The sequence below is a fragment of the Sporosarcina sp. genome, from assembly GCF_029257255.1.
Lineage (GTDB): Bacteria > Bacillota > Bacilli > Bacillales_A > Planococcaceae > Sporosarcina.
On record NZ_JARICI010000015.1, the window covers coordinates 1 to 57,671 of the forward strand.

A 57,671-nucleotide genomic window follows, 5' to 3' on the forward strand; every position below is an offset into this window, starting at 1 on the left:
TGAAATAGTTAAAGCGAATTCAGAAAAAATCTGTCCGATTAATCCGCTGATGAAAATAACCGGTACAAATACAGCAAGAGTCGTCAGCGTGGAAGCGGTAATTGCTCCCCCTACTTCCTTCGAGCCGTCATTCGCGGCAACTTTCGGCTCTTTGCCCATTGCTAAATGCCGTTCAATATTTTCGATTACGACAATGGCGTTATCGACAAGCATTCCGATTCCGAGCGCCAGTGCGCCGAGCGTCATGATGTTCAGCGAGAAATCCGCAAAATACATCAAGACGAATGTTACGATAACCGAATAAGGAATTGCTACGCCGATAATAATTGGGCTCTTGATCCCGCGCAGGAATAAGAAAAGCACAAGCATCGCAAACACACCACCGAGAATCAGTGACTGTCCGATATTTCCAATTGCCAGCTTCACATAGTCTCCTTGGTCAAACAGTATATTGGAATCTATGCCGTTGTATGCATCTTTTTCCAATAACTCATCTAGAGACTTTTTAAATTCTTTCGAAACAGTTGCAGTGTTAGCGCCTGACTCCTGCAGTACCGACATCAAGACAGCCTGCTCATCATTGGCACGTGTTTCTGTCTGCGCTTTCGGTTCAAGCAGCGCTACATCTGCCACATCTGAAACTTTGATTTTTGTTCCTGTTAATGGATTCGCTCCAAGCTGAATGTCGCGTATATCCGAAATACTTTGTAGAGAGCTGATAATTCTAGTTGTTAATGTACGGCCTTCATTTGTATCAATTGGATCGCCAGGCATCGAGACATTGCTCGCCTGGATCATTTGCACAACATCTGATTGACCAAGACCATGTTCCTTTAATTTATCAGGATCTAAAATCACCTGGACGTCTTCAATAATTTTTCCTGATACGTTGACACTGGCGACTCCGTCGATGCGCCGTAATTCTTTTTCTAAGTCCTCCGCTATGCTTCTAATATCCGCTTTGGCATCATCTGTACGCAGTGATAATTGAATAACCGGGAATTGAGAAGGGTCGAATTTCATAAAGCGCGGTTTATTTGCACCGTCAGGAACCTGTACCTGATCAATTCGCTGCAAGATATCCATCTGCACGTCATCAATTGTAGAGGACCAGTCAAATTGCAGGAATAGTAAATTGGCACCTTCCTGAGACGAAGACTGCATAGATTTCAAACCGGGCGCCGTAGATAAGCTTTCTTCCAGCGGTTTCGTAATCTTCTCGCTTACTTCTGTCGGAGAGGCACCAGGATAATTGGTGACAACTACTGCGACGGGCGGATTTAAATCCGGTATGAGTGTCATCGGAATCTTGAAGAACGAGACAGCTCCTAATATGATGACCAAGAACATCGTGACCAGTGTAAATACAGGGCGTTTTACCGAAAAGCTGCTTATCTTCATACATCTATTCCTCTCTGTCACTATAGAAAAATTTATACCATTCTACCATACCATTTGTCTCAGTTACTTTCATCATGGGGATATCAAAAATTCAAATCAAATTAACACAATGGAAAAATCTTTTTTCTTTTAGTAAAAATAGCAAACGACCCGGCTGGATAACAATGAATCCAACCGGGTCTGTACGCAATATAATTATAGCTGATTGTACAGCTTAATATCTGGGAATTTATCTTGGAACCAACGCATAGCAAAATCGTTTTCGAAGAGGAATACTTTTTTATCGAAGCGGTCTTTAACCAGTAATGCCCGCTGACCAGCCATCGATTCTTTGACTTCTTCTTCATTCTCAATCCAGCGAGCTACTTTCGAACCCATTGTCTCCATTTGTACTTCCACATGATATTCCGCTCTCATACGGTGTTCAAACACTTCAAATTGAAGCTGACCTACAGCTCCTAAAATCACTTCTTCTGTATGGAGTGTCTTATAATACTGAATTGCACCTTCCTGAACGAGCTGCAGAATCCCTTTATGGAATTGCTTGGATTTCATAACGTTTTTCGCAGATACCCTAACAAATAATTCGGGCGTAAACTGCGGCAGCGCTTCGAATTGGAAGTTCGCTTTACCACCGATTACTGTATCGCCGATCTGATAATTTCCTGTATCGTACAGACCGATGATATCACCCGCCACTGCTTCATTGACAGTTTCACGATCATCCGCTAAAAACTGTGTCGTTTGAGACAACTTGAAGTTTTTGGACAGTCTCGGCACGGTAACTGACATACCTCTGTCAAAGTGTCCGGAGACAATACGTACAAACGCAATACGATCACGATGAGCTGGATTCATATTCGCCTGGATCTTAAAGATAAATCCGGTGAATACTTCTGATTCCGGCGCTACTTCTTCTCCTTCGCGCGTTTTTCTCGGCTGAGGAGCTGGAGCGAACTGCAGGAAAGTTTCCAGGAATGTCTGAACGCCGAAATTTGTCAGTGCACTTCCGAAAAATACAGGTGTCAATTCGCCTACTGCTATGCGCTCTTCATCAAAATCATTGCCTGCTTCATTTAGCAGCATAACGTCTTCGAGAGCCTGTTTATAATAAGAGGTTTCAGTCATCGAGTGCTGAACGGCAAGCTCCCCGTCTTCCGTTATTGGCAGAAATCTTTCCTCTGCTTCCGGACGCGCCAGCTCGACACGCTGATTAAAACGGTCATAAATACCGAGGAATTCTTTCCCCATACCGATCGGCCAATTCATAGCATAGGACTGGATTCCGAGCACTTCTTCCAATTCTTCCATCAATTCAAGCGGTTCCTTACCTTGACGGTCCATTTTATTAATGAATGTAAAAATCGGAATTCCGCGCATACGGCAGACTTTAAACAATTTAATCGTCTGCGGTTCGATACCTTTTGCAGAATCCACCATCATGACGGCTGCATCCACCGCCATCAGTGTACGGTACGTATCTTCACTGAAGTCTTCGTGGCCCGGCGTATCTAAAATATTAACGCGCTTTCCGTCATAATCAAATTGCAGGACAGAAGACGTAACCGAAATTCCACGTTGTTTCTCGATTTCCATCCAGTCAGAAGTCGCATATTTGCCGGACTTCTTTCCTTTTACTGTTCCTGCATCGCGAATGGCACCGCCAAAATATAGAAGTTTTTCTGTAATAGTTGTTTTACCGGCATCCGGGTGCGAAATGATCGCAAAGGTGCGCCGTGAATTTATTTCATCTTGAATCTTATTTTCCATCGTGGGAACTCTCCTTTTGTTTACGTTTTCTATCATAGAGAGTATACAGCGGCAAATCAATGTTTTTTCATTGTTTTGCAGAAAAAATCCATACACTCTTCTCTTATGAATTAACGGAAGTTCCGCCGAATTTTTTACGCGCTTCATCCAGAGCGATCTCTGCATCGGAATGAGGATATTTCGTGTGGCCTATAATCTGATAGTTCTCATGGCCTTTTCCCGCGAAAATAATGATATCCCCTTCATTTGCCATCTCAATTGTATGACGTACTGCTTCTTCCCTGTCACCGATGCATGCATATTGGTCATGTGGCATACTCGCACTTAATTCGGAAACGATCGATTCATACGGTTCGTCTCGCGGATCATCTGTTGTAAAGACTACATAATCAGCCGCAGCAGCTTTTTCTCCCATTACAGGACGCTTCAGACGGTCCCGGTTTCCGCCTGTGCCAATCAAAAACAGCAGCCGTTTGCCATCTTTTTTCAACGGTTCAACAGTGGCAATCGCTTTTTCAATGGCATCAGGTGAATGAGCATAATCAATAAAGATCGTCAGCGGTAAAGATGTTTCGACTTTCTCTAAACGTCCCTTGACCGTCGAGATATTCGCAAGCAACGGCAAAATCTCTTCAACTGTCATTCCTTTTGCATAAAGAGCTGCCACAGCTGCCAACGCGTTATAAACATTAAACTCGCCAATTAACGGCATCGTCACAGGATATGTACCATCCGGTGCAAGTAACACGAACTTTGTACGGTCAGGGAACATTTCAATAGAAGTCGCCTGAAATGCGGCCTTGACTCGAATTCCATACGTCAATACAGGATAAGACGTTACTTCCGTCATTTTGCTGCTCCACGGATCATCTGCATTGACAATAGCATACTTCTGCTGATCAAGCTGCTGACCGAGATGCGCGAATAGCAGTGCTTTTGCGGCACTGTAATTCTCCATAGTTTTATGATAATCCAAATGATCATGGGTTAAGTTTGTAAAAATCGCAATATCGAATTCCGTTCCCGCTAGTCTTCCTTCAATTAAACCATGAGAAGACACTTCCATCGTCATTGACTGACAGCCTTCATTTGCAGCCTGAGAAATCATTTGCTGTGTCGTTAAAACGTCAGTTGTCGTATTTTCCGTTTCATACAAAATATCATTTAACTTAAAACCAATTGTGCCGGACACCGCGGTTTTCTCTCCAGTCTGCCGCAGCATATCATGAATGATGTTGCCGACACTGGTCTTACCGTTCGTGCCAGTCACCCCGATCATTTTCATTCGTTTCGAAGGATAACCGTAAAACTTGGACGCAAGAAGCTGAATTGCTTTTAAAGAATCTTCTACATAGACAACCGCTGTCCGCTCCTCATCTACAGTAATCGGTTCAGAAGCGATAATCAGGCGCGCCCCGCTCAATAACGCATTATTGACGAATTGGTGACCGTTCACAGTATATCCTTTTAAGCAGACAAACGCCCCCCCGTCTTGTACCGCGCGAGAGTCAACCGCCAAGTCAGTCACGGTTTCCGGGACGGTCCCTATAATCGTTTTGACAGGCAGGACAGATAAAAGTTCATTCGTATTCATATAGTTTCCTCCAATAGAACATTAGATAAAATTGATAATTATAAAAAATAAATGTATTTTAGCTTCAAATGAAGTAAAATATATATAACAAATTTCTATCATCTTTGCTGATTACATTCAAAAAGTTCCCCTTAGATGAATTATTTGAATTTTATTAAGGGAGGTATATTACATTGCTTGGACAGCATTTCAACGAACCCCGTTACTATAACTATTTTGACCTTTTTTTCAAACAATCACAAGATGCTATTTCTGTTTTTGATTTGGAAAACAGAGTGATTACAGGAAATCCAGCTTTTGAGAAGCTGTACGGTTGGTCATTAGAGGAATGCGTAGGTGAAAAAATCCAGTTTTATCCTGACTCTGAAATAGAGAAAGTTGAGCAACGATGCGAATTATTAAAGCAAGGCATGTCGTTGGCGAATGAACGAGTTACAGAACAGCGTAAGGACGGAAGTATTTTTCAGGCAGAAATTAGCATGACACCTATTTTTAATGACCAGGATGAAGTGATGGCATTTTCCTACGTCACACGAGATATCACATCTCGCCTTCAGCTCGAGCAGAATAAATTAGAAATCGAACGACTTCAGACAATGAGTATGATTGCAGCTGTAGTGGCACATGAAGTTCGCAATCCAATGACAGCGATTACCGGTTTCATTCAAATGATGAATCAAGACTCAACAAACCCCTACACTTCTTTCACTCAAGTTATGGAAATGGAAATCAAGCGGGTCAACCAAATAGTTTCTGATTTTTTAATCCTGTCAAAACCGACCCTTCACAATCCTTCGTACTTTTCAATAACTGATACGCTCAAAACCGCTATCGAAGAATTTCAAGAAGACTTTGAACTACGAAATATCGTACTCTCTTCGACGTTCCCTGAACAAGAATTAACGTTTTATGGCAATCAATCCTCATTGAAGCAAGTTCTCTATAATGTCTTAACCAATAGCTATGATGCCATTGAGCAGAATGGAAGTATTTGTCTTTCCCTAAATTTACGTGAGGATACTTTTTCAATACGTATCCAAGACGACGGCGAAGGAATGGATAATGATACGCTAGAAAAACTTTACATGCCGTTTTTTTCCACAAAAGCAGAAGGTACTGGACTCGGCATGATCATTTCTAAAAAAATTATTGTTGACCATAAAGGCACTCTGGAAGTTGACAGTCTCCAGAGTGTAGGAACCACAGTCACTATTACGCTGCCGTTAACGGATAACCCGCTTCACTAAAGGCAGTTTCCCTTTATACGGCGGATAGCCGATCGGCAAAGTAACGGAAGTACTTTTCTTCATCATAGATTTCGAATGAGTAAACGTATCGAAACTTGCTTTACCGTGGTATTGATTCATACCCGACGGCCCGACACCTCCAAACGGCAAATGAATATTGCCAACATGCGATATCGTATCGTTAATACACCCTCCGCCAAACGGCAGTGCCTCGATGAAATGATCGGCGGCATTGTCGTTTTCTGTGAAGAAATAGGCAGCGAGCGGCTTCGGTTGCATGCCGATCTGGTGAATTGCTACACCGAGATCATCGTAAGCCAGAAGTGGAAGAATTGGTCCAAAGATTTCTTCCTGCATACTCGCCCTATTCCAATCGGGTATACCTAAGATTGTTGGCTCGATATATAAATCTTCTGCATCTGTGCGCCCGCCTTCTATAATATAGGACTGATCTTCTTCCAAGATGTTCGCCAGGCGCTGAAAATGGCGTTCATTGACGATCCGTCCATAGTCTACGCTCTTTTGTGCGTTTTTACCGTAAAATCGTTTGATCGCTTTCTTCATTTCCTCCAGTAGCTGATTGTAGATAGAAGCATCAGCCAGAACATAGTCCGGTGCAACACATGTCTGTCCGTTATTCAAGAATTTTCCCCAGACAATTTTTTCTGCCGCTTTCTTTATATCAGCGGTATGATCGACGACTGCCGGGCTCTTCCCACCTAATTCAAGCGTCAGAGGTGTCAGACGCTCCGCACAAGCCTTCATAACGATTTTGCCGACATTCGCACTGCCGGTAAAAAACACATAGTCAAACGGCGCTTGCAGCAATAGCTGTGTTTCTTCTTTTCTGCCCTGCACAAGATGAATATAGTCAGAAGGGAAGATGTCTGCAATCATTTTTTCAACTGCATCCGCCGTGTGCGGTGTATCTTCAGACGGTTTCAACACTGTACAGTTGCCTGCTGCAATCGAGCCAACCAGCGGATCAATCAGCAGTTGAAATGGATAATTGAACGGCGCGATCACCAGTACACTCCCGTAAGGCTCCTTGACAACAAAACTCGTCGCTGGCTGCAAATGAATCGGCGTTTTCGCTTTTTCAGGCGCCATCCATTCTTCCAATTGATTCATAGTATGGGTAATACTCGATAAAACAAACCCGATTTCTGTTACATATGCCTCAAATGAAGGCTTACGCAAGTCTTTATGCAACGCCTCCATCAGCTTCTTTTCATTACGCTGAATCGCATTGTATAAATTTTGCAGCATCATTTTTCGAAAAGATATACTGCGTGTCACACCGGAAACATAATACGTCTTCTGTTTGCTCATGATGATATCCAAGTCGTTTTTCGTCATGCTCACATCATTCACGCTCCTCATTTTCGTACTTCCTTCCATTCTACCATGTTGCCCAAAAGAAAAAACTCCGAACGATTTAAATCGTCCGGAGTACTTACTTATATTCTGCTTCTCATGAGGCGTAAAGAGTTCAGTACAACGATCACCGTCGCGCCCATATCAGCCATTACCGCCATCCACAATGTCAGCCACCCCGGAATAATCAGCAATAAAGCAATTACTTTTAAGCCTAGCGCAATCGAGATATTCTGCAAAATGACTTGCTTCGTACGCTTGCTGAGCCCGATCGTGTACGGCAATTTTTCCAGATCATCCGCCATCAATGCAATATCTGCCGTCTCGAGCGCTGTATCCGTTCCCGCGCCACCCATGGCGATGCCGATATTCGCACTAGCCAAAGCAGGTGCATCATTGACTCCATCACCCACCATAGCTACTTTGCCGTATTGTCCCAGCGATTTTATCATGGCTACTTTTTCTTCCGGCATCAGTTCCGCTTGCACTTCAGAAAGTCCTAACTGTTTACCGATTGCTGACGCAGTAGACTGATTATCCCCTGTCAGCATGACGGTTTTTTCAATGCCAATATGATGCAGTTTCTCAATGATTGACAGACTGCTTTTACGGACCTGATCAGCCACTGCAATCATGCCGTCAAGACCTTGTTCTGACCAGATCAACATGACCGTCTTGCCTTGCTGCTGCAACTCAAGTATCCGCTGTTCATATGCCGAATCCAATTCATTCATTTCTCTGTAAAGATTCGGACTGCCGACATACACTAACCTGCCGTCAAGAACTGCTTTCGCGCCTTTGCCCGTAATCGACTGAAAGTTTTCTGCTTTCGTCAAGCGGTTTGGCAATTTTTCAGCTGCTCGCATGATGGATGTTGCGAGCGGATGCTGTGAAAACTTTTCAATAGCAGCTGCCTGCAACAGCAGTTCTTCTTCCGTCAATGAAGAAACAGAAATTGTATCCGTCACTTCTGGACGTCCTTCAGTCAAAGTACCCGTTTTATCGAATGCCACTACTTTGATCTGTCCCGTTTCCTCTAGATGAATACCACCTTTAATTAGCACACCATTACGCGCTGCATTTCCTATCGCTGTAACAATTGCAATGGGTGTCGAGATGACCAGCGCACACGGACAGCCGACTACGAGCACGACAAGGCCTTTATAGAACCATTCGCTCCATAAACCGCCCATCATTAGCGGCGGAATGATCATGATTAATAATGAGATCACAAGAATTGCAGGGGTATAGTATTTCGCAAATCGATCGACAAACAGCTGCGTAGGTGCTTTTTCTGCCTGCGCCTCTTCGACCAAATGAATGATTTTTGCTATCGTCGTATCTTCCGCGAGCTTCGTCACACGCACTTGCAGCGAGCCTTCTTCATTCAGCGTACCTGCGAATACTTCGTCACCAATCACTTTGTGCACCGGTACTGATTCACCGGTGATTGCAGCCTGGTTAACAGAAGAATCCCCCTGAATCACTTCACCGTCCATCGCAATCTTCTGGCCCGGTTTGATGAGAATCACATCATTGATTTGAAGAGTTTCTACTTCGACTTCAAATTCATTGCCGTTTCGCAACACCATAGCTGTTGAAGGAGCAATTTCAATGAGTGAGCTAATGGAATTTCTCGCTTTATCGATTGAATAGCTTTCAAGCGCCTCACTGACAGAAAACAGGAATACCACGACTGCACCTTCTGCCCAGTCTCCAATTAAAGCTGCACCAATGACCGCAATCGTCATCAATGTAGACATATCAAACTCTAATTTGGTGAGATTCAACAATCCTTCTTTTAAGAGACTGTAGCCGCCGATTAAAATGGCCAGAGCGAAAAGCCCAATTGATAGCCACGTATTCCCGCCATTAACTGAAGAAACTGCGTACCCTGCCAATAACAAAACAAGCGCCGCGATCGTCGTCTGATTTTCTCGTTTTTGCCAAAACGGTACATGCTGTTTGATGATTCGCTGCTTTTCAGGGAATACTTTAATACCGTCAAACGCGCCGGCTTCTTCTAACTGCAAAATTGAAGCATCACCGGCGACAGTCAGCTTGGATGCCCCAAAGTTCAGTTGCACATCTTCTACCGAATCGATCTGCCGAATATTCTTTTCAAACTTCGCCGCACAACTCGTGCATGATAAATTTTGCAGACGATAGACATTTTTCTCGGTAGCCATTCAACCAATCCTTTCATCAATGTAAAGTTATGATTAACATTCAATCATCCGTTTGATTGATTACTTTCAGTATATTCAATTCTATTACTTTTGTCAATCAAGTCATTCAAATGATAACTTGAATGTAAATGTAAAAAAACAGTTCTATTAAGCAAAAATTGCTAATAGAACTGTTCCATAAAACGCCAGTCAGTCTTATGCTATTATTTCGACCGCGAAATAAACATCTGTGGTACTTCCGCTTCAAATCGCACCAATTCACCTGTTCGCGGATGCAGAAAGGATAAAGCTGTCGCATGAAGCCCTAAACGACGCAAAGGATTGCTCGTTGCACCGTATTTTTTATCTCCGACAACCGGATGACCCAATTCTTCCATATGAACACGGATTTGATTTTTTCGTCCGGTTTCAAGAAGAACCTCCAGTAATGAACATTCTTTGTTGGCTTGAATCCTTCTATAATGTGTAATTGCATGTTGCCCGCCATTATCAAATTGACTTGAATATACCCTGAATGCGCTGTTTTCAGTCAGCCAGGAGTTGATTGTGCCCGAAGCAGTTCTTACTTTCCCCTGTACAAGTGCAGTGTACATACGTTCCTTGACAGACTCACTCCATGTAGACTGCAAGGCTTGCTGCGTTTTTTCATTCTTGGCGAACATCATTACACCTGATGTGTCTTTGTCCAATCTGTGCACGACAAAGATTCTGTTTTCAGGATGACTTCTGCGGACGTAGTCTGTAACTTGCCGATAAGCAGTCATTTCATGTTCTTTTTTATTAGAAGACACAGAAAGCAATCCAGCATCTTTATTGATGACTATAATATCTTCATCTTCATGCAAAATGGATACGCCTACTAATTTAGACACGTTAAGAGCTGCTTTGTTACTTTGTATTTCAACCTTCTGTCCCGGCTGCAATGAATGATTATGTTGCGTTATCATTACGCCGTCTACCATAACCTGACCACGCGTCAAAACAGATTTAACAGAATTTCGACTGCTTTTTGACATAACTTGCAATAAAAACGGCAGCAATTCGACCTGTTCTTGAACAGTATATTCCGTTACGTTAGATACTTGTTGCTTTCTTTTCATAAAACTAACCTCCAACATGAAAATAGTTTACATCTTTATTTTAAATTGGGTAATAATATAATTTTCCATTAAAATATAAAAAAGAGACCCCTAGGCATCCGGCCTAATAGGATCTCTTATTGTTAAAAACCGTGTTCCGACGGTAATTAACTTAGGTTTGGCACCTATGATTCCTACTGGGCTCGAACCAGCGACCTCCACCCTGTCAAGGTGGCGCTCTCCCAGCTGAGCTAAGGAATCGAATTAAACTGCTATGTGCATATTGTGACAAACAAGTCAGCTTGGATAAGCACAAATACTATAATAGCATCATCTTCATTTATTGTAAATAGAGAAATTAAAAATCGGCAATTTTCCTGAAGTTAACAGAAGAATCACCGATTTTTATGAATAACTTTTACCTTTGCCAGTTGAAACACTCCTTTATCCTTACTGCATATGTGTAACTGATTCTTCTGCTTGTGCCTGCTCGAAGTATAAAAACTCTTCATGATCCAACTCGCTGATTCGTTCTTTGTTGATCCCGTGTGCCAAGTGACCTTCAAATAAGTTTTCAAACCATATGTCTTGATTCTGCATAGTTGATTCTCTCCTTTTTAGTTAGCTGAATTTTTATTGACGATATGTAATTCAGTATTTGTTATTGATTTGCTTATATATAGTATATACAGAATCAGCTATGGCAAAACTGCGTAATTAGTCCAAAATCATTTTATCTAATTATAGACCTTCGGCTTGTTGACTTTTATACATCCTTATGTTTTCCTTTCACTACTTTTTACTCTATTGCCTATATAACAATACTAGCAAGCTACTTTCCATATTAACGTCACTAGTTCGATACTCACAAATTAGTTAATCCACTTATTTACTTATTCAAAGGGTCTTAGCCATTATCTGTTCTTGACTTCACATATACTTTTATAACACGCCTGCTGTAAATGATAGATTAATGTGAAACCACGTGCTTTAAATGTACTAAGTAGGATTGGAGCGGAAGACGGTCGACTCCGGGAGGATCAGCCCGACAGGTAAGACAACTTGGGGGAGCAAAGCGACCGAGTTGGCTTATCGCGGGCCCTCCGGAAAGCGTACCGTCTGAAGCGCAAACCCCAAGCTGCTTGCTTAGTATCCTGTCAAGTTCATGTTTTGGCTAAGAGCCATTCAAATACTTAGTATTAAAATTTGATAAAAAAGACTTGTCTGCTCAACTTTACAGTTAAACAGACAAGTCTTTATAAAGTTAATCCGTTACCAATTTGGGCGGATTTTGTTTTTTATGACTAATAAACTGCCACGCCATCAAAATAGCGAATAGAACTAAACCAACAACATCCGTTAAGGTTTCTGGATAGATCAATAGCATACCAGTACCAACTGTCACGATTCGCATGATCCAGTTCAATTTAAGATACCAAAAACCAATCATTCCGGCTCCAATCGCTACCATACCAACAATAGCTGTAAATGTCACCCATACAATTTCCGGAACAGTAGAATCTAGCATTAGCATCGCTGGATTGAATACGAACATATAAGGAATAATGAAAGCTGCAATTGCTAGTTTAGCGGATGTAACACCTGTCTTAATCGGATCTCCACCCGAAATTCCTGACGCTGCAAAAGCGGCAAGTGCCACTGGAGGCGTGATATCAGCAATGATACCAAAGTAAAATACAAATAAGTGTGCAGAGACAGCTACCACTATCGGAACAGTCGCGCCTGGAGGCATATCAAGCATCAGCAAGGTAATTATAGCTGGTGCTGCAATTGTTGATGTAATAACGTAGTTTGCTGTTGTTGGCGAACCCATTCCCAGAATGATCGCTGCTAACATCGTAAAGAATAATGTCAGGAATACATTACCGCCTGCAGCAGAAATCAGACCGGTTGCCAAACTTAATCCCAATCCTGTTTTCACGACTACCCCTACAATAATACCCGCACAGGCAGTTGCGGCAGCAACGGCTAATGCTGTACGTGCACCGTCCACTAGCGCTTGAATCATATCGCGAATACCAATCCGTGTTTCTTTACTGATTGAACTGACAACAATCGTCAGAACGATACCTAATAACGCCGCTTTCATCGTAGGTATACCTACCAATAAGAACACGATAATCCCCAGAATCGGAAGGAGCAAATAAATTTTCTTCAGTGTTTCTTTTTTGTTTGGAATCTGAGAAGCATCCATCCCAGCTAGTCCAACACGCTTCGCTTCAAAGTGCGTCATAATCCAAATTCCGGTGAAATACAATAGCGCAGGAATAGCTGCTGCTTTCGCAATCTCCCAGTACGTCACTCCGCCAATGAACTCAACCATCAGGAATGCAGCTGCACCCATGATTGGCGGCATAATCTGACCGCCTGTCGAAGCCGCTGCTTCAACACCACCGGCAAATTCTTTGCGATAACCAAGCTTTTTCATCATGGGAATCGTATAAGAACCCGATCCCACAACGTTTGCTACAGAACTTCCTGAAATCGTACCTTGCAAAGCACTTGAGAAGATCGCAACTTTTGCTGGTCCACCTGTCAAACGGCCGGCTACGACAACTGCTAAGTCATTAAAGTAGTTCCCTACTCCTGTTTTCACCAAGAAGGCTCCAAACAGCAGGAAAACGAATATGAAAGTAGCAGATACACTGATCGGCGTACCGAGAATCCCATCTGTCGTAAAGAACATTAATTGAACTAAGTTTTCTACACTCTGACCCCTGTGGGCTAAGAATCCTGGGAAGTACGGACCGAAGAAAGCATAAATCAAGAATACGACTGAAATGATCGTGATCGGTAAACCAACAGCACGTCTTGCTGCTTCCAAAGTTAAAAGCACAGCCAGTATACCGATAATTAAATCAATGTCAGAAACGCGTCCGACACGGTACACTAAATCGCCCATAAATAACGGCCAGTATAAACCGACTGCAATGGCCAGTAATGACAAAATAATATCATAAAATGGAACTTTATTTCGTTTAACTCCAATTTTCTTACGTGCAGGGAACAATAAAAAGATCAGCGACAAAGCAAACCCTAAGTGAATGGAACGCTGTATCTGCGCAGTAAATGGTTTACCAATTGCTGTGTATAACTGAAAAATAGAAAATGCCAGTAAGCCAAAAAACACAATTTTGCTTATAAGACCTGTTAAATCTCGTGTATTGGATTCAGGATCATATTTTTGAAGAATTTCCAACTGTTCCCGTTCTGAAAGCGTACTCATTTGTTCATCCGACAATTTCGGAATTTCCTCTTCCCTATCCTTGTTTTTTGCCATCAATTCTAACCCCTCTCAACAATTCAAAATTCGATACTTTTGTTACATGAAAATCATAAGAATGCCCTCTTTGAAGATAATCCTTTAAGTGATAATCCTTTTGTTCATAACGCAGAGATAAGTCAGTATTTACTCTGCCCACATACAGAACAAACGAATTAATCACACGGTTTTCGAATGTAAGCGTATAAACACCATCCTCAACCACTAAAGTTTCGCCCTTCTCCGCATACCCGGGCAATCCGATGGCTACATCTTCATACTGCATAAATTCGAAACGGAGCTTTTCATTATCCGTTATTTTATATTGCTCCTTCACATTAGATAAATGGATGGAGTGAATATAATTCACCTGAAAATAACGATCAGTATGTAATGGAAGATAATACGAAATTGGTTTTTCGCTCCGTACTTCTTCAAGTACGACCACTTTTTTATAGGGATAAAATGTGACGATTAGAACCGCACTTACAAGCAAAGCGATCAGCAGAAGGATAATTTTCCTGAATTTCATCCGCTTATTCCTTCCTATTTTTACAATGAAGAATGGGACGGACAAAGCAATTTGCTTTACCGTCCCTGGCCTTCATTTCAGAAATCTCATTTTTTGATTAGTTTACTTCGTCAAAGTACTTCTGTGCGCCCGGGTGTACTGGAATTCCAATACCATCCAAACCGTTTTCCGCTTTGATCAAAGCGCCTTTAGCGTGCTGGATTTTTGAAGCGTTTTCATAAATTGCTTTTGTAATCTGATAGCCAAGTTCTTCAGAAATATCATTTTGCATAACAAGCATTGCACCTACAGAAACTGCAGGAGTATCCTCAGTTGAACCGTAAGTTCCGGATGGGATTACTTCTTTTGCATAGTATGGATATTTTGCGATTAACTCGTCTGCTTTGGCATCTTCAACCGGTACGATGAATACTTCCGCAACAGCGTTCAAACCTTCAACCGCACCTGTTGGCGTACCAGCAGTGATGAATGCAGCGTCGATCTGGCCGGCCTGAAGACTTTCCTGTGACTCACCGAAGTCCAGGTTTTGAGGCTTGATGTCATCCATTGAAAGACCGTGTATTTCAAGTAATTGCTCAGCGTTCGCATACGTACCTGAACCTGGAGCTCCTACAGAAACACTTTTACCTTTAAGATCTTCAAACGTTTTGATATTGTTCTTTTTCAATGTAACCAATTGAACAGTTTCAGGGTATAGTGAACCGACTGCAGACACTTCGTCGATTACTTCTCCGTCAAACATCATTTCACCTTTAGAAGCATAATACGCGATATCAGTCTGAACGAATGCGATTTGAGCGTCGCCGTCTTTAAGCGCCGTCATGTTTGCAGCAGATGCCTGAGAAACTTCAGCAGTTGTTTTAATGCCTGTTTCTTCAGTAATAAATTCAGCAAAAGAACCGCCTAATGGATAATAAGTTCCTTGTGTTCCGCCCGTAAGTAAACTCAAGAATTTGTATTCTTGTTCTGTTTTGCCTTCATCTTTGTTTCCGTCTCCTGCATCCTTGTCCCCGTCAGTTGCTTTGTCGGTACCGCAAGCAGCCAAAACAAAAAGAGCAAGCATAGAAACCAGTGCCAAAAGGCGAATAGAGTTTTTCTTCATGTGACAATCTCCCCTTTTCTAATAGTAGTCATAGACAAATTCATTCTACCATGAAAGCGCTTCAATGTGTCAATCTATTTCATAATTTCATAGTCAATAAGTTCACTTTATAATAGGAAATTGTACGTTTTACCATTCAATATTACTATTCTTTTTCTGATTCCACATAAAAAGGCGCACAAGTTCCGCATATTGCAGTGCTTGTGCGCCCAATTAATTATTGGCCGTTACCGTTCTGGACGTCTTCAAATGTCAGTCCAGCTTCCTGTAAATCACGTGTTCTGTGAGCAATCCTCGAAGCTGCACACGCAGCAACACTTGCCACTAAATCATCCAGGAATGTGTGAATTCCAATTCCTTTTTTCGTATCCAGTTCATTAATGATGCCGATTTTATTTTTATCCAGGTGCCCGAAAGTTGTAACTGCAATGGAGCCGTATGTATAAACCGCTCCCAAGGCAATCGTTTCATCCACCCCAAACAGACCTTCATCAGACTCTACAATCTGCTGCAACGGTGCAGACAATTGACCTCTTTCCGCGATTTCGTCCAGCTCCACACCGACCAGGATCGCATGCTGTAATTCGCGTTTGCGTAACACATTTTCAACCGAATCAATACATTGATCTAAAGACAGCCCCTTATTATAAGGCACCTGCATTTCATAAACAATTTTTGCAATATCCTCAATTTTGACTCCGCGGCGGATTAACGCATCCTTCGCAGCAGCCGTTACGATATCCGAATGAACAATATTTTTACCTGCTACCATACTATATCCCCTCTCTTTCCTGCCAATAACTTTTTTCACTGGCATTTCACTGTTAGTTATCGGTATGATATCTACTTAGTGTACATTATTTTTGGAGGTCGTACAAAATGAACCCTGGTAAGATAGAAGAAATCCGCTTTTACAGCAATGAACTGCAGGAAGAAATGGAATTGTTGCTGTATTTGCCTTCCCGCTATTCTCCCTTATACAAACATAACGTCATCATCGCGTCTGACGGAAAGGATTATTTCCAGCTTGGCAGAATCGGCCGAGTAGCAGATGAGTTAATGGAAGAAGAAATGATTGAACCTGCAATAATCGTCGGTATTCCTTACAAAACCGTCGCAGAGCGAAGACGCATGTATCATCCAGAAGGAGACCGACACCAAGCTTATATCCGCTTCCTTGCACATGAGTTAATTCAGTATATTGATGAAAGCTATCCAACATACCAAATGGGTGCAACCCGGATGCTGATCGGTGATTCATTGGCCGCTTCCATTTCCCTGCTGACAGCTGCTAAGTATCCAAATTGTTTTGGCAAAGTTGCGCTGCATTCTCCTTTTGTGAATGAACAAGTGCTCAAAGCAGTAGAATCCATAAAAGATCCGGCAGCCCTGTCAATTTATCATGTGATAGGTAAAGAAGAGACAAATGTACCGACAACCGCAGATGGCCGACTGGACTTTTTGACTCCGAACCGCGAACTTCACGAACTGATCAAAAAGAGGGGCTTCCCATATTTTTATGAAGAACTGGAAGGTGATCATACTTGGAAATCCTGGCAGCCGGATATCCGCCGTGCACTTCTGCAAATTAACAGCATATAAAGTTATTTGAGACAAATGCGACTATTTTCTGATATAATAGAATAGACGGACTTAATATGAAACAATTCACGAGGAGGTAATCTTAAATGAAATACGGTATTGTTGCATTTCCTACGAAGAAACTTCAAGACCTGGCAAACAGCTATCGCAAGAGATATGATCCGCATTACGCGCTGATCACACCTCACATGACGCTGAAAGAAGCATTTGAAGCAAATGATCAGGAAATTGAAGAGGTAGCAAAAGCGTTAAAAGAAATTACAATCAAGAACGAACCTTTTGAATTAAATGTCACTAAAGTCAGCTCGTTCGCGCCAACTACGAATACAATTTACTTCAAGGTTACGCCAAACGATGAATTGCTCGACTTACACAAAGACCTTAATTCCGATTTTTATCATGCTGAATCCAACTATGCATTTGTACCGCACATCACAATCGCTCAAGACCTCACTTCCGGCGAGCACGACGATGTCATCAATCAGATGAAAATGGTAGGTGTCGACCACTCTGAAGTCATCGATCGTATTCACTTATTGTATCAATTAGATGACGGTTCATGGACAGTGTATGAAACATTCCGTCTAGATCGGGACGCTTAATTTGCAGATTACAATGAAGATCGTTACAGATGATCATGGAAGACAGGATGCATTCTCTGTTCGCAAGAAAGTATTTGTCGAAGAGCAGGGAGTGCCTTTGCATTTAGAATTGGACGAGTATGATACAGATGCTACACATTTTGTCGTATATGATAATGAAGATCACCCGATTGGCGCTGGCCGTATGCGTGGTCTCGTCAATGCACATGGAAAGATCGAAAGAATATGCGTGCTGCCTGAACACCGTGGCAAACACTTCGGCAATATGATTATGAATACACTGGAAGAACATGCGAGGGTTAACTCGATGAAAAAACTTCTACTGAACGCACAAACCTATGCCGTGCCTTTTTATGAGAAACTAGGCTATGTAGTCACTTCACCAGAGTTCATGGATGCCGACATTCCCCATCGTGCAATGGAAAAAGTTCTAATATACGACTGAAATACAACTAAAATACCCCTGTCAGCATAGAGCTGACAGGGGTATTTTGAATTTGTCATACATACGCGTTTACGGCTAGACCTTTTCCGACCACTACAGCAATCTCTGGAGATAATTGAGCTGGATTCGGAGAAATGGGTCCTTTTTTAACTAACGGTCGAGGTACACGACGCTTCATGTTGCGCTCTTCCATTTGCTCTTTACGCTGACGATTCTCGTCTTCCAATACATCTTCCCAATAGCTTGATTCCTCATTTTGAAGACGTACTGGACTTACCCGGCCGATATAAGCAAAGTTATGACGTTCGTTATTCATTCTTTCTGCGTATTGCTGAGATTGAAGTGGCTGGATCGGTAAAATATATCCCATGACGTGCACCTCCTTAGAATGTACTCTTTGTTTATACTATATCCACTTTGCATCGGCTTTAAACCTATTTATGAAAATTTAATTAATTACCGCCAAGCATTTTATTGATGTCGTTCATGTTTAGTCCCTTACCACTTTGAAGGATGGAATTGACCAGTTCGTCTTCTATATGCTGCGGTACGTCTTTCCTTGCTACCTGACTTACTTTCTGCACAATCTTTCGAACTTGGTTTTCATCCTTAAAGTCTGCATATTGGATGGCATTGGCTAATGCAAAGACTTCTTCCATCGGGACACCTGTCTTCGATTCTATTTTACGAAAAAATGAATCATTCATTCTCAGATCTCCTCCTTAGAAGTAGCAGCTGCCTACAATAATCAGTAAAATGAACAGTACGACAATCAAGACAAACGTAGAACCGTTATAGCGGTCTCCGCAGCCTCCGCCGCCATAACCTTGACCTGGACCATAAGATGGAAAACATCCGTACATAAAAACCCCTCCTTCCTTCTTCTCTATCGTATGCAGAGAAGTAAGAAATGGAGAGGGCATTTTTTCTATTTAAACATTTCCTTTTGATGTAAAAAGAAGTGCCCCAATCATACCGAAGATAATCGCAGCACTGATACCTGAACTAGTTACTTCAAACATGCCGGTGACTACACCGATCAAACCGTGTTTCTCAGCTTCCGCCAGCGCGCCATGTGTTAATGCATTGCCAAATGAAGTGATAGGAATGGTTGCACCCGCACCTGCAAAATCAATCAGCGGCTCATACCACCCAATTCCGTCGAGAATCGATCCGGTAACGACAAGGGTACATAATGTATGAGCAGGAGTGAGTTTCGCTACATCCATTAGCAACTGGCCAATGACACAAATTAAACCTCCTACTATAAAAGAGGTAATATAAATCGATATCATACCGCCACCTCGCCTGCAGTTATTTCTATTGCATGTGCGATACAAGGAATCGTGTCACCTTGCTGATAAGAAAGCGGAGACAGTAAAGCGCCTGTTGCAATCATCAGTACACGCTGATATTCACCCGTACACAACTTTTCATAGACATCCGAAAAGAATACAGCAGCTGAACAGCCCGCTCCGCTTGCGCCAGCCATAAATGAAGGATCTTTTCCATAGAATTCCTCACCGGCATCCCGGAAGTTTTTTGTATGTGGCAGGCCAGCTTCATTCACAAGTGCTTTAAAAATTTTGAACCCATTGCTGCCTAAATCACCTGTAATGATCGTGTCATAGTCGTCAATCGTTTTGCTGTGACCTATCAAGTGGCTGGATAGAGTAGCCATTGCCGCAGGAGCCATTGCTGACCCCATATTCAGGGGATCCGTCATCCCCATATCAACGACCTTGCCGACTGTTGCACATTCAATTGACGGCATTCCCGGTTTATTTTTACCAATCAGCACAGCACCCGCTGCCGTTACAGTCCACTGGGCAGTCGCTCCTTTTTGAGAACCATATTCCAGAGGGTAGCGGAACTGTCTCTCAACAGCATTATGCTGGCTAGAGGAACCGGCAACTATCCAATTCGCTTGCTGTGCATCTGTAAATAACGCGCCTGTAATCATGGAAGAAACAGACGTAGCACAGGCTGAAAATAATCCTATGTACGGAATTCCCAGTGAATGTGCAGTGAAATTCGAAGGCGTCATCTGGTTTACTAAGTCGCCCGTTAAGAAGAAGTCTATTTTTTGCACATCTTTTTTTGCTTTGCTAAGTGCAATCATCACTGCATCGTACATTAATTGTCTGTGACCATCTTCATTCGTTGGTAAATCACATCTTTCATCTTCGTAAACTTTATCAAATTGCTTCGCAAAAATACTTTTCTTATCCTCTAAAGGACCTGCCGCCACACCTGCAGAATGAATGCTTGGTTTAGTCGAAAAAGTCATCGTCCCATTTTTCACCATGATACGACACCTAATTTCACTAAAATTGTTTTAATAAGCGCCACTAGAAACGCCGAGAATACCCCGAATAAAATAACCGAACCCGCCAGTTTAAACATATTTCCGCCAACACCGAGCACATAACCTTCCGATTTATGCTCAATCGCTGAAGAGACGACAGCATTGCCAAAACCAGTGATAGGCACTGCTGCGCCGGCACCTCCAAATTGCGAAATCTTCTTATAGAGACCAAATCCGGTCAGCAGCATGGAAATAAAGATCATTGTCGCTACGGTCGGATTACTTGCTGTGCGTTCGGTAAAATCAAAATATGTTATATAGAAGAGAGCGATAAATTGACCGATTAAGCAAATCAATCCACCTGTCAAAAAAGCACGAACTGTATTTTTTAGAAGAGGAGTTTTCGGTGATAGTTCTTTCTCTAAATGGGCATACTTTTGTTGTTCCATCAGGTTTGCTCCTTTTCAATGGATTGAATTTCCTTTATCTTTTTTCCGTATTCGTCTTTGTTCTTTTGATCCATCAGTTTTTCAGTCTCCAGAAGCACTTTACTATCTGCAGAGACGGTAACGTTTAATTCCGGATAAGCTTTTTCAATTTTCTTCTGTAAATCAGCGGCAATTTTTTTCTTTTGAAAGCGTGAAAAAGTGTTAACCCGAATACCGGCAATCATCTCTTTTTCATGGAGAAGAACGAACGCTAATTTTACTTGATCCTCTGCTTTCAAAATCTCTTGCAGCGGCTCATCCTGATAGTCCGTAGTATTTTCAACTCTCGTTCCCAGTTCACTGCATCCCGCCAATAAAATGAGTATAATCAACAGCAAATTTATTCGTTTCAAGGATATCTCCTCCTTTCCTAACAGTATGGAATATTTCAAGATGATTTATGCATCCCTGTACAAACGCCCTGTCGTCCTGGTTTGCCCGGCATAAAGTATAGAGAAAGACAAACAGGAGGTGGATTTAGTGGGATGTGAAAGAACAGAAAGTGGAAGAGATCATCATCATCACGACGGTTGTTGCAATAAGTCCAATTGTATTTGTGAAGTGTTACGCTACATCAAGCGTGTCCAAAGCACTAGTCCGGAGGTGGATTGTGTAGAATGTGATACCGATTGTTTCATGGCACCACTCGGCAGTCTGGTAAGTCCTGCACGTGGCCGCGTCAATACGCGTGTGTTTAGTTTATTGACAGCAAACGGAGACTATTTCAAAGCGGTATTCCGTGGAGGCAAAAAGAACCCTTGTAATCCGACGCTAAGAAGCACGTCTGATGATGCAGGCAGAAGACCACATCCACACCCAGTATCAACAAGCTGTGTGTCAGTGTTCTTCAGAGTACAAAAAGTATTTGACTCTTGCTGTGCAACAATCCAAGTATTGCAGCCTTTGAAAGACGGCTGTCCGTTTGATATCTTTCACAACGGAAAAATCTGTTTAGAAAAAGTTTGTGAAGTTAACGGTTTTGGACCAACCAATACTTGCTTGACTGTCGATTTAAACTGCTTCTGCGGTATCCAATGTATCGATGACGTCTTTATTGATTTCTGCGACGAAGATTAATTTAGTAGCAATAACACTTGCAATGCGATAAAAAAGGCGAACCCGGAATATCGGGTTCGCCTTTTCACTTGTTATAAAACGAATGATTGCTGTTTCCACTTTATTTCTTGAATGTCTTTGATCTCGATCGACGTCAGTTCCTCATTTTCCATCATCAACAGCAAGCCATCCTTCATATCATGTATCTTCCCTTTAATGACATTGGCTTCCGTCACGATCTCAATCGGTTGGTACAATTCTCTTCGAAACTGATGATTTAAAAAATCCAAACGGTGCTGAATATCTGGATTTGCAACAGACGGCTGCTCATCTTGTAGTTCTTCTATTGCGGCTGGTACTTCTTCCCGCGCATTCTCCATTTCAAAAACTGACGTACTTTCTTCTTCCATCATCGGTTTATAGACGAATTTTCGAATCACCGGATTTTGTATAAATAACAGCGGTTCTTCTTTACGCACATTAGTCACATCCTTTTTGTTTAGCATATGTAAGCAAATTGCCTAACGTTCCACATGCTAAACCTTGTGCTTTACGAAAAAAAGCATTCATCAGCTCATAACGAACTGATAAATGCTGTAGCCAGGCCTAGATAGATGATAATACTAATGACGTCATTTAATGTTGTGATAAATGGACCTGAAGCAACCGCTGGATCAACTTTGATCTTATGCATGAACAAAGGAATAAATGATCCTGAAATCGTTGCAACAAAGATCGATACAAGGGTTGCGGTACCTACAAGCAGCGCGATGACTAATTCATGTTTCCAGACAAATATCAGCAGGACCACGAATATCGCACAGACTAATCCGGTAATCAGCCCGGTACCTGCTTCCCTGATCAGTAACTTCATTTTGCTTTCATCTTCAATATCCCGCGTAGCGATACCACGGACCGCAACGGCTAATGACTGAGTTCCACTGTTACCAGCAGTTCCCGCAATTAGCGGAATAAAGACCGCTAGCAATGCTACTTGTGAAATGGTTTCGGTAAATAAATCAATTAAATTTGCTGTCAGCATCCCAAGCACGATTAAGGTAATCAGCCACGGAATCCTTTTCTTTGCTGCGGAAAGGGAGTTTTTATCAAACGTATCCATTGTTGATACACCGGCAAGTTTGGAATAGTCATCGGAAGCTTCTTCATCGATAACATCAATAATATCATCGACTGTAATAATCCCTAATATATGCTGCTGAAAATCAACAACAGGAACAGCAAGGAAATTATAGTCTTGAATCGTTCTGGCGACATCTTCCTGATCATCAGAAACAGATACACTGACAATTCGATCGCTCATAATATCGCCGATAATTGTATCTTCATCCGCTATAATGAGATCACGCAAAGACACAACGCCATTCAGACGTTGATAATCATCTACAACAAAGATATAATAAATGGTTTCTGCACTCGGCGCTTCACTGCGCAGAATGGTCATAGCAGAACGGACAGTCGAATTTTCAGGAACCGTAACGAATTCCGTTGTCATAATCGATCCGGCTGTATACTCTTCATAATGAAGCAAGGCTTTGATTTGCACTGCTGCTTCTTTATCCATCAACGTAAGATAGCTGACGGCCTGCTTTTTATCAAGTTCTTTCAGGACATCTACCGTATTATCCACAAACATGTATGAGATCATCTCTGCGGCATAAGTCGCGTCCATCTCCTCTAGGAACTCTTTGTATTCATCTTCCTCAATTTCACTTGTTTCAAAAATCTCAGCGAGTTCTTTTGGCGATAAATAAAAATACATCAATTCCCTAAATTGGGAACTAACTTTTTCATAAAAAATTGCTCTGTCATATGGATGAAGGGTTAAGTATTCTTGTCTAAATGAATGAATATCTTCTTTTTCGAGTAATTCACGCAAGCTATCTTCATCAAAGACGACTTCATTTTTCATTTCCTCTGGTTGATTGTTCATGAGGGTTCACCTTCCCTTCCGCATTTACAGTTTACACTATATTCTTCTATTATTCCCCGGGAAATTATTTCATTTTACAGTTGGATGAGCTCACTATCCTGCAAAAAACGTTGCATATCATCCGGCAACGCACTTTCAAACTTCATTCGTTCCTTCGTAAGCGGATGTAGGAAACTGATGGACGAACAATGCAAAGCCTGTCTTGGGAAAGTATGATTTACAGCGCCATACAAATCATCGCCAACTAAGGGATGACCTGCCCACTGCATATGGACGCGGATTTGATGCGTCCTACCTGTATGCAGTGTCAAATTCACTACAGAAAAAGGATAAGCATTATTCACATAACTTCCCAACAACTTTACATCAGTCTTGGCATACTGCCCATCCTGCCGTACTGTCCGTTCGATAATACTGCCCTCTTTCCTACCGATAGGCTGCTCAATTGTCATAAAAGCGGGAATACTGGCCCCTTCTGCAAATGCTGTATAACTTCGCTGAAAAAGCTGTTGATTCATCTGTTTGCTTAATAAATGATGAATATGTCGATTTTTTGCTGCACAGATCACACCAGATGTGTCTGTATCCAGTCTTGTCACCATATGTGCAGTCGATAAAACTCCATCTTTTTCAAATTTACCGCATACAAAATTTGCAAGCGTTCCTGTAGGATGATTGCGCGAAGGAATCGTACTCTGACCAGCTGGCTTATCCAGCAATAAAATCGCTTCGTCTTCATATAAAATCGATAGTTTTCCATACTCCGGCTTCAGACCTTCACTCATCTGTTCCGGTGGAAATTGTACCGTGATTCGATCACCGGGCTGCAACACATGACGGACGTTGCGAACTTCATCATTTACTAGGATCTGTCCGCCTCCATACTTAATTGCTGTTAAAGTAGTTTTAGAAATGTCATTTTGTGCCAAGAATTCACGAAGCAACATCCCTACTTGCGTCTGAAATTCAAGTCGAAATAAACGGTCAGTTCTTTGCTTCATCATCTTCACGTTCAAAGCGCAAATCACTTGCCACGAAGGATTCGTTGACGCGCTTCCAGAATGGGAAAGGCCTGAAACGTGCAAAGCCCATTTTTTCATTGGAAACTTTGTACTCAATCGATTTTACGTCTTTATGAAGCAATTGCAAATGATCCACAGTTACCATAAAATCCGGTCCTTTTACAGGAGTCAGCGTACAAATATGATGATCCGGCAAAATCAGCGGAGAACCGACAGTACGGAACACTCTATTATTAATTGATGCCATTTCAGTCAGCTGCATAGACGGCAGAGACGGATGGATAATCGCACCGCCAAGCGATTTGCTATAAGCAGTGGAGCCAGATGGTGTCGACATACACAGGCCGTCTCCTCTAAAACGTTCGAAGTGTTCGCCATTCAGTTCAACATCCATTACCAACGTCACTTCAGGAGATTTGACTGTGGACTCGTTCAACGCCAGATAAGAAGCACTTTTTTCGGAATGACGATAATTAATCGTTACCTCAATTAGCGGATACTCAATGACTTCATATTCCTGTCTAGCGATTAAAATGACCAATTTCTCTATTTCTGAAGGTTTCCAATCCGCATAAAAGCCAAGATGTCCTGTATGAATCCCTACGAATGATGTTTTATCTAAACGGTGTATGTATTTATGGAAAGCATGCAGTAAGGTTCCATCCCCACCGATTGACAGCACGATATCTGGTTCTTCTTCGTCATACTTCAAACCGAAATCCCGCAGATAGACCCGTGCTTCCTTCATTAACTTATTCGAAATCTCATCGTTTCGCGACTGAATCGTGAATTTCATTAAGTCACTTCCTTTCTTCTTTTGTGATTTCTGGTACTCCATTACCATTTATTAATCCACCTGTTCTAGCACAGGCCGAAAAACCTCTTCTACAGCCGCGCTAAATGTTTCACCATAGTTATCATTTCCCTCAATATTCAGTATTAAAGCTTCTAATTCTTCTATCGCACCGTCTAAATGAACTTTTTCATCATTCCATACGATGACGGGAGCTAACTTATTCAGCAGCATTTCCACAAGACCTTCCCAGCTTTCCTGCTGAAAATACGCATAGCGATAGCCCGACTCATGATCAAATACATAAACGAATGATTGTCGGTCTGTGTCGGTCAGCATTTTTCCCGCTGGCGAACCTAACGGCCACTCGTTTTCGGGAGATAAAATGAAGTGCATTTCATTGTCTTGCTGAATCGTTTTTATTATTTTGTTTTTACTATCCACGATGATCACTTCCTTTATTTGTTGTCTTTACGTTCAGTCTAACATATGACACACATAGTTGCATTTTGTTATTGTACATTCTGGTATAGAAGTTGCTATAATGGATATAATCGACCAATAAATATGTTAGAAAAATTATAAATAGGGGGAGAAAGTATGAACCTAGACCCACAAAACCTGCGGATACTCCTGCAAATTAATGCTATTCAAACTCTCGGAGCTGTTCAATCCTTCAGTACACACTCTTCAGGAAGTTCAAATGAATTTCAGTCTATGCTTGCGCAGCTGATGATGGGCGGAGGAACACTTGGTTCAGAAAGTTCAGAGGCATTGTCCAGCAGCCTGCTTTACCAAGGAGTAAACCCAGTACAAATGCCTTCTACAATGCCTGCAATCCCGCTACAAAACCCGAGGACAGCTGTCTCGGCGCTGCCGACATCAACTGGCACATACAACGGGCGCTACGAAGATATCATTAAACAAGCAGCCGATAAATACCAACTGCCTGAAAAACTCATTGCTGCTGTCATTAAGCAGGAATCCAATTTCAATAATAATGTCACCAGTCACGCAGGTGCAGCCGGTCTCATGCAGCTCATGCCCGGTACTGCAAAATTCATAGGGGTTACGGATCGTTTTGACCCGAAACAAAATATTATGGGCGGAGCCAAATACCTGAAAAACATGCTGAATCAATTCGGCAATATCGAAACGGCATTGGCAGCCTACAACGCAGGCCCCGGAAACGTCAAAAAATACGGCGGTATTCCTCCATTTAAGGAAACACAGCAATATGTCAAAAAAGTCATGAACTATTATGGGCAGATGGTATAATGTTTCCGTTTCCCCTTTTACAATTTCCATCCAATTACCGAACGCTATCGGATGGATTTCTATTCATTCAGCTAGCGCCTGCTATATAACAATGATAAATAATAAGCTCTTTTATTTGTATAGAAAATCGTTCGTTGATAGAATAAAGACACAGAAGAACGAAAGGGTGTGAATGCAATGACCCGAAAACCTGTTATCCCTTTCGAGGAGATTGGCGAAAAAAAGTTACATGAAATGATTGATTGTTTTTACGAAAAAGTCGCTGTGCACCCGGATCTCTATCCAATATTTCCTGATGATCTATCGGAAACTGCGCGGAAACAAAAACAATTTCAGACACAATATTTAGGCGGCCCTAACTTATTTACAGAAGAACACGGCCATCCCATGATGAAAGCCCGGCATATGCCTTTCCCCATAACACCTACTCGCGCTAAAGCTTGGCTTGCTTGTATGGAAGAAGCAATGGATGAAGTGGGACTGGAGGGACCGCTTCGGAATGTCTATTATCAGCGCCTTGTCTTAACAGCCAACCATATGGTAAATAGGAACGAGGAGGAAGACCAGTGAACTATCTAACCGTAATTGATGATACGTTACACTATTCTGCTTCAGCAAAACCGATTGAACTTTATGTATTTTTGGATCCTTACTGCAAAGACTGCTGGTCACTCCAACCGCTTTTGCGTAAACTACAGGTCGAATACGATCACTATTTTACGTTACGAATTGCGTTGCGCACGCCAATAAACAAACTGAACATACCGCAACATACAAACACAAAAGGTACTGCATCAACGAAGCGTTCTAACCCGTGCTTCCCGAGCATCGCAGTAAAAGCTGCAGAGTTTCAGGGCAAGCGTGCCGGTTTTCGCTACCTTTCTTGCTTATTGGAGTATTCCTTCATGAAAAATCGTGATGTGGCATCATTTTCTGTCCTGGTAGAAATTGCAGCACGCATTAATTTGGACGTCGATGAATTTATTGTCGATTTTACGTCTGAAGAGACGCTCCGTGCGTTACAGGTCGATATGTTTCTAGGCAATGAAATGGAAGTGGATGAAGCGCCGACCTTTGTCTTTTTCAATGGCAATATTGAAGATGAAGGCTTGAAAGTGGACGGCCTCTATGACTATCCAATCTATGAACAAATCTTAGAAGAATTGATTGGACAACAGATTTCACCTGATATCCCGCCTTCGATCAGTTCATTATTCAATCGTTTTGATTTGCTGACAACAAAAGAAGTCGCAGAGATCTATCACATTTCAGAAAAAGAAGCGGAACGTGAATTAAAAAAACGTGTATTGAAACAACAAATTGAACGCATACCTTTTCAAGACCGTACATTATGGCGGAAGAAACAGCCCAATTGTTCATTAATCAAATAGCACTTATTCTAGTCCGGGATAATAATCATTTTATTATCCCGGATATTTTTCTGCGTAAAAAGTAAGTAGAAGAATATCGTTTCCCTGGGTTCTAGGCGGACGCTTCCACTCCGGGACACTGGCTGGTTTTAAGGCAATCCCCCAGCGCCGAAGCGGGTTTAAACCGCAAACTCACACTTCATTTAACTGCCTGCAAAATCGAGCAACGGAACCACAGCAACTACATCAATACTCAGCGAAAAATCAGCTTGTTATACATTCGTCAGACAAAAAGAAAAGAGCATTCGCTCCTGGGGGGGAGTGAATGCTCTTTTTCAAAGGGAATGGGAGAAATGTTCACGTTCAAACAAAAGGGGTGTATGTTTGGTATGTGATTTATTCCACACTCATATCTTATCATAATTGACTTTTGACATCAACAAATTAAACCCGCATTCCTTCAGATGTCACAGGTTTCGACACGGTCATGTGAATGGTATGGAACCAATTACCCTCTTTTAGCCAATAGCTGTTCCAGTTCATTCAAACGTTCTTCAAATACGCGGCAGGCATCCTCGATCGGCTGTTCCGATGTCATATCAACACCTGCTTTTTTCAGTACTTCGATTGGATAATCTGAAGAACCCGCTTTTAAGAAGTTGTTGATGTACCGATCGACTGCCGGCTGGCCTTCTTCAAGAATTTGCTTGCTCAGCGCTACTGCTGCACTATATCCTGTCGCATATTGATAGACATAATAGTTATAGTAGAAGTGTGGGATACGCGCCCACTCTAAGCCAATTTCTTCATCACTGACAATCGCATCGCCGTAATATTTCTTATTAAGTGCATAATATTCTTCAGTTAATTTTTCAGCTGTTAACGGCACGCCTTCTTGATCTAGCTTATGAATCAGCTGCTCAAACTCTGCAAACATCGTTTGACGGAAGACTGTCGCACGGAATCCGTCTAACCAATAATTCAGAAGATAAATTCGCTGATCTTCATCCGTTGTCACTTTCAATAAGTGATCGTTCAGCAATGCCTCATTCACTGTAGAAGCTACTTCCGCCACAAAAATTGAATAACCGCTGTAGATAAACGGCTGGTTCTCGCGTGAATAATAACTGTGGACACTGTGCCCGAATTCATGTGCTAGCGTAAACAGATTGCTCACATTATCCTGCCAATTCATTAAAATATACGGATTCGTTCCATATGAACCTGAAGAATATGCGCCTGAACGCTTCCCTTTGTTTTCACGCACATCTACCCAACGATTCTCCAGCCCTTCTTTGACGATGGACTGATAGTTCTCACCAAGCGGGTGGAAACTCTCAAGCATCGTCTCTTTTGCCTCTTCATATGTGTACTTGATTTCAGTATCTTCTACAAGTGGCGTGTACATATCCCACATATGAAGGGTGTCGGTCTGTAAGACTTTTTTACGTAAAGCTACATAGCGATGCAGAGAATCCAGGTTTTTATTAATTGTCGACACTAGGTTCTCATACACCTGTTCCGGAATATGATTCCCAGACAACGCAGCTTCTCTTGCAGAACTATAGTTGCGGATTCTTGCATTGACGTTATGCGCTTTGACATTTCCGCTTAATGTAGAAGCAAAAGTATTTTTGAACTCACCATATCTTGAATACATTTCTTTGAAAGCAGCCTCCCGAACTTTCGGATCTTTGCTTTCCAAGAAACGTGAGTAACGGCCGTGTGTCAGCTGTACTTCATTGCCCTCCTCGTCCTTCACCTTGCCGAACGTCAAATCGGCGTTATTCAGCATACTGAATGTTTCACCAGGCACTGCCGTCACTTCAGACAGCTGCGCAAGCAATTCTTCCTGTTCTGATGAAAGGATATGCGCGCGTTCTGCATTCAATTCTTTGAATTCCTGCTTATATAAACGTAAACCTTCATGTGAATCAATCGTTTTGTTCAATTGCTCTTCATCAATTGAAAGCAATTCAGGTGTGAAATACGAAAGGGCTGTGGAGACTTTAACAACCAGCGTTTTAATACGCCCATCCATTGCCTGATAATAGCTGTTAGTCGTATCTTGATCCGTCTTTAAATGAGCATACGTATACAATCTTCGCAAACGTTCCGCCAATTTGTCACGGTAAGTGAGGGCTTCGAAAAGCGGTCTAGCTCCGTCGCCGAGAGTCCATTTATATCCCTCGGCTTCATTAACCATTTCTTCTACTTTCAGATATTCTTTATCCCACGCTTCATCAGAAACAAAAATATCTTCCAGGCGCCATGTTTCTTCTTCGGCTACTTCATCGCGAGTCAATACTGTATTATCATTTGTCAATTAAATTCCTCCTTCAGCCTATTCAACTTAGTTATAATCCATTATATTTTCTCAATTCTTCGCATGCATTGCAAGAAATCGCCCTGAAAGGACCTCGTAAACGTAATTCCCTTCAGAAAGTTGATCCATACGATAGATATCTATGCGTTCTGCACGTAAAAAATCCACATACGAGCGGCAAGCCTCAAGTAGATTGACTTGTTCTCCTTCGAATTTTTTGGCGAATGAATGAAAAAATGACAGATCCAGCTGATGAGGTGACTTTCTGGTTTCACGAACAGCCGCTACAAGCAATAATTGCCATTCACAGTCCGATTGCTTGAATGCTTCCTGCCCCAGAACAGGAACTCCAATCCAAGCAGGGAGCTGAACCGGCTGAATACGCATTTCATAGCATGCCCGCAAGAATTGATTGTGTATGCCCTTTTGATTGTAAGCGATGACAGTACGCAAATATTTGCGACGGGCAGATTGATAATGAAGGGTAAGCTCACGGATATCTGTTTGTCGGGGAGCAGAAGGAAGCGAAAATGGAACGGTCTGTTTATGCAAAGACAATGTTAAACGCCGAGCTGCATATGTCGAACCTTGTAAATGAATTATCGGGCTTAGATAGTGGAATTTTTCACTATGAGGATGATAGGTAAGAAGGACGGACATTCGGTTATGTATTGGCCGAATAAAAAATTGAAGAAATGAAGATAAACGAAGAATAAGAGTGTCAGCAGAAGATGCGTGAACTGATTGAGGTGTCAGGATAATCCAAATGGGAAGCATAGACAATGTATAATAGCCTGCATTACGCTGCTGGACAAGCGTAATGGGAATTGTACTGCATTGGAATTCTACCGGCACTTCTGTGTTTTGCCAACGAACAAGCAGATCGGGCCGCTGCTTTATGTCTGGCAGAAACGGTTCCAACTCTACATCAAGTGCATGACTCGAAAACAATTCATACAGCTGACTTTTACCAAGCAAGTGTGCAGGAGATTCGCCCTCAGAAAAACTATCTCGGCAGGACGACTTCTGATAGTGAGCAAAATGTGGGATGACGACATTACCGACTTTCAAAAGCAACTGTTCTTTACATTGGGGACAATAAAAGGATTCTTGTTTACGCCACTCTCTTAAGCTTTCCAGGGATTGCGTTCTAGTTAGGATGACTAGTTTCCCTTCAACTGTTAGAGCTGTCAACAAGGACTTCACTCTCCTCTCTAATTTATCTTACAAATTTTCAGACTACTTAGCAAGCATTTTATAAAAATAAAAAAGCTACCAGTATATCGGTAGCTTTTCAGTATATTATGCAAAATATTTATCGACTTGTTTGAATACATCAGATTCCATGACAACAGTACCATATTCTTCTAAACGGTGGATCGTCAGTTTGGACGGTGAACCAAATTCTGAAATCATGCTGGCAATATCTCTGGCGCGTTTAGTTTCAATGAGAGAGTAATCAAATCGCAAGTTTAGATAGTAACGATTTTCGAATGCATATAGCTGAGTTTCGAACTCGTCATCCAAAGAAATCAGCTTAGCTGCAAGGGGAATCAGTTCGTCAAATTCATTGAACTTAAACAATCTGTCCGTAAGCTGCACTTCTTCATCTTCCTCTTCAGATTCATTGAGTGCGTCAAAGATTGGATCAAATAACTCTTCCGGGTCTTCGATCCCAAAAGGAAATTGGGAACTCTCAGCATTTTTCGGCAGATGCGCCCGGGTAACGATTACTTCGATTCCCTCATTCATCGCATTGACTTGAATCCATAGCGGACCTTCTACTTCAAACTCTGTGTCGTCGCCTAATTCATCCATCATATCCCAAAAAAGCTCTTCACTCTTTTCGCGGTTATACCATACATCTTCTTTACTGAAGCCGCGATCCTCAATATCCCCGTATGATAAATAAAACTTTACCGTATTTTCATTAATTCTCTCTATTTCCATCCCTTATCTCTCCCTTCTGTAAAACAGGCCTTCCCCTGTTATATAATTTACTCGCTTGCAATGCTTACTCTTACTATATGTCTACCAAACCGAATTCGAAAGGGTTTATTTCATTTGCCTAAGCATTCAAGCGAAAATCCTAGAGGAATCCAAGGGAAATTGAATTCAAAAAAGCTGATAGGCACAAATGTATCCAGTGTGTCGTCCCTATCAGCTTTTGTATTTAGATTAGTTTACCATACGCCGCGCTTCGAGCAGCTGATAGGCTCTAACTTTTCTAGGTAGGAAACGACGAATCTCATCTTCATTGTATCCTACTTGAAGTCTTTTTTCATCTAGAATGATTGGTCTTCTTAAAAGACCTGGATGCTCTTGAATTAATTCATATAACCGCTGTAGCGGCAGGCTTTCTACGTCGACATTTAACTTTTGGAAAATCTTAGATCGTGTAGAGATAATTTCATCTGTACCGTCTTCAGTCATGCGCAGAATTTGTTTGATTTCTTGAATATTCAATGGTTCAGAGAAGATATTACGCTCTGTATAAGGAATCTCATGTTCCTCCAACCATGCTTTAGCTTTTCTACAAGATGTACAACTAGGTGATGTATAAAGTGTTACACCCATTCCTGACACGTCCTTTCTCACGGCTTGCGCTCATTTGGATTTAATATGTTTAGACTTTAATTTAGAATTATTATAATTTATCTTGATACTGCTCATTATACACATAATCATTCTCAATTAATATAGTTTTTCAAAAAAACTTTTACGGAATTTCTACAATTATTTCATCAATAGAAATCTTCCATGAATCGAGATGTTTTCAGCAATAAATGAACATCTTTTCTTTTTATACCCCTTACCGATTTGATTTAAACCTGCTGCATAAAATTAATAGGATTCTCATTTAGATTTTTTCTCATTTACTGCTTCTCTTTCTTATAGTACGTACAGATGTACTGAAAGGTTTCATTTTAATTAGAAATTCTTTCAAGAAGTTGCATTTGTCAAGGCAAGCCGATATACTTTTAAGTAATAAAACAACGGCCGTGAAGGAAAGAGTATTTTTGCCGCGATTTTCCCAGAGAGCTTGTACAAGGTGTGAACAAGCAAAATCGCCCAAAAGGAATGGGATCCTGAGCCTGATGGATGAACACAAGTACTCCATCACGTTTTCCACGTTACGGAACAGAGTGGCTTTTTTCAAAAGCAATTCGGGTGGTACCACGGTTCCCAACATCAATCGTCCCTATATCCAGGGAGGACTGATGTTTTTTTATGCAGTTTTTTAGGTGAGTGGGTCTTAAGGCAGGTTTGGATTGATTATTATCCAGTTTGGGATTTAAAGCAAAGATGTGCTCATAACGCTTCGCTTTTAATCGCAGAAGTAATTGCTATTCCCGCAGGAGTCGCCCCACCCTCCGCTTCAATCCTAGGTTTTGTTGTGGAAGGATGCAATAAGACCACTGAAGCTTTCTAACATCTGTGAAGTTTTGTAGATCACATAGTATATAAAGTATTCATGTCTCATTTGCATATTTTAAATCCAAAAGGTAACTTGTTTGCAGTCTTGAATCATATCGATGCAAGTTTGTATTGATTTGGAACTTCTAACAGTATCTTTAGAATCAAAATTTATTTGCATAATAACTACAACGAACTCAACAAAGTATTTCACCACAAAAAATTAGGGATTGAAGCGGAAGACGGTCGACTCCGGGAGGATCAGGTCGACAGGTAAGACGACTTTGGGGAGCTCACGACCAAGTCGGCTTACCGCGGGCCCTCCGGAAAGCGTACCGTCTGAAGCGAAAATCACCATGCCCAAAACCTTATATGCATACATTTTTAAAAACTTAAAACCAGGAGGAAAACAAAAATGAAAACCATATTCTCAGGCGTACAACCTACAGGCGTCATTACTCTAGGCAACTACATCGGTGCATTCCGTCAATTCGTCGAGCTTCAGGACGAAGAAGACTGCATCTTCTGCATCGTCGATCAGCATGCCATCACCGTCCAGCAAGATCCTGACGAACTCAAGAAAGCAATCAGAGCCCTCGCAGCTACGTACATCGCCAGCGGCATCGATCCGGAGAAGTCCACACTCTTCATCCAGTCCGAAGTTCCGGCACACGCACAGGCTGGCTGGATCATGCAGTGCGTCTCATATATTGGGGAACTCGAACGCATGACACAGTTTAAAGACAAATCAGATGGAGCAGAAGGCGTATCAGCTGCACTGTTGACATACCCTCCATTAATGGCGGCAGACATCCTTCTGTACAACACTGACATCGTTCCTGTCGGCGAAGACCAAAAGCAGCATCTCGAGCTGACACGCGATTTAGCAGAGCGATTCAACAGTCGCTATGGAAAAGTATTGACCATTCCGGCCGTTCGTATTCCGAAAAACGGTGCAAGAATAAAATCTTTACAGGATCCACTGAAGAAAATGAGCAAATCTGACCCGAATAAAAAAGCAACGATCACTATTTTAGACACACCAAAAGAAATTGAAAAGAAAATTAAAAGTGCAGTTACCGATTCAGAAGGCATTGTAAAATTTGATACAGAAAACAAACCAGGCGTTTCTAATCTATTAATTATCGAATCTTCATTGAGCGGAAAGTCAATCGCTGAATTGGAGGCGAAATATGAAGGATTAGGCTACGGAGCGTTTAAAGCCGGCGTTGCGGAAGCGATTAATGAACATTTAGCTGTTATCCAAAAACGTTACTATGAGCTGATCGATTCTCCTGAACTGGATACTTATTTAGACCAAGGAGCTGACAAAGCTCACCAAATTGCTTCCGCGACGCTTAAGAAAATGGAAGCCGCAATGGGCTTGGGACGTAGACGGTAAGTAGTAGCGCAAAACTCGCAATCAACAGCAAAGTAAAATCTACTGACTGCAGCATGAACAGCAGTATTTGCTGATAGTCATAGCCTAACGCAGAGTAGTTTAAGTAGAAAAGTAAATTGGCCAGTGATACTACAATCACACAATAACTGCAGATGAATACCAGAAAACGTGTCAAACTGATCCTCGCCTTTTCTGTTTTCTTTCAATATATGATTGAAGGAACCCATTTTAGACGAGCATACCAAAAACGGAAAGAGCCATGAGCTCTTTCCGTTTTTGTATATTAGATCTTTTTAAATATCAAGGAAGCGTTGTGACCACCAAATCCAAGCGAGTTGCTCATCGCGTAGGTGATATTTGCTTTACGCGCTTCATTTACCACATAATCCAAATCACATTCAGGATCGGGCGTTTCGTAATGAATCGTCGGCGGAACAATGCCTTCCTGCAATGCTTTCACTGTGAAGATTGCTTCGATACCGCCAGCTGCGCCAAGTAAGTGACCAGTCATCGATTTCGTTGAGCTCATCATCAACTTATATGCATGATCCCCGAATACTGTTTTAGCTGCCATCGTTTCGAATAAATCATTATACGGCGTACTTGTTCCGTGCGCGTTAATATAATCAATTTGATTCGGCTCGATGTCCGCTTTCTTTAAAGCTTGTACCATTGCACGCGCGGCACCTTCTCCGCCTGGCGCCGGTGCCGTAATATGATGCGCATCTCCAGTCGAGCCGTATGCTACGATTTCTGCGTAGATCTTGGCTCCGCGTTTCACCGCATGCTCATACTCTTCCAGTATCAAGATTCCCGCACCTTCACCCATGACGAAACCGTCGCGGTTCTTATCAAACGGACGCGATGCTTTTACAGGATCTTCATTCAATGAAAGTGCAGTGCTCGCAATGAATCCGGCAACAGCAAGTGACGTGATCGGCGCTTCAGTTCCGCCTGTGATCATGACATCTGCATCTCCGCGCAGAATAACTTCAAATGCGTCTCCGATTGAGTTTGTACCTGAAGCACATGCCGTAACCGAACAAGAGTTAATTCCTTTTGCACCCGTTATAATCGAAACCTGTCCTGCTGCCATATCGGGAATCATCATTGGCACGAAGAACGGACTGACCCGGCGATAGCCTTTTTCAAGGAATGTGTTGAACTGAATTTCGTGTGACTCCATGCCACCGATTCCAGAACCGATCCAGACACCTGTGCGGAGTGCTGTTTCATCATCCAGTTCAAGATCAGCATCCTTCATTGCCATCAATGCCGAAGCAACCGCGTAGTGAGTAAAGCGGTCCATTTTTCGTGCATCCTTACGTGAGACATACTGCTCGATATCAAAGTCTTTAACCTCAGCCATCACACGCACCGGGAATTTTTCTTGATCCAGGCGGGTCATGATATCGATACCTGATCTCCCTTCAATTACTGCATTCCATGAGTCTTCAGCAGAATTTCCTACTGGCGAGATACCACCGATTCCAGTTACCACTACACGTCGTTTTTCCAAGTTCAAACTTCCTTTCTATCGTTAACTTTGTTAGTTAGTTACTGTTTACTTACCCCATTTTATACATAGGGCACCCCAAGTCAAGCCGCTGCCGAATCCAACCATGACAATGACATCATCATCTTTGACACGGCCTTCCGCCAGATCATCCACCAAGGAAATTGGAATAGACGCGGCAGACGTATTACCGTATTTATGAACGGACTTTGACATTTTCTCGACAGGCAGGCCAAGGCGTTCGCGTGCTGCTTCCATAATACGGATATTCGCCTGGTGAGGAATCAAAAAGTCTACATCTTCTTTTGCCAGACCTGCTTTTTCCGTAACAGCCAGTGCAGATTCACCCATTTGACGAACAGCGAATTTAAATACTTCACGGCCGTTCATTTCAATGAATTTGTTATGCATTAAATACTTACCGCCTCCACCGTCAGCGCCCAATTCGAACGAAAGAATACCTCTGTCGCCGCTTACTTTACCGACGACCGTCGCACCGGCTCCGTCGCCGAAAAGAACTGCAGTATTGCGGTCTTCCCAGTCTGTGATCTTGGATAATTTTTCTACACCGACCACTAATACATAATCATAAGTGTTCGATTCAACAAACTGTTTTGCAGTAACGACACCGTACATAAATCCGGCACAGGCTGCTGAAATATCCATCGCTGCAGCATTCTTTGCACCCAATCGCTCTTGTATCATTGTAGAAACAGAAGGAAACGAGTGGTCAGGAGTTACTGTCGCAACGAGAATCAAACCGATCTGATCTGCACTGATTTCAGCTGATTCCAATGCCTGCTTTGCTGCTTCAAATGCCATGTCCGATGTGTTCGTTTGATCATCTGCAATCCGACGTTCTTCTATCCCCGTACGTGAACGAATCCATTCATCAGATGTATCTATGCGTTTTTCCAAATCTTGATTTGTTACGACCTGCGGCGGATTATATTTTCCCATCCCTAACAATCCTGCTCTCATTTCATCTACCCCGTTCCTTATCATCTATTATTAGTACCTGGTATTAATTATAGAAGAAAATCGAACATTTTTCAATACAAGGACACTTTTTCGTCAAAAATAGTTCATATTATCATTTCATCGTTCAGATGTGCTATGGTATGATGTAGTTTGAAATAGACTAGTCGAGGTGAAAATCATGCAATATATTATGACATTTGTTTGGTCGTTCTTATTAGTTTCCATGTTGAACTATGTTGCTGGTTCAATTGTAGGTACTGAATTTGACTTCATGGCGGGCGTTACCGTCTCAATCGTATTAGCTGTATTGGTTCTGATCATCACAGCTATTATTCCAGACGAGTCCCCGGCAGACGTTTAATCGAAAGCCAAAAAGCGTAAGCACTCTACAGTGCCTACGCTTTTTTCATACCGTTATATCCTTCCGACCTGCACAACTAATTCCCCGTCCTGCATCGTCAATTGGATTCGTTCGCCTTCCTGCATACTGCCTTTAATGACTTCTTTCGCCACTTTCGTTTCCACATGACGCTGAATGAAGCGTTTCAGCGGCCGTGCACCGAAATCTGCATCCGCGCCTTCTTTGACAATCCAGTCCAGTACTTCATCGTCATAAACTAACAGCACATCCTGATCTGCAAGCCGCGCCACTAAATCGCCAAGCATTTTTCGGGTAATTGCTTTGAATGAATCAATCGTTAATGAGTGGAAGATAATGATATCATCCATCCGGTTCAGCAACTCAGGTTTGAAATGACGACGTAACTCTGCCATGATCAAATCTTCTTTTGCATGATCCTCATCATTCAAATTTCCATCCAAAAGATAAGCAGAACCTATATTCGAAGTCATGATGACGACTGTGTTCGTAAAGTTTACCAATCGTCCCTGACTGTCCGTGATCCGTCCGTCATCCAGAATCTGCAGTAAAATATTCGCGACATCCGGATGGGCTTTCTCGATTTCATCCAATAACACAACTGCATAAGGATTACGTCGAACAGCTTCTGTCAGCTGACCGCCTTCTTCATAGCCGATATACCCCGGAGGCGCACCGACAAGACGCGACACACTGTGTTTTTCCATATACTCAGACATATCAATCCGCACAAAATGGTCTTCTGAATCAAATAACGTAGCAGCCAGTGTCTTCGCAAGTTCCGTCTTACCAACACCCGTCGGACCTAAGAATAGGAACGAGCCAATTGGTTTATTCGGATCCTGAATTCCTGCACGTGCGCGCCAAACCGCTTCAGTCACAAGTTGTACCGCGTTATCCTGGCCAATGACGCGTTCTTTCAATGTTTCATGCAGGCGAAGCAATTTCTCCCGCTCACCTTCCACCAATTTTGTCACCGGAATGCCTGTCCAGCGTGCAACAATTGAAGCGATCTCTTCTTCCGTCACTTCTTCACGCAATAAACGAAGATCTTTACTGCCTTCAAGCGGACTTTCCAATGCTTTTAACTCTTTCTCCAACTCAGGAATCTTACCGTACTGTAATTCAGCAGCTTTATTCAAATCAAAACGACCCTCTGCTTCTTCCAATTCGCGACGATAACGATCCAATTCTTCCCGCTTGCTTTGAACCTTTTTCAATGAAGCTTTTTCACTGTCCCACTGCTCCCGCATACCTTTCGAAGAATCTTTCAGCTCCTGCAATTCTTCACGCAAAGCAGCAAGCCGCGTCTGACTCATCGTATCTTTCTCTTTGCGAAGTGCCTGCTCTTCAATCTCAAGCTGCATAATACGGCGTGTCACTGCATCCAGTTCCTGCGGCATGGAATCAATTTCGGTCCGGATCATCGCGCTCGCTTCATCAATTAAATCGATTGCTTTATCGGGCATAAAACGCTCCGTTAAATAGCGGTCTGACAGCGTTGCGGCCGCCACTAATGCACGGTCATGAATCCGCACCCCATGATGCAGTTCAAATCGCTCTTTCAATCCGCGTAAAATCGAAACTGTATCTTCGACTGACGGTTCGCGCACCAAAACTTGCTGAAATCTTCGTTCAAGTGCTGCATCTTTTTCAATATACATCCGATATTCATCAAGCGTCGTCGCACCGATACAGTACAGTTCTCCCCGCGCAAGCATCGGCTTCAGCATATTCCCCGCATCCATCGCGCCTTCCGTTTTCCCTGCACCGACAATCGTATGGATTTCATCAATGAATAAAATGATTTCCCCATTACTTTCTTTTACTTGTTTCAATACACCTTTCAAACGCTCTTCAAATTCTCCGCGATACTTGGCACCCGCAATCAATGCACTCATATCCAGCTCAAAAATCTGTCGGTCCTTCAATCCTTCCGGTACATCACCTTTGACAATACGCTGAGCAAGTCCTTCAACGATTGCGGTTTTACCGACACCTGGCTCTCCGATCAGTACGGGATTATTCTTCGTTTTTCTTGATAAAATTCGTATGACATTTCGTATTTCTTCATCCCGGCCGATCACCGGATCCATTTTACCGTTTTTCACTTCATCCACAAGATTCCGACCAAATTGCTCAAGAGGCGAGCGTTGGTCTTCCTGCATTCCATCCATACGCATAACCATCCACCTTTCATTTCTTTGACTTTGACTATCTTTGATTAATTTAATTATAGATTATTTTATTAGAGATGTAAATGGATTTGCTTCGAATGAAAGGAGCAATTTTCACCTAAAAAACCGCTCGCACAAGGCAAGCGGTTGCGAGGTTTATACGAGTTTTCTCGGTGCTACGACTACCCCGTCTTCATCTGCATAGACGTAGTGTCCCGGCGTCCATTCGACGTTACCGAAATGCAGTACTTCATTTGTTTGACCTTCGCCGCGCTTAATACTTTTCACCGGCATGCTGCCAATCGCCATGACGCCAATCTCTTGCGTGCCTAGATCCGCAGTGTCGCGCGCACAGCCATAAATAATAACACCTGCAAGTTTACGGTCCTGAGCAATTTCGCCAAGCATATCCCCCATCAATGCGCAGCGTTTCGAACCTCCCCCATCAACCACCAACACGTTGCCTTCTGGAATGGTCTGCAAAGCTTCTTTGACCAACACGTTGTCTTCAAAGACTTTGACTGTAGAAATCGGTCCCGAAAACCGCTTATGCTTGCCGTACGATTTGAACTCCATCGTACACACCTGCAGCTCCTCAATGAAATCATCACATAAATCCGCTGTTTTAACTGACATTTCCCTATTCCCCCTAAGTTAAATAATGTTTCATCCTTCATTAGTACGTATTCGACAAAGTTTGTCATTTCCTTCTTTAAAGTTGTTGGAATTAGTAAGTTAATAGAAGTTGCGGTTTGGGGATTTTCGCTTCAGACGGTACGCTTTCCGGAGGGCCCGCGGTAAGCCGACTTGGTCGCAAGCTCCCCAAAGTCGTCTTACCTGTTGGGCTGATCCTCCCGGAGTCGACCGTCTTACGCTTCAATCCCTAGTTTTTGTGGTGAAGTAGGGAGTGTGGTTCATTGTAGGCAATAAGCTGATAGACTCTCAATTCGAAACAGTCGTTCAAAACCAATGTCAAGACATACTAACTTTTAGACCAAGCGAATAGAGTAGGTTTGGCATTTCCTTTTTAAAGTTGTTGGAATTAGTAAGTTGATAGAAGTTGCTGTTTGGGGATTTTCACTTCAGACGGTACGCTTTCCGGAGTCGACCGCCTTACGCTTCAATCCCTAGTTAGAGTAGTGAAGTTAGAATGTATTGTTTCCTATCGTAAATAAGCTGACAGTGTTTTGTTTTAAAAAGCAGTTCAATGCTGAAAACATCAAGCAGTTCATTTAATCAAAGACTTGATCTCAAACTCCATACCGTCTTTCAGATATTGCCAATGAGACATGAACACTTTATATACTATGTAATCCACAAAACTTCCCAGATGTTAGATAATTGCAGTGACCTTACTGCATCTATTCACAACAAACGTAGGATTGAAGCGGAGGGTGGGGCGACTCCCGGAGGATCAGCGTGAGTCTAAGACCCTGGACTGAGCGTAGCGAGGGAAGCGGCTTAGGCCACGCCCTCGGGAAAGCGCCCCAAGCCGAAGCGAAATCCCACGACCAACAACAAGTAATCTTTCAACTCCTTTGAATACAAAAAAACCATACCCAAATGAGTATGGTCAGAATTGCTTATTATCGTACGCCAAGCGCCATTTTAGCATAGCGTGACATGTTATCTCTGGACCATGGCGGGTTCCAGACGATATCTACTTCTGTCTCTTTTACTTCAGGAAGTTCCATTAACTCCTGTTTGATATTGGTTACGATCTGTGGACCCATTGGACAGCCCATTGACGTTAAGGTCATCGTGATTTTTGCTACTCCACCTTCAAGCAGCTCTGCATTATAAACTAAACCTAAGTTGACAATATCAACACCCAGCTCAGGGTCAATAACGTTTTCCAACGCGCCAAACAGGTAATCTTTGATTTCTTCTTTGCTCATCGGAATGCTCCTCTCTGTCGTGATCTGATTTCATCTTACCAACTTACTCCCCCGCAAGCAAATGCTGTGCAAGCCAATCAACAGATGCCAGCATTCCTGGACGCGAAACCGCATGCCCTGCTTCTTCTTCATTCATCCACTTCAAACGCTCCGGATGACCTTCATACTCTTTTTGAATCGCCAAATAAAATTCCTTCGTAAACTCAAACGGCACCACCGTATCCTGCTCCCCGTGCCACATAAATAGCGGGCGTTCATTCAGTCTGCCTGGATTCTTCGATAGATCAACCTGATCCAGTGCACCAAAAAGCTGTTCGCGCTCTTCCAATGTAACAGGTAGTTTTCGACCGCCTCGTTCAGCATAGGAAATCTGTCCTTTTGCCAATTTGACAAACGCCGGGGAACCCATCATCACAGAAGCTGCATCGATCCATCCATAGCTCGCCAGACAGCCGAATGTCGTCAGTCCACCCATCGAAGTGCCGCCCATGCCAACCCGAGAATTATCATCAATTAAATTCTTTGCTTTCAATTCTTCGTGTAAAATTCCTGCTTCTTTAATGTTAGACAAAACAATTTCCCAAAACTTCAATGCCAAATGAAATTCATCCAGATCTTCCGCACGCTCTCCATGCAGCATGCAATCCGGTAAAATCACACGAATGCCTTTTTTTGCTAAATTATAAGCGTAGTGCAGATTATGCTCCTTCGCACTCGTAAAGCCATGAAAAAACAGTACAACTGGAAGCTGTTCTTGTTCTGTAGACTCCTCCACAATATGAAGCACCGGGATATTCTGCCAATGTTCCGAACGGATAATCATACGAATTCCTCTCTTCCTACGATTCTTTAGTGTTATTTTAGGATAGCAACAATCTCAGTAGAAGACAAAAGGTTCGCCTTATTCCAGTTTTTTTGACTTACTTGCCTTATTAGCGCTAAACTATGAAGATATAATGAGCACACTGGAACATATTATAAAGCAATAGGAGAGGATTCTTTGAAACCACATTTAATTGTTTTAGACTTAGATGGAACATTATTAACTGATGAAAAAGTGATTTCTCCTAAAACGGAAGAAACATTACAACTGGCAGTTTCACAGGGGCATCATGTCATGATTGCAACTGGCCGACCATACCGAGCAAGTGAAATTTACTACCGCCAGCTCGGTTTAACTACACCGATCGTCAATTTTAACGGGGCCTTCGTCCACCATCCAACCGATACATCTTGGAAAACCATGCACGAAACGATAGCTTTGCCAATTGTCAATGAAGTCGTCGAAGCCATGCAGGACTTTTCTGTCGAGAATATTGTTGCAGAAGTAATGGATGATGTGTATGCCCAGTATCATGATGAACGTTTCCTGGATATTCTGAGCTTTGGCAATCCAAATATTACAGAAGGCGACATCCGGCAGTCATTGAAAACGGATCCGACGAGTTTATTAATTCAAGCTAACCACCTGACAGTGGATCCAATTCGCCAACATCTTGAAGATATTCACGCAGAAGTGATCGATCACAGACGCTGGGGGGCTCCATTTAATATAGTCGAGATCGTCCGACACGGCTTGAACAAAGCAGTAGGTATTGACGCAGTTTCGAAGTGGATGAACATCCCGAAAGAGCGCATTATTGCTTTCGGTGACGAAGACAACGACTTAGAAATGATTGATTATGCAGGGGTCGGCGTCGCAATGGGCAATGCAATCGACCGCTTAAAATCCATCGCAAATGAAGTGACCGATACGAACAACCAAGACGGTATCTCTTTAATTCTAGAAGACCGCCTCTCATTAAATAAATCCATACTTAAGAACAGTAGTTATTAATAGAAAAATCATTTGTTCAAGGGGGAATTCCAATGAAAATTTTTGCTGACAGTGCCTGTGATCTGCCTCAATCTTACTTTGAGGAAAACGATGTAGAACTCTTTCCGCTGAGCGTCCTGCTTAACGGCAAGGAATACGAAGATATCGTGGAAATCAATTCAAAAGAAGTGTTCGATGCCATCCGTAAAGGACAGCAACCTAAGACTTCACAAGCTTCGCCTGATGTGATGATGAAAACATGGAAAGAGTTTGCCAAGTCTGGAGAAGATGGCATATATATCGCTTTCTCCTCACAGCTTTCCGGCACGTATCAAACAGCCGTCATGACGAGCGACCAAGTAAAAGAAGGCAACCCATCCATGAATCTCGTACTCATTGATTCCCGCTGTGCTTCACTTGGCTATGGACTGCTCGTTAAAGAAGCAGTTCGGCTGCGCGAAGAAGGATTGAATGTACGCGAGATCGAACGAAAGATTCGTGCCATGGCTTCACACATGGAACATTTATTTACAGTGGAAGACCTGGATTATCTGGCAAAAGGCGGACGTGTATCAAAAGCAAGCGCATTTTTTGGAGGTTTGCTCAACATCAAACCTTTACTTCATGTAGAAGGCGGAAAACTCGTGCCGATCGAAAAGCATCGCGGACGGAAAAAAGTACTGCGCCGCATGATCGAAATGATGAAAGAACGCGGCCACAATCTCGAGGAGCAAGTCCTTGCCATCAGCCATGGTGACGATGAAAAAACAGCCCTTGAATTTAAAGCGATGATTGAAGAAGTCATTCAGCCAAAAGCCATTGAGATTCATCAAATTGGCTCTGTTATCGGATCACATGCAGGACCGGGCACGATTGCACTGTTTTTCTTAAATAAAGTCAGTTCCAAATAAAAAACGTCAGTTCACAAATATAAAATGTGGACTGACGTTTTTGTTTTATTTAGTTTGCTGCTGTTTTTTTAGTGCTTCCTCTTTTTTGCGCTGTCTACCTTTACGGAATATCGCAAATAGGAATGATAAGAAGAATGCATAAACTAAAAGTGAAGCGATTAAATATGGAGTGTTGAAACCTTCGTCCTCTTCCACGATATAGATTTCTGCCAGTTCACGATCTAGCACGACGTGGTACTTATTGTCTTTTGTTTCTTTTACTAAATCTTGACCAAGAACACCCCGCAGCTTTTTCTTTTCCCCGATTTCAGCCGGGTTAATTTCAAAGCTTTGAACTTCTGAAGTATTATTAATCGCGATTATCCATTTTTCCTTTTCGGAAGAACGCTCAAATACCATGAACCCGTCTTCATTGTGCAAAATACGGAAGTCTCCGTTGCGCAATGTGTCTGAGTCATTACGAAGCGTATTAAGATCCCCGATCCACTCATGCAACTCCATATCCGTCTTAAAGTTAAAGAATGGATGAGATTCAGGCGCCTCTTTACCATTCACTGCAATTTCCGTTGCATACGGTACTAGCGGAACACCCGGCAACATGAATTGTGCCGCCGTCGCCACTTTCCAGCGGGTTGGAGGGAACTGTCGTAATTCCACCATTCTATAAGTAAAGCGCGGTCCTGTTAAATCGTCGAATTGAAGTAATTTATCTGTATCTTCACCCGTAAACTGATCCATCGAAGAAGAATCAGGATCTACTTGAACGAATGATTCTTGAATCGCGTCACTACGTTCTTTAGCAGGCACGCTGTCAAATGAAGCGTCACTTGCTTCATTAGTAATGACATATAGACCTTCACGCTCATTCTTAAGCGCTTCAATCATACGGTTGAGGAATGCAGTGTCTACTTCCTTCAGTTTTGTCAGACGAAGACCGGCGAGCTCGTAGTCTTTAACAAATTGAACCGCTGCACCGATCAGTTGATCCTGAACTTCCTTGCTGCTCAAATCCCAATCAATTGTTCCTTCTTCAGCAGGTGAAGAAGCAAGCTCATTCGCCCAGACATGATCTGCGCTGACGTTTCCAAGTGGAAAATCCGCCATCACTTTCAAGTCTGCATCATGCATTTGTGAGAGTAATTCTGTTAATTCTTCTGATGTTCCAAAATGAGGCTCAAGCTCGGAATAATCGAGTACTTGATTGCCGTCATATGTAGCCGTCTTGAAAACGGGTCCGATTGAAATCATGGAGAAATGCATATCAATCAAGTGCTGTAGTCGGTTGCTGATTCCTCCAAAGTCTCCGCCGTTAAAAGCATTAGGGTCTTGGGCATTGACGTCAAAATCATTGGTTCCCAGGCCGTTGTTGAAACGGTCGACGAGCAGATCATATATACTTTCATCGCTGAAGGTCTTTTCTGTTTCTGCATAGGTGACCGGTTGTGCTATAGATAGGGCAAGCATACAAGCTGCCAGTAGTCCGGTGATTCGTTTCAATGTAGTAAATCCTCCTTACGCAAACTCTTTCATAAGTTTATCAAACGCCAGAACCCCGCGCCATTCTTTCTGCTTATTTACCCAGCACTCCTCTATAAATACGGCAATCCTGTGAATTGCTTGCTAAGTGTTGGAGTAAAGTTCAAAGGCATAAGGATATTTTGCGTTGCAGTAGGGGATTTTCGCTTCAGACGGTACGCTTTCCGGAGGGGCCGCTTCAATCCCTAGTTTGAGTGGTAAAGTAGTAAGTGTAGTTCTTTGTAGATCATAAGCTGACAGTGTTTCATAAAAAAAGCAGTTCAAATTCAAAACTAAGAAAATTACTGACTTAGCCATTAGCCACAAAGTATGATATTTCCTTTTTTAAAGTTGTTGAAATTAGTAAGTTGATAGGTGTTGCAGTCTGGGATTTTCGCTTCAGACGGTACGCTTTCCGGAGGGCGGGCGGTGAACCACACCCCTCGCTTCGCTCGCCGGGTGTTTCACCTGTCCCGCTGATCCTCCCGGAGTCGACCGTCTTCCGCTTCAATCCCTAGTTTGAGTGGCGAAGTGCGATGTGCTGGTTATTGTATCTAATAAGCTGACATTGTTTAAATTTTAAAAAATAGCTCAAATTCAAAACCAGAAAAATTCTGGTGGTGCTATGAAACAAATTCTGGATATCAAACTTCATACCATCTTTTAAACCAAGCCAGTAAGACATGAACACTTTATATACTACTTGAAAATCAAAGCTTCACAGATCGTAGACAGCTTCAATCAACTTACTACATCCCTTCACAACAAAACATAGGATTGAAGCGGAGGATGGGACGAAATGCAAAGATGTGCTCCCAACGCTTCGCTTTTGCTGTGGGAATAGCAATTACTTCTGCGATTAATAGCGAAGCGTTATGAGCATGAGCTGGAGACCTGGCAAAGATGCCCCCGGAAAGCGCCCCATCCCGCAACGAAAATCCCATGACCCACACTAATTTTCTTCTTTTAAAACCGAGCCAACCCCAAACACAAAAAGAGGAAAGAGGAAAGAATGTTTACTATTCCCTCCCCTTCTAATTCACTCATCTTCATCCAGAAAAAAATCAGGATCTTTCTGCTTGCGGGCGAATACGAATACGGGGACTGCAAACTACGGCTATCCTAAAGGCTTAGTGAAACTTTGGTTTCCAGTCTCAGATCTACGTTTCAATCACTATATTCCCTCGCTGAACAGGGTACAATTTATTATTGCTGAAGATAACTTTTTTGGTACTTTAAACCACAATACTTTTTCTGTTGAATAACATTATATCTTGCAGCTGGAACATCTACGTAAAAGATTTAAAAACCAAGCTAGTGTACCGTAGCGGAAGGCGGCGACTCGGGGAGGATCAGCCCGACAGGTGAGACGACTTGCGGGAGCAAAGCGACCAAGTCGGCTCACCGCGGGCCCTCCCGAACGCGTCCGCCTGAAGTGCAGGGAAACGGTCTTCCCTCTACACACAAATTCCAAAGCACAAAAAAGAGGAAAGAATGTTTACCATTCCTCCCCCTGCTTAAAAGCTAATACCTATTCACTCATCTTCATCCAGAAAAAATGCTGGATCCTTCTGCTTGCGGGCGCTTACGAAAACGGAAACTGCAAACAGCGCCATCAGCAAAAGGACCACCAGTAAAAAGATCCATCCGGTTTGACTTGCCATCTGCAGCCCTCCTCGTAAAATCACATCACCAGATTAAGCAAAAAAGTCAAAGCCAAGCGGCAACTTGAAACCTACGAACATCGTAGCAAGCAAGAACACGATGAACAAAATCAACATAACACCCGTGCTCTTTCCTTTGCTTCCACGTACAAGCGTCATCTCCATAAACCCAATCGTCAGAAGACCTAGAACGAACTTAATTCCGTACAACATCGAGTTCAAGCCCATATGCTCAAAGAACAGCGCTGCGCCCGAAATAATAATCAAAATATAGAACAAACGCAAAATCATATGAGTGATTTTCTTGCCTTTCGTACCTGAAGCCATACCGACAGCTACGAAGAACAAAACAATCCCCACTACCCATGTCAAAATATGAAAATGGGTTGTATCAGTTAAAAATCCCAAACTTGCCACCTCATTTTAATATAGTCGATTGATATGTTACCATAATTTCCAAACGACGACTATTCTATTGCTTGCTGTCAACCACTCAATTTTTATTCGAATCGGTTAACTAATGTGCCAATGCCTTCAATAGACACTTTTACGGTGTCGCCTTTTTTCAGGAATGTTGGCGGAGTCATGCCTTTTCCAACGCCAGCTGGTGTGCCTGTCAAAATGACATCGCCTGCTTCAAGCGTCACATACTTAGAGATCTCTGCGATCAATTCATCGATTTTCAACATCATGGAAGAAGTATTGCCGTTTTGACGAACTTCATCATTCACTTTCGTAACGATGGACAGATTATGCGGGTTTGGAATTTCATCCTTCGTTACAACATAAGGGCCCATCGGACATGAACCGTCTAATGTTTTGCCAAGGAAGAATTGTTTATGATCCGTCTGTACATTGCGTGCTGTAATATCGTTCGCAATCGTGTAGCCAAATACATAATCATATGCCAGTTGCTTCGGAATGTTTTTGCCATTCTTGCCAATCACAACTGCCAATTCGCCTTCATAATCCAATGAATCTGTCACATCGCTGTGAATTGAAAGAGTCTGCTCATCTCCAGCGATCGCTGTCGGTGCCTTCGTAAACACTACAACTTTCTCAGGCGGTGCTTCGTCACCCATTTCGGTTACATGTTCTGCATAGTTCTTCCCTACACAAATAACGTTCTTTGGTGTGCGCGGAATCGGTGCAAGCCACTCAACTTCAGTAAATGCATGTTTAAACTGTTCTGCATTGTCTTCTGCCTCTGTTTTTTCCACTAATTTACGAACCATTTCCACAAAGTCCATACCAAGGGATACGGCTTCAATCATCGTTTTTGGAAAATCATTTTGATCCTGTGCTTCCGCCATTGCAAGCACGTCCCAAACTGCTTCCTCACGTTTCACTTTTGTACCGAATAACGTTCTTCCTTCGTAACGGAATGACAATAGTTTCATTTGAATGCCCAACCCTTTCCATGTGTATTCACATACTTCTATGTTACGACAAAATCTATACATTTTCCTCTTTAATACCGAAATTCTTTCCGTAAGACAACTTTCTCCAGATAGATTCCAAGGGTCCCATTCGGAATTTTGACAGCCAGATCTGTGCGCCAATCAGCTGAATGAAAAAGATTCCAATGGCGAGCCACGTACCTGTTATGATATCTACTTTACCATAGAGTCCGGCTCCGTATGAGTAAAATATCAATGTCGCGATGATAGATTGCAAGATATAGGTCGTAAACGCCATTCTGCCGATTGTTGCAAACGGCTTTGTGACAATCTTCAAAAACGGAATCTGCCACAGTAGCAAGAATAGAGCCCCATAGCCAATCGTCAAGACCGCGCCACCGAACGTCGACTGCACGAGATATATGTTCTCAAACTTTGGTCCATCCATAAACGGAACATTTTTCAGAAAGACACCCAGTGAAATGAAAATGATCATTACAACAGCTAACTTCCCTTTCATTTCATACATCCGTTCAATAATCTTCCATTTTGAAAGAGCTGCGCCAATCATCATCAATGGTAAGATCGAGACCACCGATGTGATCAAGCCGGTTACACTGAACATCAGCCATTCTTGCATTCTGAACACGAAAATTTCGGCGAATGTTCCATGCGCATAGGCGGAAATTGCGAGTTCAATGCTTTGAATATCAACAAAGCCGTCCATCAGTGAGTTCGGATTGATTTTCCGTGCGATGACGAGAAATACATAGAGCAGTCCCGCCGGCACGATATATAGCACGAAGGCCAACGACAAAAGCCATTTTTTCGGAATGCGCACAACAGCGATCATGATGAAACCCATTAACGCGTAGGTAAATAAAATATCACCAAACCAGATCAGTAAAGCATGCAACACCCCAAATACCAGCAGCCAACTCATCCGTCGTGCCATGAATGGAGCAAAAGGCGTCCCGTTGCGCAGGGACTTTTCATACTGCATATTGATACCGTATCCAAACAACATCGCAAACAGCGGATAAAAACTAGCTTCTACAAATACGTCAATAAAATGAAATGCCGACTGCTCGCCCGGTACAGTGAACCATGAATACGGATCCATATAAACATAAGGCGAATGAAAATGCAGCATATTCGCAATGAAAATCCCTAATAACGCGATGCCTCTTAGAAAATCAAGCCCATCAACCCGATCCTTCAGAGGCGTAGGAGTTAACTTCAAACTGATTCCTCCTGTAAACTGATTGTTTTTGCTCCGTCAAATAAGTAAAGGAGCATCTCTTTTATTTCAATGCCTAAAATCGACTGCAGCACTTTCTTATACAAATTCAACTGCGTACCATAGCGCTTCTGCATTTCATTTGCCACTGCTTCCTGTGTATGAAAACCACCCGTGTAATCCGTCTTGTAATCAACGAGTACCCATTCCTCGTCCTCATGAAACAGACAGTCCGCAATACCTTGCAGCAGTTGGAATTCCCCTTGTTCTGCAGGCAGCGCGTATGTAAACGGCATTTCGCGCAGCACGTCATCCGCCTGCTTCATTCGTTCACCTAGAGGCGTCGCAAAAAACTTCACGATATCCGACGCATCGATTGCAGCTCCTTCTTCCTTTGTTAGCAGTTCACGTTGGACAAGCTCTTCTACAAATTGGCCTGCTTGTCCAATATCCATCGGCAGTTTCAAATTGATATGCTGCATAACAGTATGCATGGCCGTACCGATTTCCGCTTTCGTCAACTCACGCTTTTGCAAAAACGACGGACGGTCATGCAGGAATGAAGGACGATTTGCAAATTCAGATGAACGTTCCTCAAACGGATCCGCATCCCCACGTTCAAGCTCGAGCAAAGCAATGCGTTTCAACTCACTGACCGATTGCTTAGACGGCATATCGACCGCATGTTTATATGGATAGCGCGTTTCAAAACGCTCGGTAATCGTTTTGACCATCTGCGGATCAGCAGTTACATTTTCATTGTCGAGCGGGATCCATTCGTCTATTTCCATGCTGTCTGCCGAATGAAAAGCAGAGAACGGATAGGCATTGATGTTCCAGACAGACGCATCATCCATCAATTCACCGCCAGCCGCTTTGCCGAACTTGCCGAAATCCATATGACGCGCAACGGCAGGGCCGATCCAATCCAGATAACCGGTGGCACGCGAACGTTTATATTCAGGCAGCGGCAGATTTTCATCAAGCAGCTGGGCTTCCTGCCATTGACTCATCGTCTTTTCAATATCCTTAACGGAAGCAATCAGCTCCAAATGCTCCTTAGCACGCGTCATCGCCACATACAGCACGCGCATCTCTTCCGCACGCATCTCTAGCTCCTTCTTCTCTTTCACCGCTAAAAACGGCAGTGAAGTAAATGTAATGCGTTTCTCCGGATCGATTGCTTTAACAGCCAGCCCAAAATGCTGATCGAATAAATACGGATTATGGAAATCCATTTTATTGAACGGACGCCCCATCCCCGCAAGAAACACATACGGAAACTCGAGACCCTTCGACGAGTGAATCGTCATGATCCTTACCACGTTTTCTTTCTCACTCATGAATCGAGCTTCCCCTAAATCATCGCCGCGTTTACGCATGCGGTCGATAAAGCGCAGGAAGCGGAACAGCCCACGGAAAGAAGTCTTCTCATACGACATCGCCCGGTCATGAAGCGCGCGCAAATTCGCCTGCCGCTGTTTGCCGTTCGGCAGAATCCCGACCATTTCGTAATAATACGTATCCTGATAGACTTTCCAAATTAATTCGGATAAGGATCCATGCCGGGCCATATTGCGCCAGTCTTCCAGGCGAAGGAAAAACTTCTGCAACTTTTCCTGTGCTGCGGGACTTACACCCGCCCCGCCAGTTTGTACAAATAGCTGCAATGCTTCGTAAAACGGCACATTCGGTTTCACGAGACGAATTTCCGCCAGCTCATTTTCCGTCAGCCCAACAAACGGCGCACGAAGTACAGATACTAGTGGAATATCCTGATACGGATTATCGATGACCCGCAATGTATTAAGCATGATCATCACTTCAATGGCGTCAAAATAACCGGAAGAAAGCTCCACATACACAGGAATTCCTGCCGCTTTTAATTCATCCGCAATTTCACTCGACCACGTCATCGAACGCATTAAAATCACAACATCACGGTACTCGAGCGGACGTGTCTTACCGCTGAATGCATCCGCTACCTGCGCCTGATCCGCCTGCCACTGCTTGATTTTCTGCGCAATGAAACGGGCTTCAGCCTGTGATTTTTTCAGGTCCTGCTGTGCTTCCTGTTCTTCTGACAGTTCCTCGTCTTCATTCTCATAAAGAATTGTCAGCCCTGCCGCCACATCTTTGTCTGGATACTGCGCGCCATATTTCAGCGCAGCCGCGTCGTCGTACTCAATTTCTCCAACACGCGTGCCCATGATCTGCCTGAAAATGAAGTTGGTGGCGTCAAGTACTTCTTTACGGCTCCGGAAATTTGCGTTTAAATCAATTTTCAAGCCTTGCTCCGATGAATCATCAAGGAACCGGTCATATTTCCCGAGAAAAAGCCCCGGCTCAGCCAGACGGAAACGGTAAATCGACTGCTTGACGTCGCCGACCATGAACAGATTGCCATCTGCCTCTGCTCCCTGCTTGATCAGCTGCAAAATCGCTTCCTGCAGGAAATTGGTATCCTGATATTCATCAACCAACACTTCTGCAAAACGCGCCTGATAATCGAGCGCTATATCTGAAGGGACCAGCTTGCCGTCTGCTTCAGCAGATAAAATCTGCAGCGCATAATGCTCTAAATCTGAGAAGTCGACAAGTCCACGCTCTGCTTTCAATGCTTGATAACGTGCAGAGAAATCTTCAACTAACCCGACCAGTGTATGCATCAGCGGCGCCATCAAACGTATTTCTTCCAGCAGCCGTGCAGGCGTCCTTGTAAAATACGTTTCTTTCAGCTTATTGACGATCTTTTTCACCGAGTCACGCATATCTTTTCCGCGCTTCGCCAGTTCTTCATCACAAGAATCCTTCTTAATCATTCCCGCTTTGACCCAGGTAAGCGTCTGGAAATACGCATACACATCTTCCCACTCGCCGTTTGTCACATAGTCAATCGCCTGATTCAGCCAGGCTTCATCCGCCTTTGCGGTATCAAGAAGCGGCAGCGGGCCTTCATTCATTTCAGCTACACGCTGCAAATCGAGCGCTATCGTTTTCGCTTCATCGAGTGTATGTTTTATCGCCAACTTTAACGGCTCAATGAAAGATAAACCGTCAATTGTTGCGTTGTCCCCAATGTCATATTGCTGCGGAATCATTTCCAGCCACTCGGTAGGATTCGGATGTACGCGTGAATAGTCGTACAGCTTATCAATCAACGTCTCAATCGCCTGGTCATTGCGGTCCGCCGTAAAACTGTCGCTCAGACGGTAGACCGCTTCAGGATTTGCCTGACTATAAGCATCTTCAAGTACGGCCGCCACCGTGTCATCCCGTAAAATCGAAGCTTCCGTCGGGTCTGCAATACGGAATCCAGGATCAATATCAAGTACATAAGAATACTGTCTGACCACCTGCAGACAAAATGAGTGCAGCGAAGAAATCTGTGCTTTATTCAGCAGGTTCAATTGCCTCCGCAAATGAACGGAAGACGGATCATTCGCAATCGCTTCCTCGAGCGCACTAGCCATCCGGTGACGCATTTCAGCAGCCGCGGCATTTGTAAATGTCACAACGAGTAGCTGATCGACGTCGATTGGATTTTCGGTATCGAGCACTTTCTCGATCATCCGTGTAATCAGAACTTTCGTTTTCCCGGAACCTGCCGCAGCAGAAACGAGGATATCTTTGCCCGACGCATAAATGGCTTTCCACTGTTCATCAGTGAACGTTTCATGGGCCGGTTTTTCAGGAATTCGCATTCGGATCTACCTCCTTCCGCATTTTTTCTAATGAATCTTCCGGTTTCAGTGCTGCATAATGCCGTTCTGGCTGCGTCGGATCTGTCCGGTCGAACTGACAAATCGACTGATACGAGCAGAACTGGCATGGCATATGATCTTTCAGACGGTACGGATAAACTCGCGTATCTCCCGCCAACATACCGTCGCCTGCCTGCCTGTGCCGCTTCCGCACAAATGTACGCATCATATTCAAATCCTCAGTCGGCAATACTTTCGACGTCGAATAAAACGAACCGTCCTTTTTCAGCCGCGCCGGAATAATGAGCGATTCACTTTCCAGATGATCATCCATCGCAAGCGCCACTTCCGCATCTTCCACGATATACCCTTGCATCTTGTAAGACTTCATTAATTCCTTCTCGACAGCATCATCCGCCAGCTCTTTCGTCAAGCGCAGCATCGGATTATGCACGTACATATACAGCACACCTGCAGGATCTGCGTGCACACCGAGCCAGTCGTCCGCGTGTTCAAGCGCGACGTCGAGATACGTCAGCATTTGCAATGAAAGACCGTAATACACTTCGGTCAGATCAAGAGCACGCGCGGAAGATTTATAATCTACGACACGCAGAAATGTCTGATCATCTTTCTTCATCGTATCCACTCGGTCAATCCGTCCTCTAATGCGCATCTGCTGCCCTTGCTTTAATTGAATCTCAAGTGGCGGGATGGCTTCATTCGGACCAAATCCTGCTTCAATCGCAATCGGTGTGAACTTTGAGTTGCGTGACTGCGACTGTAGCGCGCTAATCGTCCGCTGAATGATTTGCATAAGTTTGCGCTGAATATACGCGTAGCGCTGGCTCGATAGCAAAATCTTATGGAAGAATTTCGGCGTCAGCGCATCAATCGCTTCACGTCCAAGCTGCCAGCACTGCTCTCTCGTCAACTCAGCCCATGACAGCCCCTGCCGCATCACTTCGTCCGATACCCATTTCAATGCGGCATGGAATAGATCACCGATATCCGGTGCTTCCAACTGGAATTCCGTCCGGTCCTGCAAGCCAAGACCATACGTCGTGAAATGCTGGAACGGACAGCTGTAATACGATTCGATTCGCGAAACACTCGTGGTAAATGAAGTGCCGTATAACCCGGCAGTCAAATGCGGATCAAGCATCTCCGTTTTCTGCCGCTTCAATGCAGGCTGCGCGATTGACTGAATAATAGACGACCATAGCGGATCTTCCTTATAATACGCAAGCACCGCCTGCCACTCCGGCTCCATTTCCTCATGTGAATTTGCCTGTCGCATGACGCGCACCGCATAGGACAAGGAAACTTCGGGGTGCTCAATATAAGGCATTTTATCTTCTGTATCGGGAAGGTCCGTCGGCTCAATAACGGCGAGCTCTACCGGAATATCATTAGAAATTTGCTGCAGTCTCGGAACATAGAGAGACGGAATGAGCGCTTTTCCTTCTTCATCCGCAATTGGATAGCTGACTGTCAGACGCTCCCTCGCACCCGTGAAGGCACGGTACACCATATACGATTCTCGCATCAACTGTGTCTTTGAAGTCGGCGCGAGGGTAATGCCAAGCTCGCTGAACAGCTCTCTATCGTGATCTGACAGCAACCCTTCATGATCATTACGCAAAGGCAACACGCCTTCATTTGCCCCTAACACAAACACACAATCGACATCCATCGAATTAAACAGCTCGACCGTCGTCACCGTCACTTGATCAAGCGACGGAGGAATGAGTTTGAATTCGAGTGTATCGAAACCTTCGTCGAGTATTTTAATCGCGTCTGCAATCGGCAATTCTTTATCACCAAACATCAGCACAAACTGATCGAGCACATTGATCCAGCTGTTCCACGCCTGCTCATGCTCTGCTGCCTCGCGCAGCCGGTTCTCTTGCTGCTCTTCTTTTTCAAGTCCGACCATTTTGTCATAGACGTGCAGCGATTCCATCGTAAAGAACAGTGCTTCCGCAACATCGCGGCCGGTTTTCGCATCTTGCATTTTTTCTTGAAGTTCCAGCAACGGCTGACGAATTATATCTCGTGTCTCCGCGTATTCTGCCTGCATCGCCAATTCCTCATCGGTCTGGACTTTCTTGACCATCTCAAGCCCGCGGTAACGGCTAACAATCCAGCGTTCCTCGTCCAGCCAGCGTTTGCTGCCGTGAATTCCTTTTGCCAAAATGAAATTTTCTAGACGGTCCGCCCGTTCCCGCCACACTTGCTTGCTTTCATTAGCAGGGAAAAAGAGGTCCGTTTTGACAGCGCGGAAGACTGCTTCATACGTCCAATCCGTGCGCACTGCTTCGAGCAATGAACGGGCAAACTCAATGAGCGGATGGTGCAGCATCGGCTTTTTACGGCTGATGAACACGGGAATATCGTACTGCGGAAAAATCATTTGAAGCAGCTCATCGTATTCTTCAGGCTGTCTGTAGATCACGGAAATGTCTTGATAACGCTTGCCTTCGCGCATCAGCTTACGAATCGAACGCGCGACCGCATGCACTTCTGCACGCCGGTTCGTCGCCTCGATTAACTGGATATGACTTTCAGATTCTTTTGTTTGTGGCGGATAGTTATCAAATTGTTCTTCTAAATGCTTTAACTCTTCATTGGAAAATCTCTGCAGTTCTGTCAGATGAACCGTTTCGTCGAGCGGCACAGAATCACTGTACGCATGCTGCTGAAGCGTTGCGAATTGCTGTTCAGCCGTATAAAACAGCTCATGCTCGCCACTCTGCCCCGCATCTTCCATAGGCAGCACCACATTAACACGTTTCGTGAATTTCATCAGCTGCGAGATGATATTGTATTCCTG

General features: G+C 43.2%; 52 protein-coding genes, 1 tRNA gene and 1 other annotated feature (1 of these 54 running past the window's edge). Of the genes, 12 read left to right on the forward strand and 41 right to left on the reverse strand.

The window, feature by feature from the left end; translation table 11 throughout:
• The 3 genes from Q1J64_RS03810 to Q1J64_RS03820 all read right to left on the reverse strand — a co-directional run.
• A partial coding sequence (locus Q1J64_RS03810; RefSeq protein ID WP_301107765.1) for an efflux RND transporter permease subunit occupies positions 1 to 1,401 on the reverse strand: 1,401 nt, incomplete at its 3' end.
• A gap of 195 nt (positions 1,402 to 1,596) precedes the next feature.
• Positions 1,597 to 3,171 (reverse strand): peptide chain release factor 3, encoded by a 1,575-nt coding sequence (locus Q1J64_RS03815; protein ID WP_301107766.1) that lies wholly within the window; start codon positions 3,169 to 3,171, stop codon positions 1,597 to 1,599.
• Between the two features lie 103 nt (positions 3,172 to 3,274).
• Positions 3,275 to 4,765: a UDP-N-acetylmuramoyl-L-alanyl-D-glutamate--2,6-diaminopimelate ligase gene (locus tag Q1J64_RS03820; protein WP_301107767.1), complete on the reverse strand. Its 1,491-nt coding sequence runs from the start codon at positions 4,763 to 4,765 to the stop codon at positions 3,275 to 3,277.
• Between the two features lie 173 nt (positions 4,766 to 4,938).
• Here Q1J64_RS03820 and Q1J64_RS03825 point away from each other — a divergent pair, with 173 nt between their 5' ends.
• Positions 4,939 to 6,012, forward strand: a complete 1,074-nt coding sequence (locus Q1J64_RS03825) for a two-component system sensor histidine kinase NtrB (RefSeq protein WP_301107768.1) — start codon at positions 4,939 to 4,941, stop codon at positions 6,010 to 6,012.
• Here Q1J64_RS03825 and Q1J64_RS03830 read toward each other — a convergent pair.
• The 9 genes from Q1J64_RS03830 to Q1J64_RS03870 all read right to left on the reverse strand — a co-directional run bounded on the left by Q1J64_RS03830 (position 5,989) and on the right by Q1J64_RS03870 (position 16,346).
• Positions 5,989 to 7,377: an aldehyde dehydrogenase gene (locus Q1J64_RS03830; RefSeq protein WP_301107839.1), complete on the reverse strand. Its 1,389-nt coding sequence runs from the start codon at positions 7,375 to 7,377 to the stop codon at positions 5,989 to 5,991. The genes Q1J64_RS03825 and Q1J64_RS03830 overlap by 24 nt on opposite strands.
• A gap of 95 nt (positions 7,378 to 7,472) precedes the next feature.
• The gene (locus Q1J64_RS03835) at positions 7,473 to 9,578 is read right to left on the reverse strand and encodes a heavy metal translocating P-type ATPase (RefSeq protein WP_301107769.1); all 2,106 of its coding nucleotides are present in this window, start codon (positions 9,576 to 9,578) and stop codon (positions 7,473 to 7,475) included.
• A gap of 203 nt (positions 9,579 to 9,781) precedes the next feature.
• Positions 9,782 to 10,678, reverse strand: a complete 897-nt coding sequence (locus tag Q1J64_RS03840; protein WP_301107770.1) for an RluA family pseudouridine synthase — start codon at positions 10,676 to 10,678, stop codon at positions 9,782 to 9,784.
• 167 nt (positions 10,679 to 10,845) lie between these two features.
• A tRNA-Val gene (locus Q1J64_RS03845) sits at positions 10,846 to 10,918 on the reverse strand.
• Between the two features lie 189 nt (positions 10,919 to 11,107).
• Complete coding sequence (locus Q1J64_RS03850) at positions 11,108 to 11,257, reverse strand: hypothetical protein (protein ID WP_301107771.1); 150 nt, start codon at positions 11,255 to 11,257, stop codon at positions 11,108 to 11,110.
• Between the two features lie 664 nt (positions 11,258 to 11,921).
• Positions 11,922 to 13,958: a TRAP transporter permease gene (locus Q1J64_RS03855; RefSeq protein WP_483315943.1), complete on the reverse strand. Its 2,037-nt coding sequence runs from the start codon at positions 13,956 to 13,958 to the stop codon at positions 11,922 to 11,924.
• The gene (locus Q1J64_RS03860; RefSeq protein ID WP_301107772.1) at positions 13,939 to 14,472 is read right to left on the reverse strand and encodes a DUF1850 domain-containing protein; all 534 of its coding nucleotides are present in this window, start codon (positions 14,470 to 14,472) and stop codon (positions 13,939 to 13,941) included. Before Q1J64_RS03860 ends, Q1J64_RS03855 begins: the two co-directional genes overlap by 20 nt.
• A gap of 97 nt (positions 14,473 to 14,569) precedes the next feature.
• Complete coding sequence (locus tag Q1J64_RS03865) at positions 14,570 to 15,574, reverse strand: TAXI family TRAP transporter solute-binding subunit (RefSeq protein ID WP_301107773.1); 1,005 nt, start codon at positions 15,572 to 15,574, stop codon at positions 14,570 to 14,572.
• A gap of 217 nt (positions 15,575 to 15,791) precedes the next feature.
• The gene (locus Q1J64_RS03870; protein WP_301107774.1) at positions 15,792 to 16,346 is read right to left on the reverse strand and encodes a phosphatidylglycerophosphatase A family protein; all 555 of its coding nucleotides are present in this window, start codon (positions 16,344 to 16,346) and stop codon (positions 15,792 to 15,794) included.
• A gap of 107 nt (positions 16,347 to 16,453) precedes the next feature.
• Between Q1J64_RS03870 and Q1J64_RS03875 the strand changes: the two genes are divergently transcribed.
• The 3 genes from Q1J64_RS03875 (at position 16,454) to Q1J64_RS03885 (ending at position 18,223) form a co-directional block, all read left to right on the forward strand.
• The gene (locus Q1J64_RS03875) at positions 16,454 to 17,176 is read left to right on the forward strand and encodes an esterase family protein (RefSeq protein ID WP_301107775.1); all 723 of its coding nucleotides are present in this window, start codon (positions 16,454 to 16,456) and stop codon (positions 17,174 to 17,176) included.
• Positions 17,177 to 17,262: 86 nt separating this feature from the next.
• Positions 17,263 to 17,778, forward strand: a complete 516-nt coding sequence (locus Q1J64_RS03880) for a YjcG family protein (RefSeq protein ID WP_301107776.1) — start codon at positions 17,263 to 17,265, stop codon at positions 17,776 to 17,778.
• A 13-nt stretch (positions 17,779 to 17,791) separates the two neighbouring features.
• A complete protein-coding gene (locus Q1J64_RS03885) occupies positions 17,792 to 18,223 on the forward strand; it encodes a GNAT family N-acetyltransferase (protein WP_301107841.1) in 432 nt (143 codons plus the stop codon).
• Positions 18,224 to 18,278: 55 nt separating this feature from the next.
• Here Q1J64_RS03885 and Q1J64_RS03890 read toward each other — a convergent pair whose 3' ends face one another.
• The 7 genes from Q1J64_RS03890 to Q1J64_RS03920 all read right to left on the reverse strand — a co-directional run bounded on the left by Q1J64_RS03890 (position 18,279) and on the right by Q1J64_RS03920 (position 21,372).
• On the reverse strand, positions 18,279 to 18,593 hold the full coding sequence (locus Q1J64_RS03890) for a hypothetical protein (protein WP_301107777.1): 315 nt from the start codon (positions 18,591 to 18,593) through the stop codon (positions 18,279 to 18,281).
• A gap of 82 nt (positions 18,594 to 18,675) precedes the next feature.
• Complete coding sequence (locus Q1J64_RS03895) at positions 18,676 to 18,930, reverse strand: stage VI sporulation protein F (RefSeq protein ID WP_301107778.1); 255 nt, start codon at positions 18,928 to 18,930, stop codon at positions 18,676 to 18,678.
• Between the two features lie 15 nt (positions 18,931 to 18,945).
• Positions 18,946 to 19,086, reverse strand: a complete 141-nt coding sequence (locus Q1J64_RS03900) for a YjcZ family sporulation protein (RefSeq protein WP_301107779.1) — start codon at positions 19,084 to 19,086, stop codon at positions 18,946 to 18,948.
• 69 nt (positions 19,087 to 19,155) lie between these two features.
• Entirely contained in the window at positions 19,156 to 19,518 is a 363-nt protein-coding gene (spoVAE, locus tag Q1J64_RS03905; protein ID WP_301107780.1) for a stage V sporulation protein AE, read from the reverse strand.
• On the reverse strand, positions 19,515 to 20,531 hold the full coding sequence (locus Q1J64_RS03910; RefSeq protein WP_301107781.1) for a beta-ketoacyl-[acyl-carrier-protein] synthase family protein: 1,017 nt from the start codon (positions 20,529 to 20,531) through the stop codon (positions 19,515 to 19,517). The genes spoVAE and Q1J64_RS03910 overlap by 4 nt, the downstream gene beginning before the upstream one ends.
• A complete protein-coding gene (spoVAC, locus tag Q1J64_RS03915; protein WP_301107782.1) occupies positions 20,525 to 20,980 on the reverse strand; it encodes a stage V sporulation protein AC in 456 nt (151 codons plus the stop codon). Before spoVAC ends, Q1J64_RS03910 begins: the two co-directional genes overlap by 7 nt.
• Entirely contained in the window at positions 20,980 to 21,372 is a 393-nt protein-coding gene (locus Q1J64_RS03920; protein WP_301107783.1) for a hypothetical protein, read from the reverse strand. Before Q1J64_RS03920 ends, spoVAC begins: the two co-directional genes overlap by 1 nt.
• Positions 21,373 to 21,499: 127 nt before the next feature.
• Here Q1J64_RS03920 and Q1J64_RS03925 point away from each other — a divergent pair, with 127 nt between their 5' ends.
• The gene (locus Q1J64_RS03925; RefSeq protein WP_301107784.1) at positions 21,500 to 22,096 is read left to right on the forward strand and encodes a CotY/CotZ family spore coat protein; all 597 of its coding nucleotides are present in this window, start codon (positions 21,500 to 21,502) and stop codon (positions 22,094 to 22,096) included.
• 71 nt (positions 22,097 to 22,167) lie between these two features.
• Here the strand turns inward: Q1J64_RS03925 and Q1J64_RS03930 are convergent, their stop codons facing one another.
• The 5 genes from Q1J64_RS03930 to Q1J64_RS03950 form a co-directional block, all read right to left on the reverse strand.
• Positions 22,168 to 22,554 (reverse strand): hypothetical protein, encoded by a 387-nt coding sequence (locus tag Q1J64_RS03930; protein WP_301107785.1) that lies wholly within the window; start codon positions 22,552 to 22,554, stop codon positions 22,168 to 22,170.
• A gap of 95 nt (positions 22,555 to 22,649) precedes the next feature.
• Positions 22,650 to 24,026, reverse strand: a complete 1,377-nt coding sequence (gene mgtE / locus Q1J64_RS03935) for a magnesium transporter (protein ID WP_301107786.1) — start codon at positions 24,024 to 24,026, stop codon at positions 22,650 to 22,652.
• Positions 24,027 to 24,100: 74 nt separating this feature from the next.
• The gene (locus Q1J64_RS03940) at positions 24,101 to 25,027 is read right to left on the reverse strand and encodes an RluA family pseudouridine synthase (RefSeq protein WP_301107842.1); all 927 of its coding nucleotides are present in this window, start codon (positions 25,025 to 25,027) and stop codon (positions 24,101 to 24,103) included.
• The gene (locus Q1J64_RS03945) at positions 25,011 to 25,844 is read right to left on the reverse strand and encodes an NAD kinase (RefSeq protein WP_153720607.1); all 834 of its coding nucleotides are present in this window, start codon (positions 25,842 to 25,844) and stop codon (positions 25,011 to 25,013) included. Before Q1J64_RS03945 ends, Q1J64_RS03940 begins: the two co-directional genes overlap by 17 nt.
• 51 nt (positions 25,845 to 25,895) lie before the next feature.
• Complete coding sequence (locus tag Q1J64_RS03950; protein ID WP_301107787.1) at positions 25,896 to 26,285, reverse strand: UPF0738 family protein; 390 nt, start codon at positions 26,283 to 26,285, stop codon at positions 25,896 to 25,898.
• 156 nt (positions 26,286 to 26,441) lie between these two features.
• Between Q1J64_RS03950 and Q1J64_RS03955 the strand changes: the two genes are divergently transcribed.
• The 3 genes from Q1J64_RS03955 to Q1J64_RS03965 all read left to right on the forward strand — a co-directional run bounded on the left by Q1J64_RS03955 (position 26,442) and on the right by Q1J64_RS03965 (position 28,510).
• Positions 26,442 to 27,119: a lytic transglycosylase domain-containing protein gene (locus Q1J64_RS03955; protein WP_301107788.1), complete on the forward strand. Its 678-nt coding sequence runs from the start codon at positions 26,442 to 26,444 to the stop codon at positions 27,117 to 27,119.
• Between the two features lie 177 nt (positions 27,120 to 27,296).
• Positions 27,297 to 27,689: a globin domain-containing protein gene (locus Q1J64_RS03960; protein WP_301107789.1), complete on the forward strand. Its 393-nt coding sequence runs from the start codon at positions 27,297 to 27,299 to the stop codon at positions 27,687 to 27,689.
• Positions 27,686 to 28,510: a DsbA family protein gene (locus Q1J64_RS03965; protein WP_301107790.1), complete on the forward strand. Its 825-nt coding sequence runs from the start codon at positions 27,686 to 27,688 to the stop codon at positions 28,508 to 28,510. Before Q1J64_RS03960 ends, Q1J64_RS03965 begins: the two co-directional genes overlap by 4 nt.
• A 487-nt stretch (positions 28,511 to 28,997) precedes the next feature.
• On the opposite strand, the gene pepF is transcribed toward Q1J64_RS03965, so the two are convergent.
• The 4 genes from pepF to spxA all read right to left on the reverse strand — a co-directional run bounded on the left by pepF (position 28,998) and on the right by spxA (position 33,392).
• Complete coding sequence (gene pepF / locus Q1J64_RS03970; protein WP_301107791.1) at positions 28,998 to 30,815, reverse strand: oligoendopeptidase F; 1,818 nt, start codon at positions 30,813 to 30,815, stop codon at positions 28,998 to 29,000.
• Positions 30,816 to 30,866: 51 nt separating this feature from the next.
• Positions 30,867 to 32,012, reverse strand: a complete 1,146-nt coding sequence (locus Q1J64_RS03975; RefSeq protein ID WP_301107792.1) for a competence protein CoiA — start codon at positions 32,010 to 32,012, stop codon at positions 30,867 to 30,869.
• Between the two features lie 105 nt (positions 32,013 to 32,117).
• Positions 32,118 to 32,765 (reverse strand): adaptor protein MecA, encoded by a 648-nt coding sequence (gene mecA / locus Q1J64_RS03980; RefSeq protein ID WP_301107793.1) that lies wholly within the window; start codon positions 32,763 to 32,765, stop codon positions 32,118 to 32,120.
• Positions 32,766 to 32,993: 228 nt separating this feature from the next.
• Positions 32,994 to 33,392 (reverse strand): transcriptional regulator SpxA, encoded by a 399-nt coding sequence (gene spxA / locus Q1J64_RS03985; protein ID WP_009765721.1) that lies wholly within the window; start codon positions 33,390 to 33,392, stop codon positions 32,994 to 32,996.
• Positions 33,393 to 33,808: 416 nt separating this feature from the next.
• Positions 33,809 to 34,022 (forward strand) — a binding site (T-box leader).
• Between the two features lie 625 nt (positions 34,023 to 34,647).
• On the opposite strand from spxA, the gene trpS reads away from it, so the two are divergent.
• The gene (gene trpS, locus Q1J64_RS03990) at positions 34,648 to 35,634 is read left to right on the forward strand and encodes a tryptophan--tRNA ligase (RefSeq protein WP_301107794.1); all 987 of its coding nucleotides are present in this window, start codon (positions 34,648 to 34,650) and stop codon (positions 35,632 to 35,634) included.
• A gap of 283 nt (positions 35,635 to 35,917) precedes the next feature.
• On the opposite strand, the gene fabF is transcribed toward trpS, so the two are convergent.
• Together fabF and Q1J64_RS04000 are read right to left on the reverse strand one after the other, a co-directional pair.
• Positions 35,918 to 37,153 carry a beta-ketoacyl-ACP synthase II gene (gene fabF / locus Q1J64_RS03995; RefSeq protein ID WP_301107795.1) on the reverse strand — a complete coding sequence of 412 codons (1,236 nt, stop codon included), beginning with the start codon at positions 37,151 to 37,153 and terminating at the stop codon, positions 35,918 to 35,920.
• Between the two features lie 45 nt (positions 37,154 to 37,198).
• Positions 37,199 to 38,131, reverse strand: a complete 933-nt coding sequence (locus Q1J64_RS04000) for a beta-ketoacyl-ACP synthase III (protein ID WP_301107796.1) — start codon at positions 38,129 to 38,131, stop codon at positions 37,199 to 37,201.
• Positions 38,132 to 38,309: 178 nt separating this feature from the next.
• Between Q1J64_RS04000 and Q1J64_RS04005 the strand changes: the two genes are divergently transcribed.
• The gene (locus Q1J64_RS04005; protein WP_301107797.1) at positions 38,310 to 38,492 is read left to right on the forward strand and encodes a YjzD family protein; all 183 of its coding nucleotides are present in this window, start codon (positions 38,310 to 38,312) and stop codon (positions 38,490 to 38,492) included.
• A gap of 53 nt (positions 38,493 to 38,545) precedes the next feature.
• Here the strand turns inward: Q1J64_RS04005 and Q1J64_RS04010 are convergent, their stop codons facing one another.
• From Q1J64_RS04010 to Q1J64_RS04025, 4 genes are all read right to left on the reverse strand, one after another.
• Positions 38,546 to 40,687: an ATP-dependent Clp protease ATP-binding subunit gene (locus Q1J64_RS04010; RefSeq protein ID WP_483315944.1), complete on the reverse strand. Its 2,142-nt coding sequence runs from the start codon at positions 40,685 to 40,687 to the stop codon at positions 38,546 to 38,548.
• Between the two features lie 156 nt (positions 40,688 to 40,843).
• Entirely contained in the window at positions 40,844 to 41,323 is a 480-nt protein-coding gene (gene rraA, locus Q1J64_RS04015; protein WP_301107799.1) for a ribonuclease E activity regulator RraA, read from the reverse strand.
• Between the two features lie 950 nt (positions 41,324 to 42,273).
• Positions 42,274 to 42,585 carry a metal-sulfur cluster assembly factor gene (locus Q1J64_RS04020; RefSeq protein ID WP_301107800.1) on the reverse strand — a complete coding sequence of 104 codons (312 nt, stop codon included), beginning with the start codon at positions 42,583 to 42,585 and terminating at the stop codon, positions 42,274 to 42,276.
• A gap of 43 nt (positions 42,586 to 42,628) precedes the next feature.
• Positions 42,629 to 43,408: a prolyl oligopeptidase family serine peptidase gene (locus tag Q1J64_RS04025; protein ID WP_301107801.1), complete on the reverse strand. Its 780-nt coding sequence runs from the start codon at positions 43,406 to 43,408 to the stop codon at positions 42,629 to 42,631.
• A gap of 177 nt (positions 43,409 to 43,585) precedes the next feature.
• Between Q1J64_RS04025 and Q1J64_RS04030 the strand changes: the two genes are divergently transcribed.
• Positions 43,586 to 44,422: a Cof-type HAD-IIB family hydrolase gene (locus Q1J64_RS04030; protein ID WP_301107802.1), complete on the forward strand. Its 837-nt coding sequence runs from the start codon at positions 43,586 to 43,588 to the stop codon at positions 44,420 to 44,422.
• A 32-nt stretch (positions 44,423 to 44,454) separates the two neighbouring features.
• Positions 44,455 to 45,312: a DegV family protein gene (locus tag Q1J64_RS04035; RefSeq protein WP_301107803.1), complete on the forward strand. Its 858-nt coding sequence runs from the start codon at positions 44,455 to 44,457 to the stop codon at positions 45,310 to 45,312.
• 45 nt (positions 45,313 to 45,357) lie between these two features.
• Here Q1J64_RS04035 and Q1J64_RS04040 read toward each other — a convergent pair whose 3' ends face one another.
• The 7 genes from Q1J64_RS04040 to addB form a co-directional block, all read right to left on the reverse strand.
• On the reverse strand, positions 45,358 to 46,809 hold the full coding sequence (locus Q1J64_RS04040; protein ID WP_301107804.1) for an alpha-amylase family glycosyl hydrolase: 1,452 nt from the start codon (positions 46,807 to 46,809) through the stop codon (positions 45,358 to 45,360).
• A 1,553-nt stretch (positions 46,810 to 48,362) separates the two neighbouring features.
• Positions 48,363 to 48,491 (reverse strand): hypothetical protein, encoded by a 129-nt coding sequence (locus Q1J64_RS04045; protein ID WP_301107805.1) that lies wholly within the window; start codon positions 48,489 to 48,491, stop codon positions 48,363 to 48,365.
• 33 nt (positions 48,492 to 48,524) lie between these two features.
• A complete protein-coding gene (locus Q1J64_RS04050) occupies positions 48,525 to 48,899 on the reverse strand; it encodes a YisL family protein (protein WP_301107806.1) in 375 nt (124 codons plus the stop codon).
• 92 nt (positions 48,900 to 48,991) lie between these two features.
• The gene (locus Q1J64_RS04055; protein ID WP_301107807.1) at positions 48,992 to 49,891 is read right to left on the reverse strand and encodes a fumarylacetoacetate hydrolase family protein; all 900 of its coding nucleotides are present in this window, start codon (positions 49,889 to 49,891) and stop codon (positions 48,992 to 48,994) included.
• A 55-nt stretch (positions 49,892 to 49,946) separates the two neighbouring features.
• Positions 49,947 to 51,134: a DUF418 domain-containing protein gene (locus tag Q1J64_RS04060; protein WP_301107808.1), complete on the reverse strand. Its 1,188-nt coding sequence runs from the start codon at positions 51,132 to 51,134 to the stop codon at positions 49,947 to 49,949.
• On the reverse strand, positions 51,131 to 54,835 hold the full coding sequence (gene addA / locus Q1J64_RS04065; RefSeq protein ID WP_301107809.1) for a helicase-exonuclease AddAB subunit AddA: 3,705 nt from the start codon (positions 54,833 to 54,835) through the stop codon (positions 51,131 to 51,133). Before addA ends, Q1J64_RS04060 begins: the two co-directional genes overlap by 4 nt.
• Positions 54,822 to 57,671, reverse strand: partial view of a helicase-exonuclease AddAB subunit AddB gene (gene addB, locus Q1J64_RS04070; protein ID WP_301107843.1) — the 3' portion only. Its footprint extends 639 nt past the window's final position; only the last 2,850 of its 3,489 coding nucleotides appear in the window; its start codon lies beyond the right edge, outside the window; its stop codon occupies positions 54,822 to 54,824. The genes addA and addB overlap by 14 nt, the downstream gene beginning before the upstream one ends.

Coding starts and splice junctions, on each gene's coding strand:
- Q1J64_RS03895 (WP_301107778.1), bottom strand. CDS start 18,930: ATGAATGATTCATTTTTTCGTAAAATAGAATCGAAGACAGGTGTCCCG.
- Q1J64_RS04035 (WP_301107803.1), top strand. CDS start 44,455: ATGAAAATTTTTGCTGACAGTGCCTGTGATCTGCCTCAATCTTACTTT.
- Q1J64_RS03865 (WP_301107773.1), bottom strand. CDS start 15,574: ATGAAGAAAAACTCTATTCGCCTTTTGGCACTGGTTTCTATGCTTGCT.
- Q1J64_RS03900 (WP_301107779.1), bottom strand. CDS start 19,086: ATGTACGGATGTTTTCCATCTTATGGTCCAGGTCAAGGTTATGGCGGC.
- spoVAC (WP_301107782.1), bottom strand. CDS start 20,980: ATGGAACAACAAAAGTATGCCCATTTAGAGAAAGAACTATCACCGAAA.
- Q1J64_RS03840 (WP_301107770.1), bottom strand. CDS start 10,678: ATGAAAAGAAAGCAACAAGTATCTAACGTAACGGAATATACTGTTCAA.
- Q1J64_RS04020 (WP_301107800.1), bottom strand. CDS start 42,585: ATGAGCAAAGAAGAAATCAAAGATTACCTGTTTGGCGCGTTGGAAAAC.
- Q1J64_RS03870 (WP_301107774.1), bottom strand. CDS start 16,346: ATGGTAGCAGGTAAAAATATTGTTCATTCGGATATCGTAACGGCTGCT.
- Q1J64_RS03855 (WP_483315943.1), bottom strand. CDS start 13,958: ATGGCAAAAAACAAGGATAGGGAAGAGGAAATTCCGAAATTGTCGGAT.
- Q1J64_RS04005 (WP_301107797.1), top strand. CDS start 38,310: ATGCAATATATTATGACATTTGTTTGGTCGTTCTTATTAGTTTCCATG.
- Q1J64_RS03910 (WP_301107781.1), bottom strand. CDS start 20,531: ATGGTGAAAAATGGGACGATGACTTTTTCGACTAAACCAAGCATTCAT.
- Q1J64_RS04025 (WP_301107801.1), bottom strand. CDS start 43,408: ATGATTATCCGTTCGGAACATTGGCAGAATATCCCGGTGCTTCATATT.
- Q1J64_RS03955 (WP_301107788.1), top strand. CDS start 26,442: ATGAACCTAGACCCACAAAACCTGCGGATACTCCTGCAAATTAATGCT.
- trpS (WP_301107794.1), top strand. CDS start 34,648: ATGAAAACCATATTCTCAGGCGTACAACCTACAGGCGTCATTACTCTA.
- Q1J64_RS03860 (WP_301107772.1), bottom strand. CDS start 14,472: ATGAAATTCAGGAAAATTATCCTTCTGCTGATCGCTTTGCTTGTAAGT.
- Q1J64_RS04055 (WP_301107807.1), bottom strand. CDS start 49,891: ATGAAACTATTGTCATTCCGTTACGAAGGAAGAACGTTATTCGGTACA.
- addA (WP_301107809.1), bottom strand. CDS start 54,835: ATGCGAATTCCTGAAAAACCGGCCCATGAAACGTTCACTGATGAACAG.
- Q1J64_RS03850 (WP_301107771.1), bottom strand. CDS start 11,257: ATGCAGAATCAAGACATATGGTTTGAAAACTTATTTGAAGGTCACTTG.
- Q1J64_RS03815 (WP_301107766.1), bottom strand. CDS start 3,171: ATGGAAAATAAGATTCAAGATGAAATAAATTCACGGCGCACCTTTGCG.
- spxA (WP_009765721.1), bottom strand. CDS start 33,392: ATGGGTGTAACACTTTATACATCACCTAGTTGTACATCTTGTAGAAAA.
- Q1J64_RS03940 (WP_301107842.1), bottom strand. CDS start 25,027: ATGAAGCAAAGAACTGACCGTTTATTTCGACTTGAATTTCAGACGCAA.
- mecA (WP_301107793.1), bottom strand. CDS start 32,765: ATGGAAATAGAGAGAATTAATGAAAATACGGTAAAGTTTTATTTATCA.
- Q1J64_RS03880 (WP_301107776.1), top strand. CDS start 17,263: ATGAAATACGGTATTGTTGCATTTCCTACGAAGAAACTTCAAGACCTG.
- Q1J64_RS03945 (WP_153720607.1), bottom strand. CDS start 25,844: ATGAAATTCACGATTCAGTCGCGAAACGATGAGATTTCGAATAAGTTA.
- Q1J64_RS03820 (WP_301107767.1), bottom strand. CDS start 4,765: ATGAATACGAATGAACTTTTATCTGTCCTGCCTGTCAAAACGATTATA.
- spoVAE (WP_301107780.1), bottom strand. CDS start 19,518: ATGATATCGATTTATATTACCTCTTTTATAGTAGGAGGTTTAATTTGT.
- rraA (WP_301107799.1), bottom strand. CDS start 41,323: ATGTCAGTTAAAACAGCGGATTTATGTGATGATTTCATTGAGGAGCTG.
- Q1J64_RS03960 (WP_301107789.1), top strand. CDS start 27,297: ATGACCCGAAAACCTGTTATCCCTTTCGAGGAGATTGGCGAAAAAAAG.
- Q1J64_RS03835 (WP_301107769.1), bottom strand. CDS start 9,578: ATGGCTACCGAGAAAAATGTCTATCGTCTGCAAAATTTATCATGCACG.
- Q1J64_RS03885 (WP_301107841.1), top strand. CDS start 17,792: ATGAAGATCGTTACAGATGATCATGGAAGACAGGATGCATTCTCTGTT.
- Q1J64_RS04045 (WP_301107805.1), bottom strand. CDS start 48,491: ATGGCAAGTCAAACCGGATGGATCTTTTTACTGGTGGTCCTTTTGCTG.
- Q1J64_RS03875 (WP_301107775.1), top strand. CDS start 16,454: ATGAACCCTGGTAAGATAGAAGAAATCCGCTTTTACAGCAATGAACTG.
- Q1J64_RS03890 (WP_301107777.1), bottom strand. CDS start 18,593: ATGGGATATATTTTACCGATCCAGCCACTTCAATCTCAGCAATACGCA.
- Q1J64_RS04010 (WP_483315944.1), bottom strand. CDS start 40,687: ATGGATGGAATGCAGGAAGACCAACGCTCGCCTCTTGAGCAATTTGGT.
- Q1J64_RS04000 (WP_301107796.1), bottom strand. CDS start 38,131: ATGAGAGCAGGATTGTTAGGGATGGGAAAATATAATCCGCCGCAGGTC.
- mgtE (WP_301107786.1), bottom strand. CDS start 24,026: ATGAACAATCAACCAGAGGAAATGAAAAATGAAGTCGTCTTTGATGAA.